The organism is Synechococcus sp. 65AY6A5, from assembly GCF_002760415.1.
Classification (GTDB): Bacteria; Cyanobacteriota; Cyanobacteriia; order Thermostichales; family Thermostichaceae; genus Thermostichus.
Window position 1 is genome coordinate 2,293,635 of sequence record NZ_AXUW01000001.1, and the last position, 55,666, is coordinate 2,349,300.

Annotated in this window: 50 protein-coding genes, 3 tRNA genes, 1 pseudogene and 1 riboswitch (1 of these 55 running past the window's edge); of the genes and pseudogenes, 34 read left to right on the top strand and 20 right to left on the bottom strand. The window is 61.2% G+C overall.

The annotated features are described in order from the left end of the window. The 4 genes and pseudogenes from SYN65AY6A5_RS10785 to SYN65AY6A5_RS14820 all read right to left on the bottom strand — a co-directional run. Nucleotides 1-101: pseudogene (locus SYN65AY6A5_RS10785) on the bottom strand (IS630 family transposase); the annotation flags it as partial. A 333-nt stretch (nt 102-434) separates the two neighbouring features. Then, nucleotides 435-548: a photosystem I reaction center subunit VIII gene (locus SYN65AY6A5_RS10790; RefSeq protein WP_011428960.1), complete on the bottom strand. Its 114-nt coding sequence runs from the start codon at nt 546-548 to the stop codon at nt 435-437. 49 nt (nt 549-597) lie between these two features. Further along, nucleotides 598-1,068 (bottom strand): photosystem I reaction center protein subunit XI, encoded by a 471-nt coding sequence (locus SYN65AY6A5_RS10795; protein ID WP_099812636.1) that lies wholly within the window; start codon nt 1,066-1,068, stop codon nt 598-600. A 369-nt stretch (nt 1,069-1,437) separates the two neighbouring features. After that, entirely contained in the window at nt 1,438-2,091 is a 654-nt protein-coding gene (locus SYN65AY6A5_RS14820) for a TMEM165/GDT1 family protein (RefSeq protein WP_099812637.1), read from the bottom strand. A 108-nt stretch (nt 2,092-2,199) separates the two neighbouring features. On the opposite strand from SYN65AY6A5_RS14820, the gene SYN65AY6A5_RS10805 reads away from it, so the two are divergent. Continuing rightward, nucleotides 2,200-2,272, top strand: a tRNA-Ile gene (locus tag SYN65AY6A5_RS10805). 196 nt (nt 2,273-2,468) lie between these two features. Here the strand turns inward: SYN65AY6A5_RS10805 and SYN65AY6A5_RS10810 are convergent. Together SYN65AY6A5_RS10810 and SYN65AY6A5_RS10815 are read right to left on the bottom strand one after the other, a co-directional pair. Then, on the bottom strand, nt 2,469-3,743 hold the full coding sequence (locus tag SYN65AY6A5_RS10810) for a D-alanyl-D-alanine carboxypeptidase (protein WP_099884403.1): 1,275 nt from the start codon (nt 3,741-3,743) through the stop codon (nt 2,469-2,471). Between the two features lie 46 nt (nt 3,744-3,789). After that, a complete protein-coding gene (locus SYN65AY6A5_RS10815; RefSeq protein WP_011428956.1) occupies nt 3,790-4,170 on the bottom strand; it encodes a hypothetical protein in 381 nt (126 codons plus the stop codon). 327 nt (nt 4,171-4,497) lie between these two features. Here SYN65AY6A5_RS10815 and SYN65AY6A5_RS10820 point away from each other — a divergent pair, with 327 nt between their 5' ends. Together SYN65AY6A5_RS10820 and SYN65AY6A5_RS10825 are read left to right on the top strand one after the other, a co-directional pair. Further along, nucleotides 4,498-4,944, top strand: coding sequence for a transcriptional repressor (locus SYN65AY6A5_RS10820; RefSeq protein ID WP_011428955.1), 447 nt, complete (start codon nt 4,498-4,500; stop codon nt 4,942-4,944). Between the two features lie 180 nt (nt 4,945-5,124). Then, the gene (locus SYN65AY6A5_RS10825; protein WP_011428954.1) at nt 5,125-7,506 is read left to right on the top strand and encodes a M48 family metalloprotease; all 2,382 of its coding nucleotides are present in this window, start codon (nt 5,125-5,127) and stop codon (nt 7,504-7,506) included. Between the two features lie 7 nt (nt 7,507-7,513). On the opposite strand, the gene SYN65AY6A5_RS10830 is transcribed toward SYN65AY6A5_RS10825, so the two are convergent. Next, nucleotides 7,514-7,966 (bottom strand): phosphomannose isomerase type II C-terminal cupin domain, encoded by a 453-nt coding sequence (locus SYN65AY6A5_RS10830; RefSeq protein ID WP_011428953.1) that lies wholly within the window; start codon nt 7,964-7,966, stop codon nt 7,514-7,516. Nucleotides 7,967-8,091: 125 nt separating this feature from the next. Between SYN65AY6A5_RS10830 and SYN65AY6A5_RS10835 the strand changes: the two genes are divergently transcribed. From SYN65AY6A5_RS10835 to folK, 7 genes are all read left to right on the top strand, one after another. Then, nucleotides 8,092-8,457, top strand: a complete 366-nt coding sequence (locus SYN65AY6A5_RS10835) for a 2Fe-2S iron-sulfur cluster-binding protein (RefSeq protein WP_011428952.1) — start codon at nt 8,092-8,094, stop codon at nt 8,455-8,457. Further along, entirely contained in the window at nt 8,450-9,748 is a 1,299-nt protein-coding gene (locus tag SYN65AY6A5_RS10840; protein ID WP_071813484.1) for an O-antigen ligase family protein, read from the top strand. Before SYN65AY6A5_RS10835 ends, SYN65AY6A5_RS10840 begins: the two co-directional genes overlap by 8 nt. A gap of 187 nt (nt 9,749-9,935) precedes the next feature. Continuing rightward, complete coding sequence (gene rlmD / locus SYN65AY6A5_RS10845; protein ID WP_099884406.1) at nt 9,936-11,330, top strand: 23S rRNA (uracil(1939)-C(5))-methyltransferase RlmD; 1,395 nt, start codon at nt 9,936-9,938, stop codon at nt 11,328-11,330. 115 nt (nt 11,331-11,445) lie between these two features. Then, nucleotides 11,446-12,537, top strand: coding sequence for a redox-regulated ATPase YchF (ychF, locus tag SYN65AY6A5_RS10850; RefSeq protein WP_099884408.1), 1,092 nt, complete (start codon nt 11,446-11,448; stop codon nt 12,535-12,537). A gap of 637 nt (nt 12,538-13,174) precedes the next feature. Next, nucleotides 13,175-14,044: a dihydropteroate synthase gene (gene folP / locus SYN65AY6A5_RS10855; RefSeq protein ID WP_099812642.1), complete on the top strand. Its 870-nt coding sequence runs from the start codon at nt 13,175-13,177 to the stop codon at nt 14,042-14,044. Beyond that, a complete protein-coding gene (folB, locus tag SYN65AY6A5_RS10860; RefSeq protein ID WP_099884410.1) occupies nt 14,031-14,402 on the top strand; it encodes a dihydroneopterin aldolase in 372 nt (123 codons plus the stop codon). Before folP ends, folB begins: the two co-directional genes overlap by 14 nt. Nucleotides 14,403-14,408: 6 nt before the next feature. After that, nucleotides 14,409-14,915: a 2-amino-4-hydroxy-6-hydroxymethyldihydropteridine diphosphokinase gene (gene folK / locus SYN65AY6A5_RS10865; RefSeq protein WP_011428945.1), complete on the top strand. Its 507-nt coding sequence runs from the start codon at nt 14,409-14,411 to the stop codon at nt 14,913-14,915. Here folK and gap read toward each other — a convergent pair. Next, nucleotides 14,901-15,932 (bottom strand): type I glyceraldehyde-3-phosphate dehydrogenase, encoded by a 1,032-nt coding sequence (gap, locus tag SYN65AY6A5_RS10870; RefSeq protein ID WP_099884412.1) that lies wholly within the window; start codon nt 15,930-15,932, stop codon nt 14,901-14,903. The genes folK and gap overlap by 15 nt on opposite strands. A 188-nt stretch (nt 15,933-16,120) precedes the next feature. Between gap and surE the strand changes: the two genes are divergently transcribed. Beyond that, nucleotides 16,121-16,852 (top strand): 5'/3'-nucleotidase SurE, encoded by a 732-nt coding sequence (surE, locus tag SYN65AY6A5_RS10875; protein WP_011428943.1) that lies wholly within the window; start codon nt 16,121-16,123, stop codon nt 16,850-16,852. Here surE and SYN65AY6A5_RS10880 read toward each other — a convergent pair. After that, entirely contained in the window at nt 16,835-17,455 is a 621-nt protein-coding gene (locus SYN65AY6A5_RS10880; protein ID WP_011428942.1) for a DUF3318 domain-containing protein, read from the bottom strand. The genes surE and SYN65AY6A5_RS10880 overlap by 18 nt on opposite strands. A 201-nt stretch (nt 17,456-17,656) precedes the next feature. On the opposite strand from SYN65AY6A5_RS10880, the gene SYN65AY6A5_RS10885 reads away from it, so the two are divergent. The 7 genes from SYN65AY6A5_RS10885 to SYN65AY6A5_RS10915 all read left to right on the top strand — a co-directional run bounded on the left by SYN65AY6A5_RS10885 (nt 17,657) and on the right by SYN65AY6A5_RS10915 (nt 23,354). Beyond that, nucleotides 17,657-18,421: a GvpL/GvpF family gas vesicle protein gene (locus SYN65AY6A5_RS10885; protein WP_099812645.1), complete on the top strand. Its 765-nt coding sequence runs from the start codon at nt 17,657-17,659 to the stop codon at nt 18,419-18,421. A 160-nt stretch (nt 18,422-18,581) separates the two neighbouring features. Next, on the top strand, nt 18,582-19,109 hold the full coding sequence (locus SYN65AY6A5_RS10890; RefSeq protein WP_099812646.1) for a hypothetical protein: 528 nt from the start codon (nt 18,582-18,584) through the stop codon (nt 19,107-19,109). Nucleotides 19,110-19,159: 50 nt separating this feature from the next. Beyond that, nucleotides 19,160-19,624 (top strand): GUN4 domain-containing protein, encoded by a 465-nt coding sequence (locus SYN65AY6A5_RS10895; protein ID WP_011428939.1) that lies wholly within the window; start codon nt 19,160-19,162, stop codon nt 19,622-19,624. A 40-nt stretch (nt 19,625-19,664) separates the two neighbouring features. Next, nucleotides 19,665-20,405 carry a DUF1995 family protein gene (locus tag SYN65AY6A5_RS10900; RefSeq protein ID WP_011428938.1) on the top strand — a complete coding sequence of 247 codons (741 nt, stop codon included), beginning with the start codon at nt 19,665-19,667 and terminating at the stop codon, nt 20,403-20,405. Next, a complete protein-coding gene (locus SYN65AY6A5_RS10905) occupies nt 20,369-21,136 on the top strand; it encodes a hypothetical protein (RefSeq protein ID WP_041438007.1) in 768 nt (255 codons plus the stop codon). Before SYN65AY6A5_RS10900 ends, SYN65AY6A5_RS10905 begins: the two co-directional genes overlap by 37 nt. A gap of 202 nt (nt 21,137-21,338) precedes the next feature. Next, a riboswitch (TPP riboswitch) is annotated at nt 21,339-21,439 on the top strand. Between the two features lie 5 nt (nt 21,440-21,444). After that, the gene (thiC, locus tag SYN65AY6A5_RS10910) at nt 21,445-22,812 is read left to right on the top strand and encodes a phosphomethylpyrimidine synthase ThiC (RefSeq protein WP_011428936.1); all 1,368 of its coding nucleotides are present in this window, start codon (nt 21,445-21,447) and stop codon (nt 22,810-22,812) included. Nucleotides 22,813-22,961: 149 nt separating this feature from the next. Beyond that, the gene (locus SYN65AY6A5_RS10915; protein WP_011428935.1) at nt 22,962-23,354 is read left to right on the top strand and encodes a VOC family protein; all 393 of its coding nucleotides are present in this window, start codon (nt 22,962-22,964) and stop codon (nt 23,352-23,354) included. 58 nt (nt 23,355-23,412) lie between these two features. Here the strand turns inward: SYN65AY6A5_RS10915 and SYN65AY6A5_RS10920 are convergent, their stop codons facing one another. Beyond that, nucleotides 23,413-24,816, bottom strand: coding sequence for a phosphoglucomutase/phosphomannomutase family protein (locus SYN65AY6A5_RS10920; RefSeq protein ID WP_099812648.1), 1,404 nt, complete (start codon nt 24,814-24,816; stop codon nt 23,413-23,415). Between the two features lie 451 nt (nt 24,817-25,267). On the opposite strand from SYN65AY6A5_RS10920, the gene SYN65AY6A5_RS10925 reads away from it, so the two are divergent. Further along, entirely contained in the window at nt 25,268-27,817 is a 2,550-nt protein-coding gene (locus SYN65AY6A5_RS10925; RefSeq protein ID WP_011428933.1) for a DNA topoisomerase (ATP-hydrolyzing), read from the top strand. A gap of 37 nt (nt 27,818-27,854) precedes the next feature. Here SYN65AY6A5_RS10925 and SYN65AY6A5_RS10930 read toward each other — a convergent pair whose 3' ends face one another. After that, nucleotides 27,855-28,340, bottom strand: a complete 486-nt coding sequence (locus SYN65AY6A5_RS10930) for a hypothetical protein (RefSeq protein ID WP_240527883.1) — start codon at nt 28,338-28,340, stop codon at nt 27,855-27,857. Between the two features lie 390 nt (nt 28,341-28,730). Here SYN65AY6A5_RS10930 and SYN65AY6A5_RS10935 point away from each other — a divergent pair, with 390 nt between their 5' ends. The 3 genes from SYN65AY6A5_RS10935 to SYN65AY6A5_RS10945 all read left to right on the top strand — a co-directional run bounded on the left by SYN65AY6A5_RS10935 (nt 28,731) and on the right by SYN65AY6A5_RS10945 (nt 32,543). Beyond that, entirely contained in the window at nt 28,731-29,606 is an 876-nt protein-coding gene (locus SYN65AY6A5_RS10935) for an SDR family NAD(P)-dependent oxidoreductase (protein ID WP_011428930.1), read from the top strand. Between the two features lie 125 nt (nt 29,607-29,731). Next, nucleotides 29,732-31,618 (top strand): ATP-dependent zinc metalloprotease FtsH, encoded by a 1,887-nt coding sequence (gene ftsH / locus SYN65AY6A5_RS10940; protein ID WP_011428929.1) that lies wholly within the window; start codon nt 29,732-29,734, stop codon nt 31,616-31,618. A gap of 103 nt (nt 31,619-31,721) precedes the next feature. Further along, entirely contained in the window at nt 31,722-32,543 is an 822-nt protein-coding gene (locus SYN65AY6A5_RS10945; protein WP_099812651.1) for a class I SAM-dependent methyltransferase, read from the top strand. Here the strand turns inward: SYN65AY6A5_RS10945 and SYN65AY6A5_RS10950 are convergent. Together SYN65AY6A5_RS10950 and dnaA are read right to left on the bottom strand one after the other, a co-directional pair. Beyond that, nucleotides 32,540-33,205, bottom strand: coding sequence for a hypothetical protein (locus tag SYN65AY6A5_RS10950; protein ID WP_206336916.1), 666 nt, complete (start codon nt 33,203-33,205; stop codon nt 32,540-32,542). The two genes, SYN65AY6A5_RS10945 and SYN65AY6A5_RS10950, sit on opposite strands and share 4 nt — an antisense overlap. Nucleotides 33,206-33,399: 194 nt before the next feature. Beyond that, a complete protein-coding gene (gene dnaA / locus SYN65AY6A5_RS10955) occupies nt 33,400-34,803 on the bottom strand; it encodes a chromosomal replication initiator protein DnaA (protein WP_011428926.1) in 1,404 nt (467 codons plus the stop codon). Nucleotides 34,804-35,044: 241 nt separating this feature from the next. Here dnaA and rpmH point away from each other — a divergent pair, with 241 nt between their 5' ends. From rpmH to miaB, 8 genes are all read left to right on the top strand, one after another. Continuing rightward, the gene (gene rpmH / locus SYN65AY6A5_RS10960) at nt 35,045-35,185 is read left to right on the top strand and encodes a 50S ribosomal protein L34 (protein ID WP_011431673.1); all 141 of its coding nucleotides are present in this window, start codon (nt 35,045-35,047) and stop codon (nt 35,183-35,185) included. 90 nt (nt 35,186-35,275) lie between these two features. After that, a complete protein-coding gene (gene rnpA, locus SYN65AY6A5_RS10965) occupies nt 35,276-35,656 on the top strand; it encodes a ribonuclease P protein component (protein ID WP_011431672.1) in 381 nt (126 codons plus the stop codon). A gap of 75 nt (nt 35,657-35,731) precedes the next feature. Further along, nucleotides 35,732-39,274 (top strand): chromosome segregation protein SMC, encoded by a 3,543-nt coding sequence (gene smc, locus SYN65AY6A5_RS10970; RefSeq protein ID WP_099884414.1) that lies wholly within the window; start codon nt 35,732-35,734, stop codon nt 39,272-39,274. Between the two features lie 106 nt (nt 39,275-39,380). Further along, nucleotides 39,381-40,511 (top strand): SH3 domain-containing protein, encoded by a 1,131-nt coding sequence (locus SYN65AY6A5_RS10975; RefSeq protein WP_168174251.1) that lies wholly within the window; start codon nt 39,381-39,383, stop codon nt 40,509-40,511. Nucleotides 40,512-40,614: 103 nt separating this feature from the next. Beyond that, nucleotides 40,615-41,202 carry a Uma2 family endonuclease gene (locus tag SYN65AY6A5_RS10980; protein WP_099884419.1) on the top strand — a complete coding sequence of 196 codons (588 nt, stop codon included), beginning with the start codon at nt 40,615-40,617 and terminating at the stop codon, nt 41,200-41,202. Nucleotides 41,203-41,381: 179 nt separating this feature from the next. Then, complete coding sequence (locus SYN65AY6A5_RS10985) at nt 41,382-42,902, top strand: S41 family peptidase (protein WP_099812655.1); 1,521 nt, start codon at nt 41,382-41,384, stop codon at nt 42,900-42,902. Between the two features lie 157 nt (nt 42,903-43,059). Beyond that, the gene (locus tag SYN65AY6A5_RS10990; RefSeq protein ID WP_011431667.1) at nt 43,060-44,409 is read left to right on the top strand and encodes an adenylosuccinate synthase; all 1,350 of its coding nucleotides are present in this window, start codon (nt 43,060-43,062) and stop codon (nt 44,407-44,409) included. Between the two features lie 182 nt (nt 44,410-44,591). Next, nucleotides 44,592-45,953 carry a tRNA (N6-isopentenyl adenosine(37)-C2)-methylthiotransferase MiaB gene (gene miaB, locus SYN65AY6A5_RS10995; protein ID WP_011431666.1) on the top strand — a complete coding sequence of 454 codons (1,362 nt, stop codon included), beginning with the start codon at nt 44,592-44,594 and terminating at the stop codon, nt 45,951-45,953. On the opposite strand, the gene SYN65AY6A5_RS11000 is transcribed toward miaB, so the two are convergent. Together SYN65AY6A5_RS11000 and SYN65AY6A5_RS11005 are read right to left on the bottom strand one after the other, a co-directional pair. After that, nucleotides 45,953-46,024: transfer RNA gene (locus tag SYN65AY6A5_RS11000), tRNA-Thr, on the bottom strand. The two genes, miaB and SYN65AY6A5_RS11000, sit on opposite strands and share 1 nt — an antisense overlap. A 4-nt stretch (nt 46,025-46,028) precedes the next feature. Next, nucleotides 46,029-46,114, bottom strand: a tRNA-Tyr gene (locus SYN65AY6A5_RS11005). A gap of 218 nt (nt 46,115-46,332) precedes the next feature. On the opposite strand from SYN65AY6A5_RS11005, the gene lysA reads away from it, so the two are divergent. From lysA to SYN65AY6A5_RS11020, 3 genes are all read left to right on the top strand, one after another. Continuing rightward, nucleotides 46,333-47,709: a diaminopimelate decarboxylase gene (lysA, locus tag SYN65AY6A5_RS11010; RefSeq protein WP_011431665.1), complete on the top strand. Its 1,377-nt coding sequence runs from the start codon at nt 46,333-46,335 to the stop codon at nt 47,707-47,709. Between the two features lie 235 nt (nt 47,710-47,944). Further along, on the top strand, nt 47,945-48,868 hold the full coding sequence (gene cdaA / locus SYN65AY6A5_RS11015; RefSeq protein WP_011431664.1) for a diadenylate cyclase CdaA: 924 nt from the start codon (nt 47,945-47,947) through the stop codon (nt 48,866-48,868). Between the two features lie 5 nt (nt 48,869-48,873). Continuing rightward, nucleotides 48,874-49,620, top strand: a complete 747-nt coding sequence (locus SYN65AY6A5_RS11020; RefSeq protein WP_011431663.1) for an isoprenyl transferase — start codon at nt 48,874-48,876, stop codon at nt 49,618-49,620. 159 nt (nt 49,621-49,779) lie between these two features. On the opposite strand, the gene SYN65AY6A5_RS11025 is transcribed toward SYN65AY6A5_RS11020, so the two are convergent. From SYN65AY6A5_RS11025 to SYN65AY6A5_RS14495, 5 genes are all read right to left on the bottom strand, one after another. Beyond that, nucleotides 49,780-50,379 (bottom strand): CPP1-like family protein, encoded by a 600-nt coding sequence (locus tag SYN65AY6A5_RS11025; RefSeq protein WP_099813293.1) that lies wholly within the window; start codon nt 50,377-50,379, stop codon nt 49,780-49,782. A 33-nt stretch (nt 50,380-50,412) separates the two neighbouring features. Then, nucleotides 50,413-51,639: a cysteine desulfurase family protein gene (locus SYN65AY6A5_RS11030; RefSeq protein ID WP_011431661.1), complete on the bottom strand. Its 1,227-nt coding sequence runs from the start codon at nt 51,637-51,639 to the stop codon at nt 50,413-50,415. 349 nt (nt 51,640-51,988) lie between these two features. Further along, the gene (gene rodA, locus SYN65AY6A5_RS11035) at nt 51,989-53,308 is read right to left on the bottom strand and encodes a rod shape-determining protein RodA (RefSeq protein WP_099884421.1); all 1,320 of its coding nucleotides are present in this window, start codon (nt 53,306-53,308) and stop codon (nt 51,989-51,991) included. 100 nt (nt 53,309-53,408) lie between these two features. Then, on the bottom strand, nt 53,409-54,827 hold the full coding sequence (locus tag SYN65AY6A5_RS11040) for a hypothetical protein (protein WP_240531035.1): 1,419 nt from the start codon (nt 54,825-54,827) through the stop codon (nt 53,409-53,411). 14 nt (nt 54,828-54,841) lie between these two features. Continuing rightward, the gene (locus SYN65AY6A5_RS14495; RefSeq protein WP_240531036.1) at nt 54,842-55,174 is read right to left on the bottom strand and encodes an NINE protein; all 333 of its coding nucleotides are present in this window, start codon (nt 55,172-55,174) and stop codon (nt 54,842-54,844) included. 120 nt (nt 55,175-55,294) lie between these two features. Here SYN65AY6A5_RS14495 and SYN65AY6A5_RS11045 point away from each other — a divergent pair, with 120 nt between their 5' ends. Then, nucleotides 55,295-55,666, top strand: partial view of a ribose-phosphate pyrophosphokinase gene (locus SYN65AY6A5_RS11045; protein WP_099884625.1) — the beginning only. 627 nt of this gene lie beyond the right edge of the window; the window shows 372 of its 999 coding nt (coding positions 1-372); it begins with the start codon at nt 55,295-55,297; the stop codon falls past the right edge of the window.

The following is a 55,666-nucleotide window of genomic DNA, read 5'->3' on the forward strand; positions in this document are numbered from 1 at the left end:
TTGGTAACCATGAAGCGTTTAGCTACCTGGCGGATGGAGGTGTTACCTGCCTGATAGGCTGCTACAACTCTTTGCCGCAAATCCAAAGAATGAGTCGGCATTCCTTTCTCTCCTTCCTCTTGAATACCTGTACCCTATTTTAAATTAAAAGGCTGTAAGGCTGGCCATCGACTTCTTCTTCTCGTTAAAAGTTGAAAGGGGGTTGCGCAAGCTGCCCTTTTCCTTGTTGGTATGGGATCAGCTCGCCGGATCCTGCTCCACTCTAAAGTCCTTTGGAAGTTCCCCTTTCCCAAAAGCAAGAAGACCCAACCTTGGTCGGGTACTGCCCCAGGCAAGACGGCAGCGCGTCCAGAAACAGCCGCTGTGCCAAAAAGGGAGGGATCCCTTGTCTAGCTAGGGATCCCTCTTCCGAAACCCATTGAGATGAGAACCAGTTAGTCGCGCTCAATGTACAAAAAGAGCACAGCCATGGTTACTGCCGGCAGCAGCCAACCGACAATGGGGACGAAAATCCAAGGAAGATAAGCAGCAGCGTAAGAACCGGTCATGATCTTGCTCCTCTCCAGTGCCTTGACAAGTTTGACAACTCAATTAACCTTAATTCACCAACCCTCGAAAGATGGCGTCGATCCCGGCAAAGTTCTCCAACAAGAAGTAGGCAGCAAACACGCCACCCATACCTCCCAAGAAAAATCCTGCTGTCAGATCCCCCCAGCCACGGGCCGTAGATAGAGGATTGGCGCCCGGCGTTTCCGGCTTGTTTCCAAAGGTAACGCTGCCATAGGCGGACATACAGGCGGTTCCCAGCAGCACAATCGCCATCGCCGTGACCAGCCCGCCCAAATTGGCTGCCTCAGGATAGTCGCGCAGCGGGCCCACCACGATTTCTGGCCCCACCAAAAAATAGCCATGCGCCAACCCAATCTCCAGCCCTCGCAACAGCGGCGATAGGCCAGGCCGGTTAATGGGGAGGTTGTTGATAAACAGACGGGTGAGAGGAGAGTCACTGATGGGCGTTGAAAGATGGCCCTCGCAGGGATCGTCGTTAAAGGTGCGAATGTAATCCATGTCCGAAGATCCTGGCTGGAATTTTGGGATTCATTCTACGGGGCCTCAGTTCTCCTCTCAGCAGCCGCTATCCGGATCGTTAAAAAAGTTCATGCTTGCTTAACAGAGATACAGACCCTCGCGCTTTGGTTCAACGACGCCGTGCCACCCCAGAAGATAGAATGCAACTGCGAGCCGCGCTACACAAAAGGATAGCTTGGTAGCCCCGTACTTTAGTACGCGGCGGAAAAGCCCTTGAGCAACTTTAGTTGCTTCTTTGTTATAGTTAGTACAGAGCTTCTCCAGGAAAACAACCTACTGCGGTGCAAAACCCGCGCGGCAATAACTAACCTGGAGGAACTTAAGTCCGAAGTAAGCAGAACTTTGAGGTTATGCCTCAAAGGACTGTCTAGGGGCGTCTTGACAGCGCCTTCGCGAGTCCATTTTGGGCTGCGTAAGAATCCCCTGGGTGGGAGTGTCAATTTTCCCTGGCAGGCCATCCTCGGTTCCTCCAGAGGGCTCACGCTTCCCTTGCCATTCTCGCCAGAGAACATAGCTCCCGATTGCCAGGAAGCCGAGGCCAGCCAACCATTCTAGCCAGGCTGCCGGGATCACCTGCCCCAGGGATCCCCCTAAGGCTACGCTGAGCAAACTGGCGGTCACCAGGGCGCTGGCAGAGCCGAAAAAGATCGCCCAGGGAGACTTGGACTGGGCGCTTATGAGCAAGGTGGCCAACTGAGTCTTATCGCCCATCTCCGCCACAAACACGGTTAAAAAGGTAACAAGCCAGAGCTGTAGCGGGGATCCCTCTGGCGGGTTGTTGACGGCGGAAGGCGCTTCAGGGGGGGACGGCACCGTCTGCGCTTCCAGGGCAGGAGACAGAGCCAGGTTCTGGCCGGTGGGTTGCCAGTCCACAGAGGCGGCTTCGTTCCAGGGGAGATAGTGCTGCCCAACGGCCCAAAAAACCAAACCGAGAACCAAGGATAAGGCAGTCAGCCCCAAGCCTAAAGCCAGTTGCCTCTGCCAGGAACGCGCTGATGCCATGGTCTCTGCTGTCCGCTAACCACCGACATGCAGCTTATCCTGTAGCGGGGCTCTTTTTCACCGGTTCTGGAAAGAACAAGGGCGCTAGAGTAAAAAGTAGAAGAAGAAGGGGCGTTGGCCGAGCGGTTTAGGCAGCAAACTCATAATTTGCCTTACACAGGTTCGATTCCTGTACGCCCCATCGCCGCAACCCTCTCCGGAGAAGGGCTGTAAACTACCCGACTCCGACTGCCCCCTCAATCCCCCCTATATCCCCCCGTACACGGGGGGACTGGGGGGCGGGGCTCCTGCGGCTTCTGGCTGAATTGAAACCGGCTTGCGAGGGTTTGCCATCCCCAGGCGCTTTGCTGCTGAGGCGACCCCTCCCAGGCAAACCGTCAAAGGCGAGGGCTCGACTCCCTGCGGGATCTCGTATCTAAGGGACGAGGCAGCCAGCGCTCGGGCAAGGCGGCGGGGGATCCCCAGCGGGACTGGAGCCGGCTGAGAAACTCTCCCTGCCAGGTGCGCAAGTCGGCCAAGTTGGCCCCGCCGTTCATGACGGCAAACCAGATATCGCCCCGCTCAGTTGGCAACACGCCCGCCAAGGTGCTGACGCCGCTCAGGGTGCCCGACTTGGCGATCAAGATCCCCGGCAGAAGCCGCCGCTCCAGCACGCCCACATCCTGGCCGACGACGGCAAAGGCATCCGCCAGCGACAAGCCGCGCTCTTCCAGCAACGCCTGGGTTGCCCGCAACATGGCTACATTGGCCCGCGGGGAGATGCGGTTTTCCACCCCCAATCCCGAGCCGTTGATCAGGTGCAGCTCTTCTGCCGGGATCCCTGCTGCAGCGCGGGCTATTTGGGCAACCTGGGCCGCTCCTCCCATTGCCTCTGCCAGCATCTCGGCCATGGCATTGTTGCTGTAGAGGTTCATCAGCTTGAGCAGGTGAATGAGGGGAGGCGACTCATGCCTGAGCAAGACCTGGGCCTCCGAAGGGATCTGCTGGGCAACTCGCACCGACCCCAAAATCTCCACCTGCGGCCTGGGGGTGCCGGGGGGCAAGGTCTGGAATTGCGCCTGGGCTTCCGGGGGCCAGAGGCGGGCCTCCAGCCCCTGGCGCAGCAGGGATCCCGAACGGGCCCCATCCCGGGAAAAGTTCATGTAGAAGCGGCCCACCACCACCAGATCCCCGCGCACCTGGCGGATCCCCTGGGCGTTGAGGGCGTTCCCCACCGCGAAGGCTTCCTCCCAGACAAAGAAGGGATCCTCCCCCCCCAGCACCCAGAGATCGCCCTGCAAAACTCCGTCCGTTCCCAGCGAACCGGTTGCCAAGTAGGTGGTCACAAAGCGGTGGTGCGGGCCAAACTGCTGCAGAGCAGCCAGGGTGGTGGCCACCTTGGTCAGGGAGGCCGCCGGCAAAGCCTTGGATCCCTGATGTTGCCCCAAAACCTCGTCGCCCCTCTGCAGCCAAACCCCCTGGGCCGTGGAAGCAAAGCCGCGGCCGCTCAACTGGGCCAGGTAGGTCTCCACCTGAGGTTGCAGGGATCCCTGCGCCGTCGCCTGAGCTGAGCTCAGCAGAAGGAACGCCGCCGAGAGCGTCCCCCCCCAGATCGCAACCAGCCGCCAGCCCGGCCGCTGTCGTTGGCAATAGCGTTGCGGAGCACTTTTCACCCAAAATGCCCTCTAAAAACGCCAACCCACCCCCAGAGCGGAGCCCTCAGCTTGGCAACTCCCAGCCGCTTTCTTCTAGCGGCTCCACGTCGATGGTGCCGGGGGGCGTTTGCCGATAAAAATGGCCATCGGCAACAAACAGCGGCTCGCCACAACTGGGGCAAAAGAAGCGGCTGCCCTCGATGGCCTGAGACTCGGACCCACACACCGGGCAGCGATCCGTGGCGATCCAGCGGCGCGCCCACCAGCGAAAGGCCAGCAGCACCAGCACCGGCAGAGAGAGCAAGAACAGCAACAGAGCCACCAACCCGGCGACCAGCCACCCCAGCCCGACACGGGTCAGCAAAGCTGCCAAGGCCAGGGATCCCAGCCAGAAGCCCCAGCCGGTTAGAGAAATGGAATAGGTTTTGGGCTGCTCAAACCGCATCTTTGTTTTCCCTTCCCGTATTGACTACGCTTAGCAACGCCGCCGGGATGCCGCGGGCCTTTTCCCGAGTTATGTTAGCCCAGACTCACTCGAACTATAAGGCCACCTGGGCATACCCTGTAGGCTAGCTCATTTGCAATAGACGCGGGATCCGGTTTCCCGCACCCCTTCTTCTGCCGGCCCAGGCGCTGCCGTTGCTTCTCAAGAAGGCAACAGGATCCCTTTGGCAGCCGAAAGTCAGTGGCGCTATCTTCTAATGAGGCTATTATCAATTACAGAACTTATTGACTGTTACGGCGACGTTGCCCAACAGCGGAGGGGGGCATCATGGTCTACACGGAAGAAGCCTTCAAAGCGGAGCTAAATGCCAAAGGCTGGCGAGCCACTCGGCAGCGGGAAATCATCCTCCAGACCTTTCAAAACTTGCCTGAGGGGACTCACCTGAGCGCCGAGGAGCTGCACAAAAAGCTGCGGGAAGAAGGCCACAACATCAGCCTTTCCACCATCTATCGCACCGTCAAGCTGATGGCGCGCATGGGCATTTTGCGCGAGCTGGAACTGACCGAAGGCCACAAGCATTACGAGATCAACCAGCCGGCCCCCCACCACCACCACCATTTGGTGTGCATCAAGACCAACAAGGTCATTGAGTTCAAAAACAACGCCATCCTGAATATCAGCCAGAAGGTGGCTGAAAAGTACGGCTTTAAAGTGCTGGATTGCCAGCTCACCATCATCGGCATCAGCCCGGAGGGACAGCGCTCGATCTTGTAGCCAAACAATTTCTGCAGCTCAGCTCCTGGATAAATGCTTGCCCTGGGCGTTCTGTACTGGGTTTGGGGGGAGATGGGGATCCCTTGGTAGAGAAAATGCCAGAATAGCCGCTGTAAAGTCGAAAGCCATTGGCAATTGAAGCAATAGCTCAGCTTACCCTACCCCCTCCGGGAGACGGCCATGAACGAGCAGGAATTGGCGCAGTGGCTAGAGCAAGCTCTGGCAGACCTGCGTCTGAGAGTTCAGGTGAAGGCCCAGCCCCTCCAAAGCAGTCCTGGGGATTACGCTTTGGTGATCATGATCAACCACCCTGCTCACGTTGCTCTCGACCATGAGAGGCTGACGGCCTGGTTCCAGAAGGCAATTCCCAGCCGCTATCCCCAAGTCAAGCGCTTGGCTCTCTACAGCCGCCCCATCGGCCAACAGCAGGCCAACTGGAAAACTCAGGTGAGGCTGGCTCCGGAAGCGGCGACGGGCAGGGGGGATCCCGCCGACAGTCCAGATCTCAGCCGCTATTGCTTTGTCCAAGACCGCCAGTTGCTCACCGCTGACCTGCCTCAACCCTCCAGCGTGGTGCGCCAGGCGGTCTTGGGTTTTCATAACCTCACCGCTGGGCAAAAGGAAGAAGTGCTGCCCCTGTTGCCCACCTTGTTCCGCAACCCCGGTGCTGTCTCGACGGCAATGCTGTCGGTGGATGCGGCCCTGTGGCTAGAGCCCTTGAAAAGCCTCAATCCCCACGAGCTGCGCCTGTTGAGCGTTTGGCTGAGCCGCTATTGCTTCAACCCCAGCCGCGCCTTGGCCGACTTGGATCCCGCCACCTCCAATCTCAGAACCGGTCAGACCCGACGCCGGTACCGCGCTCCTCAGACAGGGGTCTCGCTGGTTTTGGCCAGCTTTGCTGGCAACCTCACTCTGGCCGCCGGCGTGACCCTGAGCCTGTTGTTCGGCATGGTGTTTGTGTTGGCCCTGGCCGTTTTCGGCACCTTGGAAGGGGGGTTCTCTTTTGGCTCTTTTCTTTCCGCCGTTCTGCTCACCCTGGCCTTCAACGCCCTAATTTTCTTTTTGTCTCCCTGGTTGATGGACTGGATCCAGCACAGCCTCTACAGCACCCAGTGGGTGAGCTTGGCGGAAATTGGGCGTCGCAGCCCAGAGAGCGCGGAGGTGATCGCCCGCGTCTGTCGCCAGTACAAGCTGAAGCAGCCGAAGCTGGGCTTGATCCGCGACCAAAACCCTACTGCTTTTACCTATGGCAGCCTGCCGGATACGGCCCGCATCGTCGTCAGCGAAGGGTTGTTCACCTACTTGGAAGATGAGGAGGTGGCCACGGTCTATGCCCACGAGCTGGGGCATGTGATCCACTGGGATTTTGCTGTCATGACCCTGGCTTCCACGTTGGTGCAGATTCTCTACCTCCTCTACGTCTACCTGCGCGACACGCGCCGAGACCGCAGAGGGGGCAAAAACATAGGTTCCTTGGCTCTGGTCGCCTACTTTTTCTACGTGGCCGGCTCCTACTTGGTGCTGTACCTGTCGCGGGTGCGGGAGTACTTTGCCGATCACTTTGCCGCCGAAATCACCGGCAACCCCAATGCCCTCTCGCGGGCTCTGGTGAAAATAGCCTTTGGCATTGTGCAAGAAGGGGAGCGGCAACAGGATGAGGAAACCCGACAGCGCAGCGCTCGCCTGCTGGAAGGCACACGGGCCTTGGGGATCTACGATGCCAAGGCGGCGGTGATGGCGGGGACAGCCTACCGGGTGGCCGCGGATCCCAGCCAGGTGGGCAGGGTGTTTTTGTGGGATCTGTTTAACCCTTGGGCCGGGTGGATGGAGCTGAACTCCACCCATCCCCTCACCGGCAAGCGGGTGCGGGCGCTGGGCACCTATGCCGAACAACTGGATCTGCCGGTGGAGTTCGACATGGCCAGCGTGGTGGCCCAGGGCAAGCAGCTCAACCGCCAGCAGCTCTACGGCAATTTTCTTCTGGACGTGGTTTTGTTAAACGCCGAGTGGCTGGGGGCGATCTTGGGGATGGTGCTTGGGATCCCCGCTCTGCAGGCGGGGTCTTACGGCATGTTTGCCGGCCTGGTTCTGGCGGGAGCCAGCTTGGGCCTGCTGCTGAAGATGACGGTGATGTACCCCAGCTTGGAAAACCCGCCGGCATTGACGGTGTTGAAGGCCATGAGCAACCCCTACGCCAGCCCCTTGCGCGGCTTGCCGATGCAGCTAGAGGGGCGGGTGATCGGGCGGGGGGATGCGGGCTATCGCTTCGGCTCCGATCTCAAGTTCCAGGATGAGACGGGGATGATTTTCTTGCGCTATGTTTCTCGGTTTGGGCCGCTGGGCAACTTCCTGTTTGGGGCCAGCCGGGCAGGCAGGCTGGTGGGTCAAGAAGGGACGGTGGTGGGATGGTTCCGGCGGGGGATAGCTCCCTACCTGGATCTGTCCCGCTTCCAGAGCCGCTATGGCGAAGTGGTGACCAGCCATCCGGCCTTTGGACAGGCGGTGCAGGTGGCGCTGGGCTTGATGGCCGCCTTGCTGCTGATGACCGTTTTCCCCTTCTAGGACGGGCTCAGGATGAGGTCGACTGCCCGCTGTCGGCGCGGGCGTAGTCGTCGCTGAAGCGGATAATGTCGTCTTCGCCCAGGTACTGGCCGTTTTGCACTTCGATGATCACCAGGGGGATGACGCCGGGGTTTTCCAGGCGGTGCTTGGTGCAGGGGGGCACGTAGGTGGACTGGTTGGTGGTGATCAGCCGCTCTTCGTTGCCGCAGGTCACTTTGGCGGTGCCGGCCACGACGATCCAGTGTTCGCTGCGGTGGTAGTGCATCTGCAGGCTGAGGCGATGCTTGGGCAGCACCACAATCCGCTTGATCTTGTAGCCGGGGCCCTCGTCCAGCACCGTAAAGCTGCCCCAGGGACGAGTTTCAGTATTGCTCTCGATGAGCTTGTTAAAAACTTCAGCCGAGAAGGTAGCTGGCAGTTTTTCCACTGAGGGCATGGGGGAATTGGGAGTTTCTAGCATAGGCTGCTCTCCTGGGGGCCCTGCCTTCAGCTTATCCTATGGAGCTGGGCAGTAGCCCAACTCCACTCAAATCTTGTGGGATCATGGAGAAGTCTCCTCATCGGGGGAAAAGGCCCTTCTTCTCCATGCATTCCTACCCGGTTCACATCCACGACCGCCAGAAAGACGCCCACTACTTCATCCAGGTGCCTGCCGACCAATACATCCTGGAGGCTGCCGAAGCCCAAGGGATCCAGCTTCCCTTTGCCTGTCGCAACGGCGCCTGCACCACCTGTGCGGTGCGGATCCGGCAGGGATCCCTCTACCAGCCGGAGGCAATGGGGATCTCGCGGGAGCTGAAGGAGCAGGGCTACGGGCTGCTGTGCGTGGGCTATGCCCGCTCCGAGCTGTGGGTGGAAACGCAAGATGAAGATGAGGTGTACGAGCTGCAGTTTGGCCGCTACTTTGGCCAGGGGCGGGTACGAGCGGGGATCCCCCTCGACGATGAGTAATTTTTCTGCCTCAGTTGCCTCTAAAGACCTGCCGCCGTCCCCCCGGCCTTGGCAGCTCCAGGGCTGGCTGTTGGGCTCGGCGGCGCTGATCCCGGTCAACCTGGCCCCTAGTCTGTTGCTGGCGGTGGTGGGGACGGTGCAAAGCTATGGCCGCTACTGGCAGCAAATCCGGCGGGATCCCGGCTTTTGGCTGGCGGGCCTGCTGAGCCTGGCGGTGGTGGTGACAGCGCTGCTGGGGGAGGACTGGCGGCTGAGCTTGCCGGGGATGTTCAACTACTGGCCTTTTCTCCTGATGCTGCCGGCCTTTGCTGCAGCGCTGAGGGATCCCCTCAGCCGCCGCTGCCTGGCGCAGGTGTTGGTGCTGGGCAGTGGCCTGATGCTGCTCTTGGGCTGGGGAGAAGTGCTGTGGGGGTGGCAGGGGCATCTCTTCTTGGGGCCGCTCTGGATTACGGGCGTGGCCGGTGGGGAGCGCCCGGCGGCAGCCTTCACCTCCCCCAATCTCCTGGCCATTTATCTTGTGATCCATCTGGGCTTGGCGGCGGGGCTGTGGGGGGCAACTCAATCTCACCCCACCAGAGCAGGGCTGGCGGCGCTGCTGGGGTTAGGATCCCTGCTGTTGCTGCTGACAGCCTCCCGCAACGGCTGGGGGGCAGGGGGGCTGGCGCTACTGATTGGGCTGGCCCTGCGGCGCTGCTGGTGGGGGCTCGCCTTCCTGGCCGGCTTGGGATTAGCCGGCTTGGCCGCTGCTTTGGACTGGCCCGGCTGGCGGGCGGTTGTCCCTTCCTTGATCTGGAGCCGGTTGGCAGACACCTTTGACCCCCAGGCCCCCTATTTCAGCTCGACGGCCAACCGCCTCGATGCCTGGCGCTTTGCCCTGCAGATGGTGTGGGAGCGGCCCCTGACCGGCTGGGGCTGGCAGAGCTTTCCTGCCCTCTACAATGCCCAGGATCCGCCAGAGCTGCTGGGCCACTGCCACAACTTGTACCTCCATCTGGCGGCAGAAGGCGGGATCCCTCTGCTGCTGGGCTACTTGGCCCTTTGGGGTTGGATCTTGGCGCGGGGCTGGCGAGCCTGGCGTTGCTCCCAAGACGAGATCCTCTTGGGAGTTTTACTGGCCTTGACGGCGTTTTTTGCTGCGGGGCTTTTGGATGTGGTGATCTTGGATGGCCGCCTTCACCTGTTGATCACCTTGCTCTTGGGCGCAGCTTGGGGGGCCAGCCTCGAGCTCCGCTGCAGCCAGGCAAAGAGGGTTCCGGCGGATCCCCAGGCACCCCGGTCAATGCCACAATAGAGTTCCTCCCTTGGGTTTTCTGGGATTACTCTGTTTCGGTTGCCGGATTTTCTTACGTATCGAGTTTAGCTTTGGATGGTCTCACCCGATTTCGATTGACCAAAACTTTGGCGGCGCAGGCCCCGCCCTGAGGACTCTGTCCCGCTTGCGCGAATAGGGCTGGGGAGAACGTTAACCACCTTTTTCCATGGAGCAGCCAATCCCTTCTCTGGCCCCTGATCCCATCAAGCCGGGGGATCTCCTATCCCTGGAGATCACCGACCTAACCCCTGAGGGCGATGGCATTGCCCATACGCTTGGCCACGGGCGGGGTCGGGTGGTGTTTGTCGCCCAAGCGGTGCCAGGGGATCGCGTGGTGGCTCAGATAACTGAGATCAAGCGCAACTATCTGGTCGGGCGAATTCGCTCCCTCATAGCTCCCTCGCCGCAGCGGGTGCGGCCGGCCTGCATTGTGGCGGACAAGTGCGGTGGCTGTCAGTGGCAGCACGTCAGCTACGCTCAGCAATTGGTTACCAAGCAGCAGATCCTCAGGGATGCGCTGGAACGAATTGGCGGTCTTACTCTGCCGGAGCCTGTCCCGATTTTGGGATCCCCGCAGCCGCTGCGCTACCGCAATAAGGTCACCTACCCCATTGCCAAAGCAGAGGGCCAGCCGCTGCGCATGGGCTACTACCGACCGGGCAGCCACCGCCTGGTGAACCTCAACCAGTGCCCTGTGCAGGACGAGCGGCTGGATGTGTTCTTGCGGGAAATTAAGCGGGATCTGCAGGAGGCCGGCTGGAGCGTCTACGACGAAAGCCGCCACCAGGGCCATCTGCGTCACTTGGGCTTGCGCATTGGTCGCCGCACCCGCGAGGTGCTCCTCACCTTGGTCAGTTGCAGCCGCGACCTGCCCCACCTAGAAAGGTGGGCCAAGCGCTGGATGCAGCGCTACCCCGACCTGGTGGGGGTTTGTCTCAACCTCAACCCGGCCCGCACCAACACCATCTTTGGCCCGCAAACGGAGGTGATTGCCGGGCGGGGATCCCTGCGGGAAGAATTGGCCGGTCTTTCCTTTTGGATTGACAGCACCTCCTTCTTTCAAGTCAACACGGAGCAGGCGGAGGCCTTTTTTACCTGGATAGTGGATCAGCTCCAGCTGCGCGGCGAGGAGATCGTCCTGGACGCCTACTGCGGCATCGGCACCCTAACCCTGCTCTTGGCCCGGCGGGCCAAACGGGCGATAGGGGTGGAAGTCCTGCCGGCGGCGGTGGCCCAGGCCCGCTACAATGCCCAGTTCAACGGCATCCCCTCGGCCCAGTTTTTCCAGGGCGCAGTGGAAACGGTTTTGCCAACTCTGCCTCCTGCCGATATTGTGGTGTTGGATCCGCCGCGGCGCGGCTGCGAGCGGCAGGTGCTTGAGATCCTAAAGCAGCAACGGCCCCGGCAGATCGTTTACATTAGCTGTCATCCTGCCACCTTGGCGCGCGACCTGCAAATCCTCATGGCCGAGGGATCCTACCGCCTAACCCAATGGCGAGCTGCTGACTTCTTTCCCCAGACAGGCCATGTAGAGGGAGTGGTCTTTTTGGAACGGGTCTGAGGAACCTTGCCCAGCTTGCCGCGGAGCTGCCCTCTGGGTAGGCGCACTAGCCGGAGGCGACAAATGCTAACGTCAAAGTAAAGTTTCGCAACGGACTTTTTCCCTCCCACTCTCAATGCTTAGAGCTGGAATTGTCGGCCTGCCCAATGTGGGCAAATCGACTCTATTCAACGCTCTCTGCGAAAATGCCAAAGCGGAGGCGGCCAACTTTCCTTTCTGTACCATCGAGCCCAACATCGGACGGGTGGCCGTGCCAGACGAGCGCCTGGAGGTGCTGGCTAAGATCAGTGGCTCGGCGGCCATTGTTCCCGCCCAAATCGAGTTTGTCGATATTGCCGGGCTGGTGGCTGGTGCCAGCAAGGGGGAGGGCTTGGGCAACCAATTTCTCTCCCACATCCGCCAGGTGGACGCCATCGTGCATGTGGTGCGCTGCTTTAAAGACGAGAACATTGTCCACGTGGCTGGCTCGGTGGATCCCGTGCGAGACATGGGCGTGATTAACCTGGAGCTGGCCCTGGCCGATCTGGCCCAGATTGAGCGACGCTTGGAACGGGTGCGCAAACAGGCCAAGTCCGACAAAACGGCTCAAGTAGAGCTGCAGGCCCTGGAGAAGCTGCAGGCCGCTTTGGACGAGGGCAAGCCGGCCCGCCTGGTGCCCCTCAGCCCAGAAGAGGAGGCCTCCATCAAAGGGCTAGGGCTGCTCACCCGCAAGAAGGTGATCTATGCCGCCAACGTAGCGGAAACGGAGCTGGCCACTGGCAACGCGTGGGTGGAGCAGGTGCGGCAAGTGGCCCAGGCAGAAGGGGCGCGTGTGGTGGTGGTCTCAGCCCAGGTGGAGGCGGAATTGGTGGAGCTGCCGCCTGCAGAGCGACAGGCTTATCTAGACTCGCTGGGGGTGAAAGAAGGGGGGCTGAAATCTTTGATCCGCGCCACCTACGAGCTGCTGGGCCTGCGCACCTACTTTACTTCCGGCCCCAAAGAAACCCGCGCCTGGACAATCCCTGCCGGTGCCACTGCTCCTCAGGCAGCGGGGGTTATTCACTCGGATTTTGAGCGGGGCTTTATCCGGGCGGAAACGATAGCATATGAGGACCTAGTGGCAGCGGGATCCCTGAGTGCCGCCCGAGAGAAGGGCCTAGTGCGCAGCGAGGGCAAAGACTACGTGGTTCAGGAAGGAGATGTGATGCTCTTCCGTTTCCATGTCTAGGACTCCCTAGCCTATTCAGCCAAGCCGTGGTTTCTCAGCAGTGCCTCTAGGCAAAACGACTTATCTAGCCAGGGATCCCTGCTTCCAAGGGGTCTGCTTGACGCAACCGTTTTCCTGAGAAAACTGTTGACGCTGTAACGAAACATCACAATAATTGGACTAGATAAACAAGTACTTTAAGGGATGTATTGATGGATCTGCTGCAATACGGGCCGATGGCCTGGGTTTACCTAGCAATTTTTGCCTCCATCATCTGGTGCATCTGGGGTCGTTCGGAAGACGACATCATGTTTTAGCTCAAGCGGGAGGGGTTCCTCTGCGAGCTAAGGCTACTCCTTGGCCTTAGGCTGGCAGGGGATCCCTCCTAGGTATGGCTTTTTGCCGACCTCAGGTGACGTTTCCCCTCACTCACTCAACCAACTGAGGGTCATACCAAGGCAGATACACAACCGCGGCCCGCGCCACGCAGCCACTCCTCCCCTTCACGGGAGACACCTAGCAATACCCCAAAACAAACGGAGCGAGGGATCTGTATAGATTACTGCCCCCTGCGCTTCCCTACTTCTAGAATTCAGCTAGGCACGCGCTGGTCCTATCTGGGGCGGCTGCTCTGACAGCGAATTAGCTTGCAGGAGTTATGGGCGTTACCAGCTTGCTCTCTCGCCGTCCCCTGCCTGGGGCAGAACAAACACCGGAGGGGTACTGCCTTTCCTGGCGGGGTGTGGCGGTGATGGGGGTACTCAATGTAACCCCCGATAGCTTTAGCGACGGCGGCCAGTGGGGATCCGTGGAAGCTGCCGTGCAGGCAGCCAGAGCCATGGCAGCGGCGGGGGCCTTGATTGTGGATATCGGCGGCGAGTCCACCCGTCCGGGGGCAGAGCCGGTACCGGTGGAGGTGGAATGCGACCGGGTTTTGCCCGTGATTCGGGCTCTAGAGGGATCCGGCATTCTCATCAGCGTCGATACGCGCCGAACGGAGGTGGCAGCGGCAGCTCTGGCGGCTGGAGCGCACATGATTAATGACGTCACCGGCCTGCGCGATCCGCAGATGATGCAGCTGTGTGCCGAGAAGGGGGTGCCGGCAATCATCATGCACATGCGGGGAGAGCCCCGCACCATGCAGCAGCTTACCCACTACGAGGATCTGGAGGGAGAAGTTTTTGGGTTTCTCAAGGATCAAGCGGAACGGGCCCTGGCAGCCGGTGTTCCCAGCGTGGTTTTGGATCCCGGCCTGGGCTTTGCCAAAACCGCCGAGCAGAACATTGCCCTCCTCAGAGCGCTGCCGCGGCTGGTGGCCTATGGCTACCCGGTGCTGGTGGGAGCCTCGCGCAAAAGTTTTGTTGGCCAGCTTGCCGGCATTGCTGTGCCTAGAGAGCGGGATAGCGCCAGCGTAGCCGTGCACCTCTTTGCCGCCAGCCGGGGCGCTACCCTGGTGCGGGTGCACAACGTCCCCGCTCATGTCTCGGCTCTGGCGGCCTGGGCAGGTCTCCACGATGAACCCAACTAGGCTGGTGCTGCGGGGTCTTAGCTTCCATGCCCACCACGGCTATCGTCCTGAGGAGGCCGTGTTGGGAGGGCGCTTTGTGGTGGATGTGGAGATGCAGCTTGGTTGGGTTCCCCAAGCGGATGACCTGGCCCACACAGTGGACTACGCCCAGGTGTACGAGGCGGTGCGGGAAGAGGTAACCCAGCGACGCTACCGGCTGATCGAGACGTTGGCAGACCGGATTGCTGAGCGGCTGTGGCAAAGCTATCCCCAGGTGGAAGCCCTGACGGTGCGGGTGCACAAGCCACAGGCCCCCCTGCCCGGTTTGTTCGACGATGTCTACGTGGAGATTGTCCGCCACCGTTCTCCCAATAGCTAACCCTCGATGCAGCCCGACCTAGCCTACATTGCCCTGGGCAGCAACCTAGGGGATCCGCTGCAGCAATTGCGCTCGGCTGGGCAGAAGTTGCTCAGGTTGGGCCAGGTGGTGGCTCGCTCCAGCCTCTACCGCAGCCCCGCCCAAGGGGGGCCACCCGGCCAGCCCGACTACCTCAATGCTGTGGTGGCGTTGGATCCCTTTCCCCCTTACCAATCGCCCCTGGAGTTGCTGAGGGCGCTGCTGGCCATCGAGCAGGAGGCAGGGCGAGTGCGGCGCATCCGCTGGGAGGCCAGGACCCTGGACTTGGATCTGCTGGCAATGGGCAACCGGATCCTGAAGAGCCCTGAGCTAACCCTGCCCCACCCTCGCATGATGGAGCGCCCTTTTGTCCTGGCCCCGCTGTGCGAGATTGCTCCCCATTGGCGCCACCCCGAAACCGGCATAGCCGCAGCTGAGGCGCTGGCTGCCCTGGATAGCTCCTGGCTGGAGCGCACTGACCTAGGCTGGGATTGAGCTCTTTAGCGCAGCCGCCATTTTCGCCGCCAGATCCACCAGCCGCGAGGCATAGCCGTACTCGTTGTCGTACCAGGAGAGCACCTTCACGGTGCGATCCCCCAGCGTCATCGTCGACTCCAGATCCACAATCGAAGAATGGGGATCGCCGATGATATCGGCCGAGACAATGTGCGGCGGGGCAATGGCCAGGATACCGCGCATCGGCCCTTCTGCTGCCTCCACAAAGGCTTGGTTGACCGCCTCTTTGGTGATAGGCTGCTCGGTGCGCACGACAAAGTCCACAATCGAGCCGGTTAGGGTGGGCACCCGCAGCGCCAGGCCGTCCATCTTCCCTTTCAGGGCAGGCAAAACTTCGGCAACTGCCGTGGCTGCCCCAGTGGTGGAAGGCACAATCGACACCGCCGCCGAGCGGCCCCGGCGATAGTCCTTGGGATCCGGGCGATCCACAATGGCCTGGGTGGCGGTGTAAGCGTGGCAGGTGGTGAGAAAGCCCGTCTCGATGCCGAAGCGATCCAGCAAGACCTTGGCCAGCGGCGCCAGACAGTTGGTGGTGCAGGAGGCGTTGGAGACGATATGGTGCCGCTCTGGGTCGTACTGGTCGTCGTTAACCCCCATCACCACCGTCAGGTCGGCGCCTTTGGCAGGGGCGGAGATGATCACTTTCTTGGCGCCGGCTTCTAGGTGTTTGGCCGCCCCCTCCCGCTTGGTAAACAGGCCGGTGGACTCTATCACCAGGTCAACCCCGAGGTCTTTCCAGGGCAGTTGCGCCGGATCCCGTTCTGCCAGAACCCGGATCTTGTGGCTGCCGACTTGCAGGTGGCCATCCACAACGCTCACCGTCTGGGGCAGGCGCCCGTAGGCGGAGTCAAATTGCAGCAAGTAGGCCAAGTTCTCCGGCTCGGTGAGATCATTAACCGCCACCACCTCCAGCCCTCGCCCCGGCTGGGAGAGCAGCGCCCGCAAAAACGACCGGCCAATGCGGCCAAATCCGTTGATGGCTACCCGTGTGGTCATGGCAATCCTCCGGTATCAGTTCATGGTCATGGGTCGAGGGCTGCGGCGCAGGAGACGCCAACCCCTTAGGGATAGGTTAGAAGAAGAACGGGATCCGCCTTGCCTTTGCACTTCAGATCTCCAGATTTGGATCCCAACGGAGATTTGCGATTTAGGCTAACCCAGGAATTGCCGGTAGAGGAATTCAGATGAAGGTATTGCTGACCAACGATGATGGCATCGAGGCGGCGGGGCTGGCACACCTCAGACTGGCCCTCAGCGCTCTCGTTGCCGAGGAAAACTGCTGGATTGTGGCCCCCCACCAGCCGATTTCCGGCTGTAGCCACCAGGTAACGACGGGGCGGCCCTTTCGCGCCTGGGCCCGCGGCGAGCGCACCTTTGCCGTCGAGGGATCCCCTGCCGACTGTGTGCGGGTGGCCCTGTTTAAGCTCGCCCCTGCCGTGGATTGGGTGCTTTCTGGCATCAACGAGGGAGGGAATCTGGGATCGGATGTGTACTTGTCCGGCACGGTGGCGGCGGTGCGGGAGGCGGCGCTGCGTGGGATCGGAGGGATCGCCATTTCCCAGTATCGGGCAGGGAGCCAACCCATCGATTGGGAGCAGGCCCAGCGGTGGACGCGGGAGATCCTGGCCGAGCTGATGGAACAACCCCTGCCAGCCGGCTCCTTCTGGAATGTCAACTTGCCCCACCTGCCACCGGGATCCCCTTTGCCGGAGCGAGTTTACTGCCCCCTCTGCACGCAGCCGCTGCCACTCGATTACGCCGTAGAAGCAGAGGGGGAAGGCTTGGCATCGCTGTGGTTTCGCTACCAGGGGCGCTACGCAGAGCGAGCCCGCGATCCCCAGACCGATACCGATATCTGCTTCTCCGGTCGGATCGCCATCACCCAGGTGCACCTGTGCTCAGGAGCTCCCAGGTGAGGGGGTGAGGTTGCGGGCGATGGTTCTCAGCCGCTGCAGCCGCAGTGCCGTCAGGATATCGGTGGGATCCAGCTTGAGAACCTGCTCCAGGGCATCTGCTAGGTGTTGGGCTGCCTCTTGGCGGGTGTAGCCGCGGAACTGGGCGCGGCGCAAGGCAAACTCGTCGGCATCGAAATGGGCGCTCTCCCGATTCAGGTTTTGCCAGATCTGCCGCACCGAGAGCGCCGTGATGCCCCCCGCCAACAGGGCAGAAAACGGGTGCTGCAAAGAGAGCTCTGCCACGGTGGTGATGCCACCAAGCAAGGCCAGCGACTGGTAAAACCCCGGCTGTAGCCAGTTGCGGTTGTCGAACCAGCCCACCTCCCGCAAAAACAGCAGATCCCGCTGCGGCTGCGGGATCCCTTGCCAGCGGCGAAAATCGATGGCAATGATGCCCTGCGGCTGCCAAGGGGCCTTGCGGCGGGAGAACAACAGGGCCTCACCTCCCGAGTGGGGGACAACGCGGATCAAGGCCCGGAGAGAAGCGGGAAGCAGATCCCGCAAGCGTTCGATCTCTTCTTTTTGAAAGGTTTCCAAGGGTTTGAAGTCTGAGCGGCTGGTCATAGTTTTACCTGTAGAGGCACGGAGAGAGAGGATCCCACCTACCCCCCGGCAGCCTTGCGGCCCTGAACACCCCAGACCTGAAAAACCCTGCCAGGATTAGTCTACCGCATCTTCAGGTCGCCAGTAGCAGCCCCCCAGGGCAAAAAGCGCCAGCAAGTTTGCTTAGACTGAGAGGAAAAGTCTACGCCTCGATCCGAGCCAATGCCAGTTTTACCGGAACCCAGCGAACAGAGCGCCGGCAGCCCCCTTTACACCTATGCCTTCTTGCCGATGCCAGACGCGCCGCTTTGGCATTTCATTCAACAAACTCAAGGGATCCGCGGGCCGCTGCAGGTGTTTTCTCCCACAGGAGGCCGAATTGCCGCTGCTGTGGAGCCGATGCCGGATCCTGCGTCGCTGCAGGCTTCGGATGAGGTGCTGCTGCGTTCTGCCCTGCGCCACGACCAGGTGATCTGCCGGCTGTTTGCCCAGATGCCGCTGCTGCCCCTGCGCTTTGGCACCTGCTTTCTCTCAGCCGAAAAGCTGGGATCCCACCTATTGGCCCAGCAGGCGGAGTACGAACAGGCCCTCGCGGCCATCGGGGGAAGAGCCGAGTACTGCCTGAAAGGAAAACTGTCGCCCCAGCCCCCCCCGGATCCCCAACCCGCTCCCAGCGGCACAGCCTATCTGTTGGCCCGCAAACAAGCCTATCTCCAGCAACGACAGGCCCAAGAGCGGCAAGAACAGGAGCTGGCGGCCCTGCAGCAGCTTTGGCCTTCTACCTGGCCAGTGCAAAGAGGGGATCCGCAGCCGGGAGAAGTCCTGCGGCTTTACTTCTTGCTCACCCCTGCCGAACGGGAAACGGCAGCCCAGCTCGCCCAAACCTGGGTAGCAGCACACCCCCACTGGCAATTGGACTGGAGCGAGTCCCTGCCCCCCTATCACTTTGTGGGTGCCCTGCGGGATCCCTCCAGATGTACTCAGTAGTGCCCTAGCAAAAGGATCCCGTTTCGCGCGCCCGGAAACCCTGACCCAGCGAGGATGCAATGTTTTGGCTGTAATTTTTCAGGGTATTACTTACGGATTCTGGTGAGGGATTGGACTACACTACTATTTTTGAAAGTGACCTCCCGTCCCCTCAGCCGTCATGACCCTGGAAACATTTTTTACCCAGCTCAACGCCAACGGCTTAACGATTGCCATCCTGCTCTTTGCAGCTCCTTGGTTGGTTTGGGTTCTCTGCTACTGGATCCCAGGGCAGTGGGAAGAGCCTTTTTTGCTCAGCTTGAACATTGGCTTAGCAGCGGCAAGCCTTGTCCTCTGGGCCGGTTACTTGGCCTATGCCACCAACACGGCCGGCTGGCAGGCGGTGGTCAAGCAGGCGGATATGTTCTTGTTGCTGGTGCCTCCCTACTATTTCCTTAGCTCCATCTGGGTGGCACGGCAGCGCATGCCCCTCTCGCGGGTGCCGGCTTTCCGCACCTTGCAAGGGATCAGCATTTTGGCGGCGGTCTATCTCATCCTCTCTTGGCTCAGCCGCCGGGTCTATGTTGTCTTTTTCTCTTACCTACCCTTTTCGGCCTTTCTGTGGATCCTGGCGGGGTTGTTGGGGGTGGCCTATATTGGCTATCGCATCCTCTTTGGGAATCCGCCCCAGTACCCGCCCGAAAGCTGAGGGGCTGGCCGACAGGGACTAGAATTCGAAAGAAACCCTTTGCAACGGCAATGGTGACAGTCCCTCTGATTTCAGCCCTGAACATCGACTACCGGCCTTTGCAGGAGTTGTTAGCGGCGGGAGCTTGGCTGGAAGCGGATCGGCTGAGCCTGCAACTGCTGTGCCGGGCGGCGGGGGAGGGGGCGGCGCGGCGGGGCTGGCTGTACTTTTCCGAGGTGAGCCGGATCCCGGCAGAGGATCTGCGCACCATCGATGGCCTGTGGCGGGCGGCCTCCGGGGATCGCTTCGGCTACTCGGTGCAGCGGCAACTCTGGCTGGGGGTCAACCGCAACTGGGAGCGCCTCTGGCCGCTGATTGGCTGGAAGCAAGGCTACCACTGGACTCGCTATCCCGACGAGTTCACCTGGGATCTGTCCGCTCCCAAGGGCCACCTGCCCCTTTCCAACCAACTGCGGGGGGTGCGGGTGCTGGAGGAGCTGCTTACCCACAGAGCTTGGGAAGACCTATCCGGCTGAGCGTCTTTTGAATCTTATTGAATCTAAGTTGGATTGGACTGTGGCCGAGCAACTGCAACTGACCCAATTTCCCCACCTGCCCGGCGATCTGGCCCAAGCCTGCGAGCAGGCCATCCAGGCCACACGCCTGGCCCTGCAAGCGGGATACCGCCGCTTGCTCATCGAGATCCTGGCCCCCGACATCAAGCCGGAAGTCTTGGCTCGTCCATTTTTGGAGTTGGTGCCGCCACCGGCTTTGGTGTTGTTCAGCGATGCCGGCGGAGCGGCCCTGGCCCAGCGGGAATGGGGATCCCTCCCCGACGGGATCCAACTGCAGAGCCTGACTGCCCGCACCCAACCTACGCCAGAACAAAGTGTCCTGTTCGTGATGCCGGCGGTTTACAGCCTGGATCAGGTGGAGCGGGTTTGCCAGTTGGTGAGCGGCGGCGATCCCTCTGGGCTGGCGGCCAAAGGCCGGGATCCCAAGCCCGTCGTTCTCCTCAACCCGCAACTTCAGGATGCCGCCGCAGTGGGGGTGGGGTTGGCCGGGCGCCGGCTGCGGCAACGCTTCCTGAGCACCTTTGAGACCAGCTACTACCTGCGCTCGCTGGTAGAAGGAGCCCTGTTTCGCGCCTACCCGGATCCCTGGAGCGTGTGGCAGCAGGAAGAGCCCGGCCTCTACAGCGTCCTCAAAACCTTTAGGGCTCGGCCCAGCGGCGAAGAAGTGGCCGAGCTGTTCAGGGCCAGCAAGAGAGGGGATCCCTGGTGGAGCTGGCGGCGCTGGCTGGGCGGGATCCCATGATCGACCTGCAGCTTCAAGACTGGTGGTCGCGGCAACGGCTCACCCAGCTTAGCTACCCCAACCTATCTCTCAGCGGCGCAAGTGTGTCTTTGCGAGTCATTTTAGAGCCATTTAAAAACGTCGGCGCGATCTGGTATTCAAAGATTTATGGAGAGTATCAGGATAATGTTTTATTGCTGGCCTGCTCTCCAGATTTAGAAGGACTATCGGATCGTGTAAGATGCCTAGAACAGTCTCCTATTCAGAAACTTTGCCGAGAAAATTTTTCCAAACATTTTACTGAATATTTGCTAACTGATGCCGTCGCCTATGAATTAGAAATCCGATTTGAAGGCAAAGACTTTCTTGTTGTCGACCAAGAGAGGCTTGGAAATAGAGTTGTCCACCAAATCTACATTCACGACAACTGCTTTTTCAAACCCGTAGAGGACGATCTCCTAAGCAAGATTATCGGTTGCGTTCTTGAGCAACATAGCTTCTACTTAGGGCAGGAAATCGACTGGTCAGAGATCTCGGCGAGATTAACTGATCACTTGCTCACTTCGAGCAAAATCGAGATCCAAAGCGATCCCAAGAGGCAACATGTGTGGATCCCACAGCTAGAAGAAAAAAGTATCCTCTCGGATCCCTTTTTCAAAAAGCTTTCGGCCAGGGCACAGTGGTTATTGAAGGCAGATAAGCCCGTTTTAGAAAGAAAAAAGCCACTGCCTGAAGGGTTCGCCAGCATCTAATGCTTCTGATGATATTTTTGCCCCCTAGCTGCAGCAACTTCCCCAGGGCAGACTGCTCGTATCGCTGCTCCTATCGGAAAGGGACTGGGGGTGAGGGGAGAGACTGGAAGGGTCAGCGGCGCGACGCGCCAGGGCATTGTCTCAAACTACTCTGATATCGATCCCAAAGTTCCAACCCAGTTCCAATTTCGGTGATAGAATCACAACACGCTAGGAGTGTCTGGGGGCTGCCCCCAGGCTGAGATTACATCCTCAGAACCTGATCTGGGTCATACCAGCGTAGGAAAGCGAGTACCGGAGTTGACACCATGCGCAGCGAATGGGTTGCCCGCCGTCGTGGGCAAGCAAATGTTACGCAAATGCACTTTGCCCGGCAGGGCGTGATTACCGAAGAGATGGACTACGTGGCTCGGCGAGAGAACCTACCGCCGGAGCTGATCCGCTCAGAAGTGGCGCGGGGCCGCATGATCATCCCTGCCAATATCAATCACACCAACCTAGAGCCCATGTGCATCGGGATCGCCTCCCGCTGCAAAGTCAATGCTAATATTGGCGCCTCCCCCAGCTCCTCTGGATTAGCCGAAGAGCTGGAAAAGCTGAAATTGGCCATTAAATACGGCGCCGATACCGTTATGGATCTGTCCACCGGCGGCGGCGACTTGGACGAAATTCGCACGGCTATTATCCAAGCTTCTCCGGTGCCCATCGGCACGGTGCCCATCTACCAAGCTCTAGAAAGTGTCCATGGCAATGTCGAAAAACTCTCGGCAGAAGATATCTTGCACATCATCGAAAAGCAGGCCCAGCAAGGGGTGGACTACATGACCATCCATGCCGGGATCCTCATCGAATATCTGCCATTGGTGCGCAACCGTCTCACAGGAATTGTCTCTCGCGGAGGTGGGATCCTGGCCCGTTGGATGTTGGCCCACCACAAGCAAAACCCGCTCTACACCCACTTCCGCGACATCATCGAGATCTTCAAGAAATACGATGTTTCTTTTAGCCTGGGCGATGCTTTGCGGCCCGGATGTCTGCACGATGCTTCTGACGAGGCCCAGATGGCGGAGTTGAAAACCCTGGGGCAGTTGACCCGCATGGCCTGGGAGCACGATGTGCAGGTGATGGTGGAAGGGCCAGGGCACGTGCCGATGGATCAAATTGAGTTTAACGTGCGCAAGCAAATGGAGGAATGCGACGAGGCTCCTTTCTACGTTTTGGGGCCGCTGGTAACCGATATTGCCGCTGGCTACGACCACATCAGCTCTGCCATTGGGGCGGCCTTGGCCGGCTGGTACGGGGCGGCGATGCTCTGCTACGTAACTCCCAAAGAACACCTGGGCTTGCCCAATGCCGAGGATGTGCGCAACGGCCTCATTGCCTACAAAATTGCCGCCCACGCTGCCGATATTGCCCGCCACCGTCCTGGGGCCAGGGATCGAGATGACGAGATGTCCAGAGCCCGCTACAACTTTGATTGGAACCGACAATTTGAGTTGTCTTTAGACCCAGAGCGGGCGCGAGAATATCACGACGAGACCTTGCCGGCAGATATCTACAAAACGGCGGAGTTTTGCTCGATGTGTGGACCGAAGTTCTGCCCCATGCAGACCAAAATGGACGCAGAAGCGTTGAGCGAGCTGGAGCGATTCTTGGCCAAGCAGCCAACAGCTTAGGCATTAGCTTGCCCTGGGCCTCGAACGAAGTTGGAATCGACCTTGGTTCCATCCCTGCTCTCGGGGGAGTGGGGAGGGGCTCTCTCTGCAAGCTATGCTGGGTTATAGAGAAACCCTTGCGGTTGTCTCTGTGGAGGAGAGAGAAGAGCATGGCACTGAAGCAACTTGGACATGTTGCTGTCCGCGTAGAAGACATCTCTAAGGCAGTAGAGTTCTACGAAAAGTTGGGGATGGTCAACGTCTGGAAGGATCCCGACTGGGCCTATATGAAAGCCGGAGACGATGGGCTGGCACTCTTGGGGCCGGGCTACCGGGCGGCAGGGCCCCACTTTGGCTTTGTCTTCAGCAGCAGGGAGGAGCTGGAGGAGCAGCATCGGCGCTTGCAAGCCGCAGGGATCCCGGTAGGGGCCATTCACAGCCATCGGGATGGCACTGCCTCCTTCTATGGCAAGGATCCCGATGGCAACCTGTTTGAGTTTCTGTACGAGCCGCCAGGCACTTTTGACCAAGCCAAGGCCAAGACAGCCGAGGCAAGTGCTTGAGCTCTGAACTGCTATCGCGCACAAGCAAGCTAGGGGCCGTGGGCGTCCTTCTGTAGCCCTAAGCAATCTTGCTGAGCAGCCCAGCTGCCCAATCGAGAAGACGGTTCACTTCTTCTGAGGTTCTGGCTTCCGAGTAGAGCCTCAGCAGAGGTTCGGTGCCGCTGCCCCGGATCATCACCCAACTGCCGTCGGCAAGGCTAAACTTGTGGCCGTCGCGATCGAAATGCTTGATTACCTTTTGCCCCAGGATCTCAAGGGGGGGATCCGTCTGTAGCTGCTGGAAGAGCCGGGTTTGTTGACCTTGATCCGCCAGGTGCAGGTCGCGGCGTAGGTAAACTGAGGTGAACCCTTCCCGTTCTTGCAAAGCTCGGTAAAGGGCGCTCAGATCTTGCCCGGTTTCGGTGACGGCTTCGATCAAGTACAGGGCAGAGAGGAGGGCATCCCGCTCGGGGATGTGGCCCAGATAGCCGATGCCGCCCGATTCTTCTCCCCCCAGCAACACCGGTGTGCTCAGCATGCGCTCGGCGATGTACTTAAAGCCCACCGGCGTTTCCGTAACTGGCAGGCCATAGCGCTCGGCCACCTTCACGAATAGCTCCGAGCCGCTGATGGTTTTGACGATCTCGCCCCGCAGGCCGCGCCGCCCCGCCAAGTGGTCGATCAAGATGGGAATGAGGATCTGCGGGCTGAGAAAATGGCCTTGCCCATCGAGGGCAGCAATGCGGTCGGCATCGCCATCGAAGACCAGACCCATCTTTAACGGGGCGGGATCCGCTGCGATGATCTGGGCAGAGGTCTGCAGGTTTTGCGGCAGCGGCTCCGGTGGGAACCCGCCAAACAAGGGATCCCGACGTGCCTGCAATTCGATCACCTTCTCCCCCAACAGGCGGCTGAGGCCCCCGGCGCCAGAGCCAAACATGACATCCACCCAGATCTTGGCCGGGGATCCTTTGAGCTTCTCCAGATCCACAAAGCGGCTGAGCTGAGCCAGGTAGCCGGGCCAGGGATCCCAGGTTTCGATGGGGGCTGGGTTGGATGCGAGAGGTTGCAGGTGGTGCAGCTCCTGCTCGATGGCGGCGGTAACCTCCGGCGGCACGGAGCCGCCAAATCCGCCTTTGACCTTGAGGCCGGAATAGTGGGGCGGGTTGTGGCTGGCAGTGATCACCAAGGCGCCGTGGCAGCCGCGCTCTTTGGCCGCCCAGCTAAAGGCCGGTGTCGGGGCCACACAGGCAGAGAGATAAACCGGGATCCCCAGCCGCGCCACCACCTCGGCAGCGTGGGCAGCAAATTTTTCTGAGAGAAAGCGGTTGTCGTAGCCGATCAGGATCCCTGCCCCAGGATAGGTGCGGGCCAGCACCTGGGCGCTGGCCTGGGCGGCAATGCCCAAGTTCTGGAAGGTAAAGCCATCGGCGATCACGGCTCGCCAGCCGTCAGTGCCAAAACGAATGGAGTTCCCGGCCATGATTGCACCCAGATCCACCCCGACTACAGAGAAGGATAGCTTGGTAGCCCTGCACTTGAGGGCAGGGCGGAAAAGCCCGTAAGCAACTTTAGTGGCTCGCCAAGAGTTGCCACCAAGGCGTACCGTTCCCAGGCGAGCACCGACCGGTGGCAAGCGTCCGAACGTCTCAGCCAACCTGCAAAGACTTCGTCCCGCTGACGCCATCAGAAGAGTAAGCAGAACCTTGGGGCTTTGCCTCGAGGAACTGTCTGGGGGCGTCTTGACAGCGCCTTTACGAGGTCGTTGTTGAACTGCGTAAGAATCCCCTGCCTTTAGGCGGTGGGAGTGTCAAATAGCACGGCGGAGCCGCCACCCCACTCCCCCGTTTCAAAAACGGCAGCGGCTGGGTGGGGTCGCAAAAGCTGCGGAAACGGCTACAGTAACCTGGAAAGCGTTCCGCTCCTAATGAGCCATGACTCAGCAACTGACTCTCGACGGACTGGGATCTGGATCGGGTGGGGGATCCCGTCTAGGGCGAGTAATCGTAACCGATTTGCAGGGGGAGATGCAGCGCTCCTACCTGGAATATGCCATGAGCGTGATCGTGGGGCGGGCCTTGCCGGATGTGCGGGATGGCCTCAAGCCGGTGCATCGCCGCATCCTCTACGCCATGCACGAGCTGGGCCTGACGCCGGATCGCCCCTACCGCAAGTGCGCGCGCGTCGTGGGGGACGTGCTGGGGAAATATCACCCCCACGGGGATCAGGCGGTCTATGACGCGCTGGTGCGCATGGCACAAGACTTTTCCAGCCGCTACCCCCTGGTGGCGGGGCACGGCAACTTCGGCTCGGTGGACGACGACCCGCCGGCGGCCATGCGCTACACGGAGTGTCGGCTGGCGGAGCTGAGCCACACAGCCCTTCTGCAGGGGATCTCCGAAGCAATTGTGGACTTTATGCCCAATTTCGACGGCTCCCAGGCGGAGCCCACCGTCCTGCCGGCCCGCCTGCCCATCTTGCTGCTCAACGGCTCTGCTGGCATTGCCGTGGGCATGGCCACCAACATCCCGCCCCACAACCTGGGGGAAGTGGTGGACGGCCTGCTGGCTTTGATCGACGAGCCCGATCTCAGCCCTGAGGAGCTGTTGCGCTGGATCCCGGGGCCGGACTTTCCCACCGGCGGCCAAATTGTCGATGGCCAGGGGATCCGCGAGGCCTACCTCACCGGCCGCGGCTCCATCACCCTGCGGGGAGTGGCCCGCTTTGAGGAGATCCAGCCGGGCAGAGGACGCCACCGCCGGCCCGCCCTGATCATCAGCGAGTTTCCCTATCAGGTGAACAAGGCTGCCTGGCTCGAGAAGGTGGCCGAGCTGGTCGCCCAAGACCGTCTCAGCGGCATCGCAGATTTGCGGGATGAGTCGGATCGCAGCGGCATGCGCGTGGTGGTGGAGCTGAAGCGGGAGGCCAACCCGCAGGCGGTTTTGCAGCAGTTGTACAAGCTCACCCCCTTGCAGAGCACCTTTGGGGTGATCCTGTTGGCCTTGGTGGAGGGAAAACCCCAGCAGCTCAGCTTGAAGCAGATTTTGCAGCACTTTTTGCAATTTCGCGAGGCCACTCTCAAGCGGATGTTTCGCGCCGAACTGCAGCAGGTACAGCGCAAAGCCGAAGAGGTGGCGGGGATGGTGCTGGCCCTGGCCGATCTGGAAGGGGTAATCGACCTGCTGCGGCAAGCGCCCGATAGCGCCACGGCCAAAGCCCAGCTGCAAACCCGCTTGGGCTGCACCTCCCAGCAGGCGGAGACGATCTTGGCCATGCCCCTGCGCCGCCTGACAACCTTGGAGCGGGAGCGCCTCTATCAAGAGCAAGCCGAGCTGCAGGCCCGCATCGCCGAGCTGCAGGGACTGCTGCAAGATCGCCGCAAGCTCTTGAATTACCTGAAAAAAGAGCTGCGACACTTGAAAAAAACCTTTGCGGATCCCCGGCGCACCCAGATTCTCTCGGCCTCGGAACTGGAAGCGGAGGCGGCCCAGATCCCCGGCGGCGAAGCCGGCGAAGACAGCCGCTTTCTGCTGCAACTCACCCGCAAAGGCTACGTGCGCCGCCTGCCTCTGCCTGGGCCTCGCTCCCGCAGCAACCCGGCGCAGCGGGAATTGGGAGAAGATACCCTGGTCAGCCTGGAATGCGTGACCCCAGAGCAGGCAATCTTGGTGCTCACCGCCAGCGGCAGGGCTTTCACCGTGCCCATCGAAGGGATCCCCCTCAGCACCGGCTCCTCGCGGGGGGTGCCTCTGGTCACCCTTCTCCCCAACCCCGAGCCGATTGTTGCCGCCTTCCCGTTGGATCCCGTTCGCGTCAGCGGTGCGGAGCACTCTCCCGGCGAGGCCAGCTTGGTGGTGCTCAGCCGGCAGGGGCGGATCAAGCGGGTGGCCTTGGCGGAGCTGGTGGGCCTCAGCCAACGGGGAGCCGCCGTCTTGAAGCTCAAAGAAGGAGACGAGCTGGGCTGGGCGGCCCTTTGGCATCCCGGCCACCAAGGCTACAGCGTTGTCCTGGCCACCTCCGGCGGGCGGGTGCTGCGGCTGGACGCCGAACAGATCCCCTTGATGGGTCGGGCAGCTATGGGATCCCCAGCTCTACGTTTGGGGCGCACAGAACAGATCGTCGGTATGGCGCTGCTGCCCCCGCAAGGGATCTTAGTTTTGGCCAGCCGGTCGGGGTATTTGAAGCGGCTACCCCTGGGCGAGATCCCCATCCTGGAGCAGGGTAAAGTGGGCGTGTCGGCCTTTCACTTCTCCAACAAAGGGGATGGCTTGGTGGGCTTGGTGGGTTTTCCCCCCGATCTGGCGGCGCACCCCCATCTGCAAGTGGATGTGATCGCGGAGTCCGAGCGGGTACACTCCTTCTCTCCTGAGGAAATTCCCCTGCAAGGCCGGTCCGGCGGCGGATCCCTGTTGGTCAAGGGGGAGCAGGTTAGGGAGTTGCGCCTGTTTTGGCCGCAGTGGCTGCCGGAGGGCGGGATTGGATAGCTCTGGAGCTTTTGGGGGAAAGCAGAAGTCTGGATCGCTAGGACAGAGAGCCATCCCCAGGCGAGGCAGAATCAGGCGGCTGGGAGCCGGGATCCGGCGCTTCGGGATGGCGGACAGGCTTAGGGAGAGTGCCACCTGACTTAAGAACCAGGCAGCGCACAGTTTGGTGCAGTTCCTCCAGCAAAATGCCGATGGCGGAGCGGAAGTCCCGGTGGTCATCCCGCATTTGCTCCAAAATGGCGCGGATGACTTCCTTACAGTCCTTCAGGATGTGCTGCTGCTGGGCGATGATCTGCACCAGCTCGCTCTGTTCCTTGAGCAACTCTCGCAAACAGGTACGCAGCTCGTCCACCTGGTTTTGCCAAAGGGCTTGCCCCTCTCGCAACTCCATGACGCTGGTGCGCAAATCGGCGGTGGCATCGCGCAGGGCTTCGCTGTGGCGCCGCTCGGCCTCCAGTTGGCGTTGCTGCTCCTGCTGCTGTTGGCGCAGCTCGGAATTGGCCCTTAGGTTGGCTTCCGCCACTCTGAGCAATCGATCCAAGCAGGCCTCGGCGAGAGCCCAGCGCTCCTCCGGCAAGGAAGATCGGCCTCGGCTAGCCCGCCTGCGGAAATATCTTACGGTCACTGCACCTCGTACCTGTGGCAAGGACATTAGACTAGGCGTACACTCGAGCGAGGGAGTTTGTCCCAGCAAGTTGTCCATCGATCATACCGCTTTTCCCAACCCCCCCTGCAATTTGGGCGCGAAAAACCGTCTGAGCAGCTTCTGGGCCGCAGGGATCCATCCATCTGGCAGAGCACCCCTTGAGTTAGAAACAGCGGCCCAGCACCGCAGCCCAAGGAGCGAGGCTGCCTCTTTCCAGGGATCCCGGAAGTCCCTCTAGGATGAAGAAAGTTTGCAGAGAGGAAAGCCATGCTTTCACTAGCCAATCAGGTGGTGCTGATTACCGGCGCTTCTGCCGGCATTGGCAAGGCCGTCGCCCTGGAAGCGGCCAAACGCGGGGCCCGCTTGGTGCTGGCGGCCCGCCGGGAGGAGCTGCTACAAAACGTCAAGGACTTGGTGGAGAAGCAGGGGACAGAAGCGCTGGTGGTGCCCACCGACATGGCCGATACAGCCCAGGTGGAGGCGCTGGCCCAAAAGGCCCTGGATCGCTTTGGCCGGGTGGACATCCTGGTGAACAACGCCGGCTACGGCCAAATGGGACCGGTGGAAGAGGTGGATGTGGCGGCGATGCGGCGGCAGTTCGAGGTGAATGTGTTTGGTCTGCACGCCCTCACCCGCGCCCTCTTGCCCCAAATGCGGGAGCGGGGCAGCGGCCGCATCCTCAACCTCAGCTCCGTGGCCGGCCAGATGTCGATGCCTTTCAGTGGGGTTTACAGCGCCACCAAGTTCGCCGTGGAGGCCCTCAGCGACGCCCTGCGGGTGGAAGTGGCCCCTTTTGGCATCAAGGTTATCGTGATCGAGCCAGGGCCGGTGGCCACCGAGTTTGGCCGCGTGGCCGAAGAGACCTTTGCTGCTGTTGTCAATCCCAACGGCCCCTACAAAGCGATCTTGGACAAGGCTGCCGAGCTGGCCAGCTCGTTCCACAAAATGGCCTGGCCGGTGGAGAAGGTGGTGGAGCCGATCCTGAGAGCCATGACGGATCCCCACCCTTCCGACCGCTACACCGCTTTTACGGGCGGCAAGCTGGCGCTGGGGCTGATGCGGTTGCTGCCCGCCGCTCTGGCCGACCAAATGTGGCGGCGCGTCTACGGCCTGGATGCCCTGGGATCCCCCAAATCGGCCTAGTCGCCGATTGCAGGGATCCCTTCCCAGCGCAATTCCGGGCATTTCGTGCGGCAGGGTTGTATCTTGGGGGAGCGACAGGTTAAGTTTGTTGAAGGACTTTTAATAACCAGGTGTTCCCCTTCCCCATGAACAAACCTCTATCTCCCCAGCGCTGGCTAATTGCCCTCATGCTGGGCTTTTGTCTCTGGCAGGGATCCGGCCTAGCTCCTGCCCACGCCGCTCTGGCCTCTGCCCTCACCTATGACCGCTTCTTGCGCTATGTCGAGGAGGGTCGCGTTACCGATGTGCGCCTCCTCGATAACAACCTGGTAGCCGAAGTGACGGCTGTTGACCCACAAACGCAGCATTCCACCCGCTACCGGGTCAACCTGCTGCCCAACACCGTGCCGCAACTGGTGGATCGCCTCACCGAGCAGGGGATCGAGGTGGCTGTAGTGCCCACCCGCGATGGCAGCGCCTTCTGGGCGATCTTGGGCAACCTGGTCATCCCGGTGCTGCTGCTGGGGGGGTTGTTCTTGTTCCTGCGCCGCGCTGGCGGAGGAGCAGGCGGTCCTGGACAGGCGATGAACTTCGGCAAGTCGCGGGCCCGCTTCCAGATGGAAGCCAAAACCGGCGTCAAGTTTGACGATGTAGCCGGGATCGAGGAGGCCAAAGAAGAGCTGCAAGAGGTGGTTACCTTCCTGAAGAAGCCGGAGCGCTTCACTGCCGTAGGGGCCAAGATCCCCAAAGGCGTGCTGTTGGTGGGGCCGCCGGGGACGGGTAAGACCCTCTTGGCCAAAGCCATTGCTGGCGAGGCGGGAGTGCCTTTTTTCAGCCTCTCTGGCTCCGAGTTCGTGGAGATGTTCGTCGGCGTGGGGGCCTCGCGGGTGCGGGATCTCTTTAAGAAGGCCAAGGAGAATGCTCCCTGCATCGTCTTCATCGACGAGATCGACGCGGTGGGCCGGCAGCGGGGAGCGGGCATTGGCGGCGGCAACGACGAGCGCGAGCAAACCCTGAACCAGTTGCTTACGGAAATGGATGGGTTTGAGGGCAACTCAGGGGTAATTGTTATTGCCGCAACCAACCGCCCGGATGTGCTGGATGCGGCGCTCCTACGGCCTGGACGCTTCGACCGCCAGATCACCGTGGATCGGCCCAGCTTCAAGGGGCGCTACGAGATCTTGCGCGTGCATGCCCGCAACAAGAAGCTGGCAGAAGAGGTCAGCCTGGAGGCCATTGCCCGCCGCACCCCTGGCTTTGCCGGCGCCGATCTGGCCAACCTGCTCAACGAGGCGGCCATCCTGGCGGCCCGCCGTCAGCACAAAGCCATCACCAACCAGGACATCGACGACGCCATCGACCGCATCACCATTGGCCTGACCAAGCCGCCGCTATTAGACGGCAAAAGCAAGCGCCTCATCGCCTACCACGAGTGCGGCCATGCTCTGTTGATGACCCTCTTGCCCCATGCGGATCCCTTGAACAAGGTAACGATCATCCCCCGTTCCGGAGGTGCCGGCGGCTTTGCCCAGCAACTGCCCAACGAGGAGCAGATCGACTCCGGCATGTACAGCCGCGCCTGGCTGTTGGATCGGGTGGTGGTCGGTTTTGGCGGTCGGGCGGCGGAGGAGATCGTCTTTGGCTACTCGGAAGTGACGACGGGGGCCAGCAACGACCTGCAGCAAAACACCAACCTGGTGCGGCAAATGGTGACCCGCTTTGGCATGTCCGAGCTGGGGCCCCTGATGTGGGATCCGCCCAACAACGAAATCTTTTTGGGCGGCGGCTGGATGAACCGCGTCGAGTACTCCGAAGATGTGGCCGCCAAGATCGACCGGCAGGTGCGGCAAATCCTGGAGAGCTGCTACCAAAGAGCGAAGCAAATCCTGCTGGAGCACCGGGCGCTGCTGGATCGCCTGGCCGACACCCTGGTGGAACGGGAAACCCTAGATGGGGACGAGTTTCGGGCCATTGTGGCAGAATACGTGCCCATCCCCGAGAAGATCGGCTTGCCCAGCCCGAAGACGGCTTGAGGGATCCCCTCTCGCTGCGGGATTGATTAACCTGGGAGGGTGGTTGTTGGGGCCGGCGCCCGGCAACTGCCCTTTTGTTTTGCGGCTGTCGTCAGGTTGTGTCATGCTCTCTTCTCTCTCTGCCTTGCCGGTTCACCTCTACCGCTGCCTGAGCTGTGGTCAGGAAGGGCTGAACCTGCCACCGGGACGTGAGCCGGGAGCCGCGGCGGATCGGGTTTACTGTCCCCGTTGCGGCCAGATCTACCCCATCACCGCCTTTGGAGCGGTGGATTTTTTGGCCGCCGCGCGGGACTTGCCGCTCACTCCCGCTCAGGCCATTGCCCATCTGCCCGGGTTTGCCTGGGGCTACGATCGCCTCTGGCGGCCTTGGGCGCTGTCGCTGTTGTCGGGGGAGCGTTTCGGCAGCGAGCGGGAAGGCCAATTGCTGGCGGAACTGGTGGGGGAGGCAGATCCCGTCTTGGATTTGGGCACGGCAGGGGGGTACTGGAGCCGCCTCCTCTTGGCCAGGGATCCGCAGCGGACGGTGATCGGCCTAGACAACGCGACGGGAGTGCTGGCGGAGGCGGCCCAGCAGGCCCAGCCCCACTGGCAGCGCTACAGCCTGGTGCGAGCCCGGGCGGAGCAGCTTCCCCTGGCCTCTGGAGCCTTTGGGGCGGTGATCAGCGGCGCCACCCTGAACGAGGTGCCGTTGGATCCCTGTCTGCGGGAAGTGGCCCGTGTTTTGAAACCGGGAGGGGTGTTTGTCTCGATGCACAGCCAGCAGGTGCAGGGATGGGGGCAGAGGGTGCAGCAGTTGCTGGAGGCGACCGGCCTTCGCTTTTTCTCCGCAGACCAGTTGCGCTGGCACTTTGCCCAGGTGGGGTTGCGCTTGGAGCGCTATCTCAGCTTCGGCTGGGTGGCTTTTGTGCAGGCAGTGCGCCTCTAGGGGATCCACTCCAGGCCAACGCCAAAGCTGGATTCCCGCGCCAAGGTGGAGTGGCGCAGGCTGTAGCGGGCAGCAAGACGAAGGGAAGGGCTAATGGCGTAGGCGGCGGTGATCTCCGCTAGGGTGGCCTGTCCTTCTTCCGGCTCCTGCGGGGCCACCCAAGTGTAGCTGCCAGTCAAGTCGGCGGCTCCGGGAGCCAGGGCCAAAACAACAAAGGCCCCATAGCTCACCCCGCTGAGGCGGCGGTTTTTTTCTTCCAAGGCTCGATAGCCCAGTTGGGGGGCCAGGTTCAAGCGGGAGCCCATAGGGGCGAGAAAGTAGCGCACCTCTGACCCGTACTGGCGGATTTCTGGGTTCTCAGAAGATTGGCGATAGTCGCCGCTGAGGGTGAGGCGATCTCCCAGGCGCAAGTCCTGCAGGCTGATTCGCCACTCAGAAGCCGACTCGAAACCCGCCTGCAAACGGGTGGGCAAGACGGGAGTATTGCGGATTTCTTCCAGGAGATTGGGCGGACTTTGCAGCCAGCGGCGCAACACGGGGCTATCCTCCACAATTTGGCTATCCAGCCCCAGATCTAAAACGCCTGAGAGCGCGGTTGGCCGCGGATCTGCTTCCTTGCGGCCCGCTTGGGTCGAATGGGCCCAGGCCGGCCATGCTGGCATCAGCCCAGCCCCAAGGAGCAGCATACCCAAGCAAAGTCCTTTGCCAGATTGCCCTACCACCTGCAACCCCCGCCCCTCCCGTCCTTAACTGTAGCTGCTTCCAATAGGAGCTTTCACGCCAGCTCGCGGGCGCCGCGGCTCTCAGCAGCGTAGGATGACACCCCAAGGACGGTTCAACAATGGCAAGGCAAAGACTAGCGGTTTCGGCTGTTGGCCATGACTCGCAGCCGCTGGGCCAGGTTTTGCAGTTGCCGCTCAAATTGCAGATTTTCCCGCTGCAACTGGCTAACTTTTTCACAGCTATAGAGAACGGTGGTGTGATCTTTCCCGCCAAAGTAATCGCCAATTTTGGGCAAGCTAAGATTGGTATGGTGACGCATCAAAAACATGGCAATTTGCCGCGCCTGGCTGATGTCCCGCTTGCGAGAGGATCCCAATAAGCTTTCTCGGTCGACGCCGAATTCTTCACAGACCACGTCAATAATCATGTCGGGCGTGATCTCCTTGGGCTCGCTGGGGGGGTTGAGAATGGGCTGAATCGTCTCCACACTCATCGGCAGGCCAGAAATGGAGACGTAGGCAACGGCACGGATGAGGGCGCCCTCCAGCTCGCGAATGTTGCTGGTGTAGGTGGTAGCAATGTATTCGATCACCTCAGGCGGTAGGATCATCCCCTCGTACTCGGCTTTTTTCTTGAGAATGGCCATGCGGGTCTCGATGTCCGGCGGCTGAATTTCCGCAATCAAGCCCATCGAAAACCGAGAACAGAGCCGCTCCTGCAGCCGAGGGATGAGGTGAGGGGAGCGGTCGGCAGCTAGCACGATCTGTTTGCCCGACTCGTGCAACGTATTAAAGGTGTGGAAAAACTCCTCTTGGGTGTACTCTTTGCCTTCGATAAATTGAATGTCGTCCACCAATAAAATATCCACATCTCGATAGTGCTCCCGGAAAGACTGCATGCTGTCTCGCCGGATGGCATCGATTAAATCGTTGGTAAAGCGCTCGGTGGACACGTAAAAGACCTTGGCCCGCGGATTCGCCTCCAGTTGGTAGTGGCCGATGGCCTGCATCAGGTGGGTTTTGCCCAGCCCTACCCCGCCGCAGAGAAACAAGGGATTGTAGGCCCGCCCAGGCTTGTCGGCCACGGCCAGAGCCGCTGCATGGGCCATGCGGTTGTTGGGGCCGACCACAAACCGCGAGAAGGAATACTTGGGGTTGAGATCCGGGGCTCGCATGGGCAGGCTGCCGCTCACCTCCAGCCCCAAGGGGGCGGAAGCAGGAAAACTGCCGGCCTTGCGGGAGGTTGAGGCCACAGCCGTTGAAGGAGCTTCTTCCTCGACCAAAGCCTGGGGAGCGACGGAAAACTCCACTTGCAAAGGGATTCCGGCCACCCGCTGCACCACCTCGGTGATGGTGGAGGCGTAGTGCTTTTGCAGCCAGCCCCGCGCCCATTCGCTAGGAGTGGAGATGGTGAGGCGGTTGTCCACCAAGGATTCAGCTCGCGCCGTCTTGATCCAAGCCTCAAAAGTTGGACGGCTGAGCTGCACCTGTAGATGCCCCAAAGCTTCGTCCCAGAGTCGATCTAGGGAGATGTCCACACCACACACCCAAAGCGACACAGCCAAAGCCCAGCAAAGACAGGGGCGCCAACCCGGTGCCTCTGCTCTCTCGACTGGGATTGTAGGATCCCCAATTTAGCTGCTCGGCGTGAGGCGGCCAATCTAGCGATTTTCCGTCGAGTCTGCTACGATAAAGCTTTGCTAATTGTCTGCCGGTGAACTGGGCTTCTCCCTCGCCAGTCGCAGCAGGCCTTGTTGACAGGATGAGTTGGTCTCCACCATGACTCAGCGTACCCTTCGTGGCACCAATCGCAGACGCATTCGCGTCTCTGGGTTTCGGGCCAGGATGCGCACGGCAAGCGGGCGGCAGGTCTTGCGGCGGCGGCGGGCCAAGGGGCGTTATCGCCTGGCGGTTTCTTAAGGGTTAGCAGAGCCGATCCCATCTCAAACTCTTGGGGTGTCGGCGTCCAAGACGGGTTGACTCCTGCCTGGGATTCCCTTTCAGTGCCCAATGCTGCCTGCTCCTTATCGCTTGCGAGATCGGCGAGCTTTCCAGGCGCTTTACCAGGCGGGGCAGCGCCGTTCCGGTGCAGGCTTGATCCTTTTGTTTCAGCCGATGCCGGCGGGGTGCGAAGGGATCCCCAGCCAGGTGGGGCTGGTGATCGGGAAAAAGGTGAGCAAATCTGCTGTCAAGCGGAATCGGCTGCGACGCCGGTTGCGAGAAATCTTGCGGCCCCTGTGCCCAAACCTGAAACCCGGATACCGGCTACTGCTCATCTCCAAGCCCAACCTGCTCACCTATAAGTGGCCAGAGCTACAGGCAGAGGTGCATCGTCTTTTGCAAAAGGCCGATCTGCTCGTCAGCCCGAGCCCAGATCCTGAGCCTTCTTAGAAGCTGGGCAGGCTGCGCTACCCGTGCTAGCCTGGTGCCATCATCTGCTGCTGGCTGCGCTAGATATGGGGCGGGATGTACATCAAGCGGATCGAGCTGACCCGATTTAAGTCCTTTGGCAGCACGACCTCGCTGCCCCTGTTGCCGGGTTTTACGGTCATCTCCGGCCCCAACGGCTCCGGCAAGTCCAACATCCTGGATGGGATCCTGTTCGCGCTGGGGCTATCGTCCTCGCGGGGGATGCGGGCAGAGAGGCTTTCGGATCTGGTGCATTCTGGCAGCCTCAGCAGCAACCGGCGGGTAGAGACCCACGTCGCCGTCACCTTCGATCTGGGGCCGGGAGAAGACGGCCAGCCGAGAGAATGGAAAGTCAGCCGTCGGCTGCGGGTCAGCCCCGGCAAGGGAGAGGATCCCGATTCCCTGCCCTACACCAGCACCTTCTACATCAACGATGTGCCCTGCACCTTGAGCGAGCTGCACGAGCAACTGGAGGCGATGCACATCTACCCCAACGGCTACAACGTGGTCCTGCAGGGGGATGTTACCAGCATCATCTCCATGAACTCCAAGGAGCGGCGGCAGATCCTCGACGAATTGGCGGGGGTGGCCACCTTCGACCGCAAGATCGCCCAGGCCAACGCCAAGCTGGAGGTGGTGCGCGAACAAATTGAGCGCTTCCGGCTCATCGAGCAGGAATGGCAAGCCCAAGGAGAGCGGCTGCTCAGGGAAAGCGAAAAGGCGCAGCAGTACCAGCAGTTGCGGCTGCAGTGGCAAACGCTGGAGCGACAGCAACGGGTGTTGCTTTGGCGGCATTTGCAAGCCCAAGTGGAAGCAACCCAGGCAGCCATTCGGCAGCTTCTGGAGGCTCAGGAGCAAGCCACTGCTCAGGTGCAGACCTTGAGCGAGCAGTTACAGCAGGCGGAAGCCGCCCTGAGCGAGCTGCAAAGCCGCATCCACGCCCTCGGAGAGGAAGAATACCTGCACCTGCAAGCCCAGATCGCTGCCGCCGAAGTGCAACGGCAACAGCTCAGCCAACAGATCGCCGCCTGGCAGCAGGAAATCGAGCAAACGCAGCGCCTGCAGCAGGAGCGCCAAACCCAACAGCAGCACCTGCAGGCAGAGCTGGAACGCCTGCAAAGCCAACAGGAGCAACTGGCCCAGGCCCAGGGATCCCTGCAAGCCCAGGTGCAGAAAGCCCAAATCAGCCTAGAACAAAGCCGCGAACAACTGCGGGCCCTGGCCCAATCTGCCGAGGCCTGGGTCAAGCAGCAGCGCTACCTCACCCGCCACCTGGAAGAGATCCGCGCCGAACAAGAGCCTTTGCAACAGGAGCAAATTCGCCTGCAAGAGCGCCAACGGCAACTGGCGCGACAAGTCCAAGACACCCAAACTGAGATCGCCCAGATTGAAGAATGGCTGGGATCCCACCTGGCCCTCACCGCCGAGCTGGAACAGGCCTGCCGACAGTCGGAAGCCCAGGTGCAGGCCCTGGCGCAAGAGCTGGCGCAACTGCAAGCCAACCTGGAGCTGGATCGCGCCACCCACGAGCGGCTGGCCGCCGAGTTCCACGCCAAGCAGCGGCAACTGGACAAGTGGGAGACCCGCCGCCAACTGCTGCAAGAATCCCAGGGATCCCGCGCCACCCAGGCCATCCTGAGCGCCCGCCTGCCGGGGGTTTTGGGATTGGTGGCCCAGTTGGGGCAGGTGGATCCCCAGTATCAACTGGCGCTGGAGATTGCGGCAGGCAACCGACTGCACTTTGTGGTGGTGGAAGATGAAAGCGTCGCCGTCAGCGCGATCAACCTCTTAAAGCGGGAAAAACTGGGGCGCGCCACCTTTTTGCCCCTCAACAAATTGCAGCCCGCCCGCCCGCCCGCCCCCCTCAACTTAAACGGTCTGATCGACTACGCCATCCGCCTGGTGCACTTTGAAGAGCGCTACCGAGATGTTTTTGGCTTTGTGTTCGGCTCCACCCTGGTTTTCCAGAGCCTGGAGCTGGCCCGGCCCTACATCGGCCAGCACCGCATGGTCACCCTGGAAGGGGAGCTGCTGGAAACCTCGGGAGCCATCACTGGCGGCACCGGCCCCCAACGAGCTGGGATCCATTTTTCTGCGGGCGAACACTCGGAAGGGGAAGCCCTGCGCGCCCGCCTGGCCGATCTGGAAGCGCTGCTGGCCGCCCTCGCCCCTCGCCTCCAAGCCGCCCAAGCCCGCGAAAAACAACTGGCCCAGGCCCTGCTCCTGGCCCGCCAGGACGCCCTGCAAGCCCAGCAATACCTGGAGCGGCACCAGGCCGACTGCCAAAACCAGCAGGCCCGCCTGCAACACCTGCAGGGATCCCTGGCGCAATGGCAAAGCGAAAGCCAGCAGATCCAAGAGCGGCTGCACCAGATTCAACTCCGCTGGGATCCCTTGCAACAGCGCCTGGCCGATCTCGCCCGCAAGCTCAGCCAACTGGAGGGATCCCCGGTCAACCAGCACTGGCAGCAACTGCAGCAGGCGGTACAGCAGCAGGAGAGCCACCTGGCGGAGCTGCAACACCACCTGGCCCACCTGGAGCGACAGCAGCAGGAGAACCTCAGCCAGCAACACCTGAAGCAGGCCCAGATCCAGCACCACCAGGAGCGCCTGCAAGAGGGCGAACGGCGTCAGGCCCAACTTCAAGAGCAAATCGCCCAGGCCCAGGCCACTCTCGCCCACATCCAGCAGCACATTGCCGAGCAACGGCAACAGATGGGCCAGATCGAAGCCCGCCTCGCCCACCTGCGCCAAGAGCGGGAGCGGCAAGAATTTCAACTGCGCGCCCAACAGCAGCAGCTCCAACGCCTGGAATGGGAACGCTACCACGCCCTCACCCAACAGCAGGAAAAAGAGGCCATCCTTGCCCAACTGCAAGCCCAACTGCAAGCCGCGGCCCAAGAGCTGCCGGATCCCCTTCCCCCCCTGCCCCCCCACCTGACCCTGGACGAGCTGCAACGGCAAAAACGCAAAATCGAAGAGCAATTGCGATCCCTGGAGCCGGTGAACATGTTGGCCATCGCCGAATACGAACAGATCCAGGCCCGCCTAGGGGATCTCAGCGCCAAACTGGAAACCCTGCACCAAGAGCGCACCGAATTGTTGCTGCGCATCGAGAACTTTTCCACCCTGCGCCGCCAAGCGTTTTTGGATGCCTTCCATGCCATCAACGGCCATTTCCAGACCATCTTTGCCCAGCTTTCCGAGGGAGAGGGCTATTTAGAATTGGAGAACCCAGAGGATCCGTTGGCCGGGGGTTTGACCCTGGTGGCCCGCCCCAAAGGCAAGCCAGTGCGTCGTCTCAGCGCCATGTCGGGCGGAGAAAAATCCTTGACGGCCCTCAGCTTTATTTTTGCGTTGCAGCGCTATCGCCCCTCTAGCTTTTATGCCTTTGACGAGGTGGACATGTTTTTGGATGGGGCCAATGTAGAAAAATTGGCCGACATGATCTGGCAGCAATCCCGCCAGGCGCAATTCTTGGTGGTCAGCCTGCGCCGTCCCATGCTTGAAAAAGCGGAGCGCACCATTGGAGTGACCCAAGCTCGCGGCGCCTACACTCAAGTGATCGGCCTAGTCAACCCCACCGCTCACGTCGGCTAAAGCACCCAGCAGGCGGCAATCGCGGCGGGATCCCATCTCGCTTGCTATCTAGAGAAGAGCGTAGATTCCAAAAACTCCGCAGGGCAAACCATTTCAGCAGATGTTGATGAAAATGCAAGCTCTTCTATCCCAAAGCTGCCGATCGATATTGAGCTTGAGGAAAATCCCATCAGCATTGTCGATAGCAACAACGCTACTACTTTTGGGCGGCAATGTCTTTTCTCCAACAGCGCAATTCCTGGACAAGGGTGGATCCAAGGCAGAAGCTCCTACAGCTTCCCTTCAAGTTTTGTCGGCTTTGCCAGCTGCCACAGCGAGAACTTGGGTCGCGCAAACCTTGCCAAACCCCGGCAGCTCTGGTGATCGCACTGCCATAAGGCAAGCTGTGCTCACCGACCCATTGATCAACGAGTATCTCCGACAAGCAGCAGCTCGATCTCCCGGTGTGCCGGTTCATCCTCTGGAAACCGGAGCAATCGCCATTGCCGAAAACTATGCTCTGGTTGAAGTCTCTGCCGGAGTTGGCGACCTTCCGGTAATTGATGGCTGCTATTTGCTTAAAAAACACAGTGGTCAGTGGGTAGTGGTGGCTCAGGCGGGCTGGGAGCCAGGGCTAAGCATTAATCCAAGTTGGCTCTCGACAGTGCTAGATGTGCCCAAAGATGTTGTCAGTCGGCTAATTGATACACTTCGCAGTGCCGGCAAGGAGGTTGAGATCGACGACACCTTGTACACAGATGTCCCCCTGCCCTGCATTACTCAGATAGAGGATCCCAATCCGCCGACTAATGTACGATCGACACCCGCTGTAGCCGCAGGCAATGTTATCGGTCAACTGCCCAATGGAACCGAAGTGCGGGTCATGGAAGTACTCAACGGCTGGCTCAAGATTCGACAGCCATTGGTGGGCTGGGTATCGATGGGTCTGACACGGGTATCCTGTGGCAACTCCCTGGCAGAAGTGGAAAAGAATCTAGAAGCTCTGCATTCTCTGGAAGGGGAACTGGCCATAGAAGCCGCCGATACCTTGGTGCGATACCTCTATCGGGGTGCAGAGGGATCCTTTGCCGCAGCGGCGCTGGCCCATTTCAACGAGCTTGCCATCAACCGGTTTTATGCTCTGAAAATGGTGCTTGACAGGCACACTGAAGAGGTGCGTCGTCACGTATTGCAGCAAGCCATCGCAGCAGGGATCCATCCTCAAGCCCTGGAAAACATTGAATCAAAAGTAAACTAGATTGAGACTCTTAAACTAAGACCAGGGATCGCAATTTCTTCCTGTCGCACTTCAGCAGTGGGGTCATTCTAGCAATCCGGTTTTGCATGCTCCAGTTCCTGCCATGACGGCCTTGACGCTCAATCTCAGCCCTTTGATGACTCTGACGCGAGAGGATTTTGTCCGGCTGTGTGCGGCCAATCCTGAGCTGAAGCTGGAGCGCACCGCCCAGGGAGAGCTGGTGATTATGTCTCCAACCGGAGGTGAAATTGGCAACCTCAACTTTGAAATTGCGGGGGCAGTCTATGTCTGGAACCGCCAAGCGGGCCGAGGCAAAGCCTTTGATTCTTCCACGGGGTTTTCTCTGCCTTCAGGCAGCGACCGCTCTCCTGACCTGGCCTGGATCCCGCTGGAAAAGTGGGAGGCTCTGGATCCCCAGACCCGCCGGGGATTCTTGCCCCTGTGTCCTGACTTTGTGGTGGAGATCCTCTCGCCCACCGATTCTTGGGTTCAAGCCCAGGCCAAGATGCAGGAGTACTTGGACAACGGCTGCCGCTTGGGGTGGCTTTTGGATGCCAAGGCCAAGCGGGTGATGATCTACCGAGCAGGACAGGCGCCGGAACTGTTGGAAGACCCAGAAACCTTGTCGGGAGAAGACGTGCTGCCCGGCTTCACCCTGCCTATCCGCACAATCTGGTCTGCCGAGAGCTAGGGCACACCCGCGCTGCTTCGGGATCCGAACCGGGAAACGCCCAGACAGAGGCAAGAGGGCAAGACAACCAGTAGTGTCTCATGATTTAAAAAACAAGTATTTGGCCCTGCCGACAGTGGTAGAGGAGATTGCCCAGAGTTTATCCTATTCACAGCATCTGCAAACAAGGGCAGGCCACCATGAAGGGATTTGCGCGGGCAGTTCAGGTGTGGGGCACAGTCGGGGCGCTCAGCGGAGTCCTTTCTGGCAGAGTGATGGGGCAAGCGGCCTTGCCCCCTGTGCCGGTCATGCCCTCAGTTGAGGATCCGATTGCGAATCCGATTTCTCCCTTCCAGGGTGCGTCGCCCGATCTGGGCATCCCGGCAGCTCCTCCTTTGCCAGCAATGGGCCAGGATTTGCGCTATCTGGTGGAGTTGTTCATCAACGAGTCTTGGCAGGCGGGCAAGCAAGCCGCTGCGGTTAACTACAACGACCTCTACACCCGCCTGTTGGCCCGCACCTACAGCGATCCCCGTCCGCCCATCGAAGTCGAGTACGAGCTGATTCGAGAGGTTCTGCGCGAATACGGGGATCCCGCCGATCGCTTCTGGGATCCCCAAAGCTTCAGGGACTTGCTCAACCGCCCTCGTCCACCCCTGCAGGCGCGTCAGATTGGGCCGCGCCAGGTTTACCTGGCAGTGCCGGAGCTCACCCCTGCCACAGCCCAGCAGATCCGCCAAGCCCTCTACACCCAGGATTACAGCCAAGGCATTGTCCTCGACCTGCGCAGCTCGGTGGGCTATGACCCGCAAGTGATAGCGGATGTGGCACGCCTATTCTTGCCCCGCTCCGTGCAGCCGCTGCTGGTTACCGAAGACCGCTTTGGCCAGCCTACCCCCTGGAACAGCGAAAACCTGCCACTGGCTGCTGGGATCCCATCGGCCGTCCTGGTCGACGGCAACACCCGCCAGGGGGCCACCCTCCTGGCGGCCCAGTTGGGAGCCAGCGGCAGCACCGTTATAGTAGGGCAACCCACTCAAGGCAGCGAACGCCAGACCCGCTTCTTTGCCCTTCCTTCTGGCGCGGCGGTGGAACTGGCCGTGGCCACCTGGAAGACAGGCGATGGACGCTCCCTAGCCCAGGGTTTGGTGCCCCTGCAAAAGGTGGAGGGGGATGAGAACGCCTGGCTAAAGGCCGCCCTAGAAGCGCTGGCCCTGCCCCGCCGCCCCAGCCCTCCCCCCCGCCCCACCGTCCTGGTGCAAGAGGGCCGTGTTGGTCGCTTTGTCCTGGGCATGGATACCCGCAACGTCGATACCCACCTCTTGGGCAACGTGGATTTGATCCCGGCCGAATCGCGGGCAAATGTATTTCAGTCCAACAGCGACCTGAAGATCTTCTACTTGCAGGACTACATCCTCTTTGCCTACCGCCGTCCGGGCGTTCTCAATAGCTTTTTTGCCGACCGCATCTACACCACCCAACCCGAAGCCATGACTGGCGAAGGGATCCGTATCGGCTCCACCTACTCGGAAGTGATCGCCATTTACGGCGGGCCTGGCGAGAACGGCTACAACGAGGTGGTGCCCTACCCCAAGGGGAGCCGAGAATATCTGCGCGACGATCGCTACTATGTCAACTACGACGCCCTTGGCCTGTCCTTTGCCTTTGCGGCGGGATCCAACCAGGTCACCGCCATTGGCCTGTTCAAGCCGGGGAGCTAAAGGGAGCGGGCTGCTGCCCTAGCGAGGGGTCGAAATTAATCGATTGTTAACGTTTTTGTCCGAAGCCCTCAACACTGCCTGGAGCAATGCGGTAAATTAGTGCAGCGACCCCGCAAAGGGGATTTTTTGTGCCGTTCAGAGACTGTAGGAGAAGCCCTTGGCAAACGTTGTGGTTGTCGGTGCCCAGTGGGGCGACGAAGGAAAAGGTAAGATCACCGACCTCCTCAGTGAAAAGGCGCATGTGGTCGTCCGCTACCAAGGCGGGGTTAACGCAGGACATACCGTGGTGGTGGGGGGCCAAATCTTTAAGCTGCACCTGATCCCCTCCGGCATCCTCTACCCCGACAAGCGCTGCATCATCGCCAGCGGCACGGTGATCGACCCTGAGGTGTTGCTGGCCGAGATCGACCAACTGCACCAACTGGGGATCTCCACCCACAACCTCTACATCGCCGAGACAGCCCACGTAACCTTGCCCTACCACCGCGTCATCGACGTGGCCGAGGAAGAGCGACGCGGCATCTACCGGCTGGGCACCACCGGGCGAGGCATTGGCCCTACCTACGCCGACAAGGCCGAGCGCATGGGCATCCGCGTCGTGGACTTGATGTACCCCGACCAACTGCGGGAGCGCCTCAGTTGGGCCATTCCCTACAAGAACGTTTTGCTGGAAAAAATCTACAACCTACCCCCTCTGGATCCCGAGCCGATCATCGAGCAATACCTGGCCTACGCGGAGCGGCTGCGCCCCTACGTCACCGACGCTGCCCTACTCCTCACCCAGGCCATCGAGGAGCGGCAGAACATCCTCTTTGAGGGGGCCCAGGGCACGCTGTTGGATCTCGACTACGGCACCTACCCTTACGTCACTTCCTCCCATCCCATCGCCGGCGGCGCCTGCGTGGGGGCCGGGATCGGCCCCACCAGCATTGACCGGGTGATTGGGGTAGCCAAGGCCTACACCACCCGCGTCGGCGAAGGCCCCTTCCCCACCGAGCTCAAGGACGAGATTGGCGCTTACCTGGGGGCGGCGGGAGCCGAATTTGGCACCACCACCGGGCGGCAGCGGCGCTGCGGCTGGTTCGACGGCGTAATCGGGCGCTACGCCGTGCGGATCAACGGCCTGGATTGCTTGGCCATCACCAAGTTGGATGTGCTGGACGGCCTAGACGAGATCAAGGTGTGCGTGGCCTATGAGTACCAGGGGCGCGAGATCCGTCACTTTCCCAGCGATGCCCGCGTCTTTGCCCAGTGCAAGCCCATTTATGAAACCCTGCCCGGCTGGAAGTGCTCCACCAAAGACTGCCGCTCCCTTGAGGACTTGCCTCCCGAAGCCTACGACTACCTGAAGTTTTTGGCCCAGTTGATGCAGGTGCCGATTGCCATCGTCTCCCTGGGAGCCAGCCGCGACCAAACCATTATCGTGGAGGATCCCATCCACGGCCCCAAGCGCGCCTTGCTCTACCCCAACGGCCGCAAGCAAGTTCACGCCCTCATGCCCGACTGACGCGCCCTAGCTCAGTGGCTACTCTGCTGAGGGACACTGCTTAGCAAACCAGCCTGGGCCGCGCAGAGGGAGCCAAGGGAGAGGGATCTGCCCCCCAACCCTTACGTTGCCGCTACCGCCCCATAAGGATCCGCTAAGCTCAAAAAAGGTAGAGATTGCTGACCCTGTCTTCTGGTCTTGCCATGGCTGCTCCCACCTATTACACCATCACCTTCGGCTGTCAAATGAACCGGGCCGATAGCGAGCGCATGGCCGGGATCCTCGAGTCGCTGGGGTATGTGCCCGCCGAAGACGAGCTGCAGGCAGACTTAGTTCTCTTCAATACCTGCACCATCCGCGATAACGCTGAGCAAAAGGTGTATTCCTACCTGGGCATCCAGGCGCAGCGCAAGCGGAAAAACCCAGCCATCAAGCTCATCGTGGCCGGCTGCGTGGCCCAGCAGGAGGGGGAAAGGTTGCTGCGCCGCGTCCCCGAGTTGGATCTGGTCATGGGCCCCCAGTACGTCAACCGCCTTGGGGATCTGCTGGCCCAGGTGGAGGCGGGCAACCAGGTGGTGGCCACCGAGCCTGTCGAGATCCCGGAAGACATCACCAAGCCCCGCCGGGATAGCCGGGTGACAGCCTGGATCAACGTCATCTACGGCTGTAACGAGCGCTGCACCTACTGCATTGTGCCGTTGGTGCGGGGACGGGAGCAGTCGCGCCAGCCGCAGGCCATCCGCGCCGAGATTGAGGACGTGGCCCGGGCCGGCTACCGCGAGGTCACCTTGCTAGGGCAAAACATCGACGCCTACGGGCGGGATCTGGATCCCAAGACCAACCTGGCCAGCCTGCTGCGCTTTGTCCATTCGGTGGAAGGTATTGAGCGGATTCGCTTTGCCACCAGCCACCCGCGCTACTTTACTGAAGAGCTGATCGCCACCTGTGCCGAGCTGCCCAAGGTGTGCGAGCACTTCCACATCCCCTTCCAGGCGGGCAGCGACGCCGTCCTCAAGCGGATGCGGCGGGGCTACACCCAGGAGCGCTACCGCCAGCTCATCCAGCTCATCCGCCAGTACATGCCCGAGGCCACCATCAGCGCCGATGCCATCGTCGGCTTCCCCGGCGAAACGGAAGCCCAGTTTCAGGAAACCCTGCAACTGGTTCAGGATATCGGCTTTGATTTCCTCAATACTGCCGCCTACTCTCCCCGCCCTGGCACGCCGGCAGCCGAGTGGCCTGACCAGGTGCCGGAAGAGGAAAAAAGCGACCGCCTGCAACGGCTCAACCGCTTGGTCGCGGAGGTGGCTGCCGCCCGCAGCGCCCGGCTGCTGGGCCAGGTGCAGGAGGTGCTGGTGGAAGGCCCCAATCCCAAAAACCCCCGCCAGGCCATGGGGCGCACCCGCGGCAATCGCATCGTCTTCTTCGACGGCGATCCCGAGCAATTGCAGGGATCCCTGGTGCCAGTGCGCATCACTGCCACACGGGCCTTTTCCCTCAGCGGCGAGATCGTCAAGCCAGGGGAAGAGAAACCTCAAGCGGCGGAACTTGGAGCCTGCACGTAAGCCCACGACGAGGATTGAACTCGTGACCTCCCCCTTACCAAGGGGGTGCTCTGCCACTGAGCTACGTGGGCGGCATGGTGGGCCGAGTTGGATTCGAACCAACGTAGGCATAAGCCAGCGGATTTACAGTCCGCCCCCTTTAACCACTCGGGCATCGACCCTTGGACACTGGCTTCCTATACTAGCAGAAAGTGCTGCCCAAGATCGAATCCAGGCGAGAAGAGCTGTCTTGGGGACGGGAGCTAAACAGGGAGGGAGTTCCCGGCAAGACATCATGCCCTACCTTGCGGGGGCTGCTGGCAACAAGGGGCTTGAGGGCATTTGGCCAAACTGGAGAGAAAACTTGATAGGGTGGAGGACAGTCCCTTCACTTGTCCCTATGGTTTCAACCCTCGGCACTTCCACCTCCGTCGAACAAGTTTCTCCCAACCAGTCGCTATTGCCCCTGACCAGCCGCACCAACAGCCAGGGCCACCTGGAAATCGGCGGCTGCGACGTGGTAGAGCTGGTGCGCCAGTTTGGCTCTCCCCTCTACATCCTGGACGAGTGGACGTTGCGACACGCCTGCCGGCTCTACCGCGACACCTGGGCCCGCTGCTACCCTGGGGGATCCCAGGTCTTGTATGCTACGAAAGCCTGGAACTGCTTGGCCATCTGCGCTTTGGCCTTACAAGAAGGGCTGGGGCTGGACGTGGCCTCCGGCGGGGAGCTCTATACCGCTATTCAAGCAGGAGCCAGGGGTGAGGAGCTCTACCTGCACGGCAACGCCAAGTCGGCGGAGGAGCTGGCCATGGCCCTGGAGGTGGGCTGCACCCTGGTGGCCGATAGCCTCTACGAGCTACAGCAACTGGCCGCTCTGGCTACCCCTGCACGACCGGCCCGCTTGTTGGTGCGGGTCAACCCCGGCATTGACGTCCACACCCACGAGTACATCCGCACTGGCCAAACCGACAGCAAATTTGGCATCGGCCAGTGGCAACTGCCGGAGGTATTTGATTTTTTGGCAGCCCATCCCCAATTGCAATGCGTCGGGCTCCACGCCCACATCGGATCCCAGATCTTCGACCTACAAGGCCACCGGGATCTGGCAGGGGTACTGGCCCAGGTCTGGCGCCAAGGGCTGGAGAAGGGGCTGCCCTTGCAGGAGCTGAATGTGGGCGGCGGACTAGGGATCCGCTATGTCGAATCCGACGATCCCCCCTCCATTCCGGAGTGGGTGGAAGCCGTGGCCACTGCAGTGCAGCAGAGCTTCACCGCCGCCGGGATCCCGCTGCCCAAGGTGCTCTGCGAGCCTGGACGGTCTGTGGTTGGGCCAGCGGCTGTAACCGCCTACACTTTGGGGGGCAAGAAGTGGATCCCGCCCAGCGAAGACCTTCCCGAAGGGCGTCTCTACGTCACCATTGACGGCGGCATGTCCGATAACCCCCGCCCTATCACCTACGGAGCCCGCTACACCGCCCTTCTGGCCAACCGCCCTGAGGCCGAGGCCACCCAGCGGGTGACAGTGGCCGGCAAACACTGCGAGTCGGGGGATGTGCTCTTGAAAGATGTGCTTTTGCCCAACCCAGCGCCCGGCGAAGTCCTAGTTGTGTTGACCAGCGGGGCCTACAACTACAGCATGGCCTCCAATTACAACCGCTTCCCTCGGCCCGCGGCAGTGCTGGTCAACCAAGGGAAGGCCCAGTTGATCCTGCGGCGGGAAACTTATGCAGATCTGATCCGTCAGGACATCTTACCGGAGCGGTTGCAGCGGTGAAGGGCAGAGACGGCTGCCTGTAACCGTTGCCGTTGAGGGCGGGGCCCGGCTTTCTCTGCAGCGGCGACCCCGCTGGCTCTGGGGCAGGAAAGACTGGAAGACAGGTAGGAGGTGAGTGGTAGGCTGGTCAGGGGGCCGCAGTCCAACAGGGGTTCCGGAGCCAAAAGGTTCTGGGGCGCAGGATGGCGTAGGCAAAGGGTCCGCAACGAGGGGAGCGTGAACGGGGTTTTTCGGCATGCTGGCGGCCTTATGGGCTTGGCTACAGCAGTTTAATGTTCTCAGCCTGTTGGACTGGGCTCTGGCCGTCTTGCTATTGGCTTTGGCCCTCTATTACACCCGCGAGAGCCGGGCCGGGGTGCTGGTGCGGGGGTTTATGGTGCTGCTGGTCCTGTATCTGGCCACCGCCTCGCTGCCGCTGGTGCACCTGATTTTGGATCGCTTGCTCCTGGCCGCGGCTGTGGCGATGGGGGTACTCTTTCAGCCGGAGTTTCGGCGGCTCCTGGAGCAACTGGCGAGGGCCATCTGCGTTGAGTGGCCGAACAGCACAGACGATGACGAGGATGACCCTAAGGAGGATTTGGTGGAGGAGGTGGTGCAGGCGGTGCGAGAACTCTCCCAAAATCGGACAGGGGCGCTGATTGTCATCGAGCCAGATCAGCCCATTGACTCGCGGGTGTTCACCGATAAAGGGGTTCCTCTCCAGGCGCGGGTGTCCCGGGAGCTCTTACAGACGATCTTCCAGACCTCGACGCTCCTGCACGATGGGGCTGTAATTATCCATCGGGATCGGATTCGCGCGGCAGGGGTGATCCTGCCGGTTTCGGAGCGAACTGCCTCTCGCCAACTGGGCACGAGGCACCGGGCGGCGATGGGGATCACAGAACAGGCCAATTGCTTGTGTATTGTGGTCTCAGAGGAGACGGGATCCATCTCACTGGCAGAAGGCGGACGCCTCGAGCGACCTCTGACCAGTGCCAAGCTCCACGAACTGCTGGTGCAGCGGTTGCGCCATCCGCGCGAAGCCAAAAAACGGGATGCTCCTCTGCAGGGATTGTGGGCCCACCCGTGGATTCACAATGGGCTGTTGCGCTGGTGGGGATCCCTGCCAGATCTAGCCAAACTCCTTCGCAAACCTGAGAAAACCCTTCCTAAAGACTGATCCGCATGACCCTTTCTCCTGTCCATCTTCTGCAGTTGCCTGCCGACCTAGATCCGCAGTTATTGCCCCGCCATGTGGCAGTGGTCATGGATGGTAACGGGCGGTGGGCGCAAAAACGAGGCTTGCCCCGCAGTGTCGGGCATCAGCGCGGGGTAGCGGCTTTGAAGGAGTTGCTCCGCTGCTGTCACGATTGGGGGATCCCCCTCCTCACCGCCTACGCCTTCTCCACGGAGAACTGGGGCCGCGCCCGCGAGGAGGTGGATTTCCTCATGACCTTGTTCGAGCAGGTGCTGTGGCAGGAACTGGCGGAAATGGTGCAGCAGGGGGTGCGCATCCAGTTTGCCGGCCAGTTGTCGGCCCTGCCCCGATCTTTGCAGGACACGATCCTGCATGCGGTGGAACGCACCCAGCACAACGAGGGCATTTGCCTGACGGTGGCCCTCAACTACGGCGGCAGACAGGAGATCGTGCAGGCTTGCCGCTCGATTGCCACCCTGGTGCAGCAGGGGCTTTTGCAACCGGATCAGATCGACGAGGCCCTCTTTTCCCAATTTCTCTACACCACTGGCTTGTCGGATCCCGACCTGTTGATCCGCACCAGCGGCGAGATGCGCATCAGCAACTTCCTGCTCTGGCAGATGGCCTACACCGAGCAGTACTTCACCCCCATCCTCTGGCCGGATTTCGACCGCGCCGCCTTTCACCAAGCCCTGCTCAGCTATCAGTCGCGGCAGCGGCGCTTCGGCAGATAAGACCTTGACGGATCCCCGCCTGGTCAAATCCAACTAGGGGCCGACCCAAGCGCTCCTGCCCTCACCCCCAACCCCTCTCCCTCAGGGAGAGGGGAGTTAGGGAACGACTTAGATGGACAGGCAGCACATATGTAGGAATGTGTACCTGAAGCCCCCCAGCTAGCGCAGAAAGCTGGTGACCAGCCACATCACCGCAAACGTGATCCCCACCAACAGGGCGCCGGGGGCATCGCCGCCGGTGAGGGGAAGGGCAATGGCGTAGGCCAACATCAGTCCCAGGCTCAGTCCTGCCAGCGCCAAGAGAAAAGCGCGAAGGAAGCGGCGCTCTTTGCGGTACAGGAAATAGATACAGGCCATCAGCCCCAGCGCCAGTTGCAGGGAGGGATACTCATCGGGAGCCAAGACAACCCAACCCACCAGTCCTCCCAGCAACACGGCGGGCCAGAGCATATCCGGGGCAGAGGGGCTATCCAGCCAGCGGCTGATCCAGGGGGGATTTTGGGCAGCGGGACGGGGCAAACTCGGTTCTGTCTCTGGACGGGCAGCCCGCTGTTCAGCGTAGCGAATGCGGTCGGGGACGGCGATCTTGCCCTCCTTGCGCAGGCGCAGGCGCTGCATCAGGATGGCGTCGTAGGCTTGTTCCACCCGCTCCTGCTGCTGTTCATCCGCACCCAAGCTGGCCAGGAGCCGTGCCCGCGCCGATTGGATCTCCTCAAAGGAGGCTTCTTCGCTGACTCCCAACACTTGATAGGGACTCATCTCAGCCATAACGACCAGCCCTGTAACTCTCTATCACCTTAGCCCAGCCGCCAATTCAGCGGCAGGAGCCGCTGGCAGGGGTTGGGTTGCCTTCTCCTCAAGGGATCCAGCGCCCGCAGCCGAGAGGAGAAGAGCCCGCAGCGACTGCGCCACCTGTTCAACTGCGGCTTGGGTGGTGGCCTTGCCCAGGCTGAGGCGGATGGATCCCAGGGCCTCGGCCTCGGAATAGCCCATGGCCAAAAGGATGCGGCTGGGGATCCGTTGGCCGCTGCTACAGGCAGAGCCGGCGCTGATGGCGATCCCCTGGCGGCTCATCTCCCTCACCAGCACATTCCCCGGCATGGCGGCAGTGCAGTAGCTGAGGTGGTGGGGCAGGCGTTGCTCCAGATCCGAGGGGCCAGTTAGCCGCAAACCTGGCACAGAGGCCAGCAACTGGGCCAGCTGCCGTTGCAACTGCCGCAGGCGGGCCGTCTCCTGCTGCAGCTCTTGGGCTGCCAAGGCCGCTGCCACCCCTAGACCGACAATGGCAGGGATCCCCTGGGTGCCAGCTCGCAGCCGCCGTTCTTGCCCGCCCCCCCGCAGCAGCGGTTGCAGCTCCACCCCCGGGCGTACGTAGAGCGCCCCCACCCCCTGCGGCCCGTAAAGCTTATGCCCAGACAGGGAGAGCAGGTCCACCGGCAGTTGCGCCAGATCCAAGGGGATCCGCCCCACCGTCTGCACCGCGTCGGTGTGGAAGAGAACTCCCGCCTGGCGACAGAGGCGGCCCAGCTCGGCAATGGGCTGCAGGGATCCCACCTCATTCTGGCCGTGGACGATGGAGACCAGCACGGTGGTGGGCTGCAGCGCCCGGAGCAGGGTTTGGGGATCCACCTGGCCGGCGGCGTTCACCGGCAGGCGGGTTACCTTCCAGCCTTGGGCCTGCAAGCGGCGGGCGGCATTCTCCACCGAGGCGTGCTCGACGCTGGAGATGATCAGGTGCTGGGGAGTGGAGTAGCGCTGCGCCACCCCAAACAGGGCCAGGTTGTTGGACTCCGTCCCGCCGGAGGTAAACAGCAGCGTCTCCGGCTCACAGTTGAGCAGCTCGGCCACCTGCTGCCGCGCCCGTTCCATGGCCATGGCCGCCCGTTCGCCCCAAGCGTGCAAGCTGGAGGGGTTGCCCCAACTTTCCTGCATCGCCAGCCGCATGGCCTCGATCACCTCCGGCCGAGGCGGAGTGGTGGCGCTGTGGTCAAAGTAAAGCGCGGGATCGAGAGGCGACATGGGAGCTTGACAACCCAGGACTCGATGTCCCCATCTTAGTGCTGGCGCGTTGGCAATTTACACCCCTTGCCGCAGGCGTTGCAGTCGTGCCAGCTCTTTAGGCGGGAGGGGGTTTTGGGCAGCGTCTGACTACCCCACCGCATAGGCAAGTGGGGTAGGTGCATCGAGATCTCAACCGCGCCAGGGCCCTCCAGGAGAGAGGACGAAAAGACTAGGAGGGAGTAGAAGCAGGGGTCGATCCCTGGCTCGTCAGCAGCGTTGCGCGCGGATAGGAGAGCGCTGCGGAGCGGCATGGCTACCGACCTGAGCCAGCGTCGCCAGAAAAGGAGGGAGAAGAAAACTCTTGAAATTACCTGAATAAGGTGGTGCGTTGGCGGTGCATGACCACCGATTCCACCAGGCCAATGGCCAGAAAGTTGGTCAGCAGAGCCGAGCGGCCATAGCTCAAAAAAGGCAGGGGCAGGCCGGTGATGGGGGCCAGGCCGATGGTCATGCCGATATTGACAACTGCCTGAAAGAGGATCATGGCCAGCACCCCGATGGCAATTAGGGAGCCAAAATTGTCCTTGGCCCCCTGGGCAATCCAGATGAGCCGTGCACAGAGAATCCAAAACAGAATCAGCACCGTCAGGGTGCCGACAAAGCCCATCTCTTCCCCAATGGCCGAGAAAATGAAGTCGGTGTGCTGCTCGGGGATGAAGTCCAGTTGGGTTTGGGTGCCCTGCTGGATGCCACGGCCCCAGAGCCCGCCGGCCCCGATGGCGATGCGGGACTGAATCAGGTGGTAGCCAGATCCCCAGGGCTCTTGCATGGGATCGATGAAGATCTCCAGCCGCCGCCGCTGGTAGGGCTTGAGGATGTGCCAGGCCACCTGGCCCAGATGCCCGGAGAGCAGGTTGAGCACTCCAAAGGTCATCGCTCCTGTCCACCGCCAAGGCAGCCGCCAAGCCGCCAGGCTCGCCATGCCCAAGCACCAGATCAGCCAGACCCAGAGCATCCAGCTCAGCTCGGGGCGGGTGTGCAGGCCGTAGAGGATGGCCCCCACCCCCGGCGACAGCAGCAAAAGGATCCAACTGCCCTTGGCCCCGGCCCAGTAGAGCATGGCCAGCAAGATGGCCACAAACACCAGGGCCGTGCCCAAGTTGGGCTGTAGGAAGATCAAAACCCAAGGAGGGGCGATGACGGCAACGGCCACCCAAATTTGGCTGAAGTATTTGATCGGCCAGTGGTGCAAAATGGCCGCCAGGGTAATAATGACCCCCAACTTGGCAAACTCGGAAGGCTGCACCTGGACGCCGGCAATGGAGATCCACCGCTCCGCCCCCCCTCCTGCCGTGCCGAAAAAGAGCACTGCAACCAAGCCCGCCAAGGTCAGGCCATAGGTAAACCAGTGCCAGCGCAGCAGCCGCTCATAGGGGATCCGCGCCACCATCGCCAAAAACACCAGGCTGATCCCGGCCATGATCAACTGCTGCAGCCAGTAGTGGCTGATGGGGCGCTCCCAGACAGCGCTGCGGATGGCAACAATGCCGATGCCCGTCAAGGCCAGCACCGTGGCCAGCAAGATGCCGTCGAACTCCCGCCAAGGCGACAAGATCTGCTGCAGGAGCCGTTTCCACCTTGACTGGGGGGGCACTTTTGGATCGGCGCTGTGCAGGAAGAGGGCCATATCTGATGGAGCGACGCCGGCACCAGTTTATCTCTATTCCCAGCTCTGCAGTTGCTCTATCCAGGCAGAGGGCCGGGATCCCACCTGTTCTCGGCGCCGCTCAAAATTGGCTGCCGTCCAAATCAGAAGCAGGCCCAGCAGGATGCCCATGCCCCACAGCAGCAGCGGGTAAGTCGTTATCAACAGCCATCCCTGCCGCAAGACGCCCAGGCCAAAGCCTAGGGTGCCCGCCCACAGGTAGGCCCGCACCCGCAGCGCCAGACCCAGTACTCCCAAAGCCAAGCCCAGCCCCACCAGCCAAAACCCTGCCCACAGTTGCCCGTGGGTTCAAAACCAAGGGCACCGCCAGCCACAGCCAGCCAATGGACTCCGCGCCCTGCGCCAAAAACACGAGGTAGCTGGATCCCAGCAGCACCAGCCCCATGCCAAAGGACTCCGTCCCGCTACCGCGAACGGCACTCTGCTGCCACAGCCGCAATCTCTGTCCTGCCGGTGCCGACAACCGCCCGCCCAGCGCCACCCGTCCCGCCCATTGCAGCAAGCCCAGCAGCAGCAGGATACCCCCCCAAGCAGACAGGCTTGAGTCAGGCCCAAGCCAGAGGATCCCGGCCAGAAGCGCCCCCAGCCAGTAGGCATGGGTCAGGAACACCCACCCATTGCCAACCCCGGACTTCTGCTGTAGCCACCAGGCCAGGATGCCAGTACTCAACAGCAAATGCCAAAAGCGAATTGCCGGATGGGGAAAGCTCAAAAGCAAGAGGGATCCGCCCAACCCCAACTGCGACACCTGCACCTGCCCCGAGAGCAACCCCCGCCAGATCAACAGGGATCCAGCCGCCCCGATTGGCCACAGCCTCGCTCCCCGCCATTGCAGCAAGCGGCGGCTCCAGGTGTAGGCCACCGCGCCGACAACCCCCAGATAGAGGATCCCGAGAACAACAGTAGGACGAAACTCCGACGGCCCCAGGCTCCAGAAGAGGTGCAGGCTGGAGAGAGCCAAAAAATGGGCCAATGTCTCGTAGAAAGCGGAACCCACCCCCAGCAAGCGAGCCCGTCGCCAAACCGCCAAGGGGATCCCTATGAGTAACCCCAAGGCAACAACCCGGATCCCCCACGGGATCCCCAGCCCGTCCAGCGCCCACATGTTGATCGGCAGCAGCAGCAGGGCAATAGCCTCCAAGGTTTGACCGGTTAGACGCAGCCCTTCCTGCCGCCCCGCCCCCACCCCAAACGCCGCCGTATAGGCCAAGAGCACCCCGTACTGAGCTGTCGGGGAAAACTCTTCCCAGAGGCTGGCCGCCAGCACCCCCGAAGACACCACCACCAAAAACAGGCCCAAAAGCAGCAGCCAAGCCACGCTCAGCTCAGACAGCAAGTTGCGCAACAATACAGCCATCTCCGGGGGAGAGGAGGGCTCGCCGGTCAAGGACTCCGTCCCGCCAGCGCGAACAGGTTGGGGCTCTTCTCCCGGCGCGACAACCCCAGAGCCGGCCAAGCGAGCGTTTCTTTCCCGCACCATCTGCGGGATCCAAATCAAGTCAAGAGCTGACCGATCCCCAACAGCCCAAAAGTCAGCAGCCAGAGCAGCCCTGTGCGCCAGCGGCGCAGGTAAAAACGGTGCAGGCCGCAAAGGCCGAACAAACCCAAGATCCAGAGCACGTAGGCCGAGCCCAGGCTGGCCGGGATCCCGTTGCCGGGAGAGACTGCTGCTGCCTTCCGCTCTTCCTCCTCCGCTTGGCGCTCCAGCCGATACTGCTCCACCAGATGGCGAAATTGCTCTGGCGTCAGCAAACCCAGCTCCAGCCAGGCTTGCAACCCCCGCAAGACCTGCTGCCGGGATCCCGAAACGGTATCTTGGGAGCCCATCGCTGCATTCCCTGGGGATTAGTATGAAGAAATACCCAGTTGCTGAGGTGGGAAAAGCTAATGCTACGATAACGGAGCGTGCCTTTGGGCGCTAGCTACGGACGAGTTCAATACCGATCTGTGGTTCGCTCTGCCCCTTTTCTTCGCCCCTCCCCCCTGCCGCCTGTTTCTGAGAGCAACCGGCTTAAGATATTTTCCGGCAGTGCCAATCCCGCCCTGGCCCAGGAGGTAGCTCGATATTTGGGCTTGGATCTGGGCCCGATACTGCGCAAGCGCTTTGCCGATGGGGAACTGTACATCCAAATCCAGGAGTCGATCCGGGGTGCCGATGTCTACTTGGTGCAGCCCACCTGCCGCCCGGTCAACGATCACCTGATGGAGCTGTTGGTGATCATCGACGCCTGCCGCCGCGCCTCGGCCCGCCAGATCACCGCCGTCTTGCCCTACTACGGCTACGCCCGCGCCGACCGCAAAACCGCCGGACGGGAAGCC

Excerpts from the sequence above, each read along its gene's own strand:
- SYN65AY6A5_RS10895 (WP_011428939.1), top strand. The coding sequence starts at position 19,160 with ATGGTGACAGTCCCTCTGATTTCAGCCCTGAACATCGACTACCGGCCT.
- SYN65AY6A5_RS11040 (WP_240531035.1), bottom strand. The coding sequence starts at position 54,827 with ATGGTGCGGGAAAGAAACGCTCGCTTGGCCGGCTCTGGGGTTGTCGCG.
- SYN65AY6A5_RS10835 (WP_011428952.1), top strand. The coding sequence starts at position 8,092 with ATGCATTCCTACCCGGTTCACATCCACGACCGCCAGAAAGACGCCCAC.
- SYN65AY6A5_RS10935 (WP_011428930.1), top strand. The coding sequence starts at position 28,731 with ATGCTTTCACTAGCCAATCAGGTGGTGCTGATTACCGGCGCTTCTGCC.
- SYN65AY6A5_RS10830 (WP_011428953.1), bottom strand. The coding sequence starts at position 7,966 with ATGCTAGAAACTCCCAATTCCCCCATGCCCTCAGTGGAAAAACTGCCA.
- SYN65AY6A5_RS11025 (WP_099813293.1), bottom strand. The coding sequence starts at position 50,379 with ATGAGTCCCTATCAAGTGTTGGGAGTCAGCGAAGAAGCCTCCTTTGAG.
- rlmD (WP_099884406.1), top strand. The coding sequence starts at position 9,936 with ATGGAGCAGCCAATCCCTTCTCTGGCCCCTGATCCCATCAAGCCGGGG.
- SYN65AY6A5_RS10920 (WP_099812648.1), bottom strand. The coding sequence starts at position 24,816 with ATGGCCGGGAACTCCATTCGTTTTGGCACTGACGGCTGGCGAGCCGTG.
- SYN65AY6A5_RS10885 (WP_099812645.1), top strand. The coding sequence starts at position 17,657 with ATGCCAGTTTTACCGGAACCCAGCGAACAGAGCGCCGGCAGCCCCCTT.
- SYN65AY6A5_RS10795 (WP_099812636.1), bottom strand. The coding sequence starts at position 1,068 with ATGGATTACATTCGCACCTTTAACGACGATCCCTGCGAGGGCCATCTT.
- rpmH (WP_011431673.1), top strand. The coding sequence starts at position 35,045 with ATGACTCAGCGTACCCTTCGTGGCACCAATCGCAGACGCATTCGCGTC.
- miaB (WP_011431666.1), top strand. The coding sequence starts at position 44,592 with ATGGCTGCTCCCACCTATTACACCATCACCTTCGGCTGTCAAATGAAC.
- rodA (WP_099884421.1), bottom strand. The coding sequence starts at position 53,308 with ATGGCCCTCTTCCTGCACAGCGCCGATCCAAAAGTGCCCCCCCAGTCA.
- SYN65AY6A5_RS11030 (WP_011431661.1), bottom strand. The coding sequence starts at position 51,639 with ATGTCGCCTCTCGATCCCGCGCTTTACTTTGACCACAGCGCCACCACT.
- ftsH (WP_011428929.1), top strand. The coding sequence starts at position 29,732 with ATGAACAAACCTCTATCTCCCCAGCGCTGGCTAATTGCCCTCATGCTG.
- SYN65AY6A5_RS10820 (WP_011428955.1), top strand. The coding sequence starts at position 4,498 with ATGGTCTACACGGAAGAAGCCTTCAAAGCGGAGCTAAATGCCAAAGGC.
- SYN65AY6A5_RS10950 (WP_206336916.1), bottom strand. The coding sequence starts at position 33,205 with ATGCCAGCATGGCCGGCCTGGGCCCATTCGACCCAAGCGGGCCGCAAG.
- SYN65AY6A5_RS10890 (WP_099812646.1), top strand. The coding sequence starts at position 18,582 with ATGACCCTGGAAACATTTTTTACCCAGCTCAACGCCAACGGCTTAACG.
- folB (WP_099884410.1), top strand. The coding sequence starts at position 14,031 with ATGAACCCAACTAGGCTGGTGCTGCGGGGTCTTAGCTTCCATGCCCAC.
- SYN65AY6A5_RS10790 (WP_011428960.1), bottom strand. The coding sequence starts at position 548 with ATGACCGGTTCTTACGCTGCTGCTTATCTTCCTTGGATTTTCGTCCCC.
- SYN65AY6A5_RS10980 (WP_099884419.1), top strand. The coding sequence starts at position 40,615 with ATGACGGCCTTGACGCTCAATCTCAGCCCTTTGATGACTCTGACGCGA.
- SYN65AY6A5_RS10840 (WP_071813484.1), top strand. The coding sequence starts at position 8,450 with ATGAGTAATTTTTCTGCCTCAGTTGCCTCTAAAGACCTGCCGCCGTCC.
- SYN65AY6A5_RS14495 (WP_240531036.1), bottom strand. The coding sequence starts at position 55,174 with ATGGGCTCCCAAGATACCGTTTCGGGATCCCGGCAGCAGGTCTTGCGG.
- SYN65AY6A5_RS10945 (WP_099812651.1), top strand. The coding sequence starts at position 31,722 with ATGCTCTCTTCTCTCTCTGCCTTGCCGGTTCACCTCTACCGCTGCCTG.
- lysA (WP_011431665.1), top strand. The coding sequence starts at position 46,333 with ATGGTTTCAACCCTCGGCACTTCCACCTCCGTCGAACAAGTTTCTCCC.
- SYN65AY6A5_RS11020 (WP_011431663.1), top strand. The coding sequence starts at position 48,874 with ATGACCCTTTCTCCTGTCCATCTTCTGCAGTTGCCTGCCGACCTAGAT.
- SYN65AY6A5_RS10925 (WP_011428933.1), top strand. The coding sequence starts at position 25,268 with ATGACTCAGCAACTGACTCTCGACGGACTGGGATCTGGATCGGGTGGG.
- SYN65AY6A5_RS14820 (WP_099812637.1), bottom strand. The coding sequence starts at position 2,091 with ATGGCATCAGCGCGTTCCTGGCAGAGGCAACTGGCTTTAGGCTTGGGG.
- rnpA (WP_011431672.1), top strand. The coding sequence starts at position 35,276 with ATGCTGCCTGCTCCTTATCGCTTGCGAGATCGGCGAGCTTTCCAGGCG.
- SYN65AY6A5_RS10815 (WP_011428956.1), bottom strand. The coding sequence starts at position 4,170 with ATGCGGTTTGAGCAGCCCAAAACCTATTCCATTTCTCTAACCGGCTGG.
- SYN65AY6A5_RS10985 (WP_099812655.1), top strand. The coding sequence starts at position 41,382 with ATGAAGGGATTTGCGCGGGCAGTTCAGGTGTGGGGCACAGTCGGGGCG.
- thiC (WP_011428936.1), top strand. The coding sequence starts at position 21,445 with ATGCGCAGCGAATGGGTTGCCCGCCGTCGTGGGCAAGCAAATGTTACG.
- cdaA (WP_011431664.1), top strand. The coding sequence starts at position 47,945 with ATGCTGGCGGCCTTATGGGCTTGGCTACAGCAGTTTAATGTTCTCAGC.
- surE (WP_011428943.1), top strand. The coding sequence starts at position 16,121 with ATGAAGGTATTGCTGACCAACGATGATGGCATCGAGGCGGCGGGGCTG.
- gap (WP_099884412.1), bottom strand. The coding sequence starts at position 15,932 with ATGACCACACGGGTAGCCATCAACGGATTTGGCCGCATTGGCCGGTCG.
- folP (WP_099812642.1), top strand. The coding sequence starts at position 13,175 with ATGGGCGTTACCAGCTTGCTCTCTCGCCGTCCCCTGCCTGGGGCAGAA.
- folK (WP_011428945.1), top strand. The coding sequence starts at position 14,409 with ATGCAGCCCGACCTAGCCTACATTGCCCTGGGCAGCAACCTAGGGGAT.
- SYN65AY6A5_RS10975 (WP_168174251.1), top strand. The coding sequence starts at position 39,381 with ATGAAAATGCAAGCTCTTCTATCCCAAAGCTGCCGATCGATATTGAGC.
- ychF (WP_099884408.1), top strand. The coding sequence starts at position 11,446 with ATGCTTAGAGCTGGAATTGTCGGCCTGCCCAATGTGGGCAAATCGACT.
- SYN65AY6A5_RS10880 (WP_011428942.1), bottom strand. The coding sequence starts at position 17,455 with ATGACCAGCCGCTCAGACTTCAAACCCTTGGAAACCTTTCAAAAAGAA.
- SYN65AY6A5_RS10915 (WP_011428935.1), top strand. The coding sequence starts at position 22,962 with ATGGCACTGAAGCAACTTGGACATGTTGCTGTCCGCGTAGAAGACATC.
- smc (WP_099884414.1), top strand. The coding sequence starts at position 35,732 with ATGTACATCAAGCGGATCGAGCTGACCCGATTTAAGTCCTTTGGCAGC.
- SYN65AY6A5_RS10825 (WP_011428954.1), top strand. The coding sequence starts at position 5,125 with ATGAACGAGCAGGAATTGGCGCAGTGGCTAGAGCAAGCTCTGGCAGAC.